General features: G+C 44.6%; 47 protein-coding genes. 31 read left to right on the forward strand and 16 right to left on the reverse strand.

Features of this window, described 5'->3' with window-relative positions; genetic code table 11:
• Positions 1–15: 15 nt before the first annotated feature.
• A complete protein-coding gene (locus M1K58_RS15295) occupies positions 16–1,170 on the reverse strand; it encodes a winged helix-turn-helix domain-containing protein (RefSeq protein ID WP_256759727.1) in 1,155 nt (384 codons plus the stop codon).
• Positions 1,171–1,561: 391 nt separating this feature from the next.
• Between M1K58_RS15295 and pdaA the strand changes: the two genes are divergently transcribed.
• The 3 genes from pdaA (at position 1,562) to M1K58_RS15310 (ending at position 5,721) form a co-directional block, all read left to right on the forward strand.
• The gene (gene pdaA / locus M1K58_RS15300) at positions 1,562–2,344 is read left to right on the forward strand and encodes a delta-lactam-biosynthetic de-N-acetylase (RefSeq protein WP_256759728.1); all 783 of its coding nucleotides are present in this window, start codon (positions 1,562–1,564) and stop codon (positions 2,342–2,344) included.
• Between the two features lie 158 nt (positions 2,345–2,502).
• Positions 2,503–5,217 (forward strand): hypothetical protein, encoded by a 2,715-nt coding sequence (locus M1K58_RS15305; protein WP_256759729.1) that lies wholly within the window; start codon positions 2,503–2,505, stop codon positions 5,215–5,217.
• Between the two features lie 18 nt (positions 5,218–5,235).
• A complete protein-coding gene (locus M1K58_RS15310; protein ID WP_256759730.1) occupies positions 5,236–5,721 on the forward strand; it encodes a hypothetical protein in 486 nt (161 codons plus the stop codon).
• Positions 5,722–5,901: 180 nt separating this feature from the next.
• Here M1K58_RS15310 and M1K58_RS15315 read toward each other — a convergent pair whose 3' ends face one another.
• Positions 5,902–7,317: a sensor histidine kinase gene (locus M1K58_RS15315; RefSeq protein WP_256759731.1), complete on the reverse strand. Its 1,416-nt coding sequence runs from the start codon at positions 7,315–7,317 to the stop codon at positions 5,902–5,904.
• Entirely contained in the window at positions 7,314–8,003 is a 690-nt protein-coding gene (locus M1K58_RS15320) for a response regulator transcription factor (protein WP_256759732.1), read from the reverse strand. The genes M1K58_RS15315 and M1K58_RS15320 overlap by 4 nt, the downstream gene beginning before the upstream one ends.
• Before the next feature lie 187 nt (positions 8,004–8,190).
• Here M1K58_RS15320 and M1K58_RS15325 point away from each other — a divergent pair, with 187 nt between their 5' ends.
• Both M1K58_RS15325 and M1K58_RS15330 read left to right on the forward strand, forming a co-directional pair.
• Positions 8,191–8,622 (forward strand): MarR family winged helix-turn-helix transcriptional regulator, encoded by a 432-nt coding sequence (locus M1K58_RS15325; protein WP_256759733.1) that lies wholly within the window; start codon positions 8,191–8,193, stop codon positions 8,620–8,622.
• An 82-nt stretch (positions 8,623–8,704) separates the two neighbouring features.
• Positions 8,705–9,781 carry a saccharopine dehydrogenase family protein gene (locus M1K58_RS15330; protein ID WP_256759734.1) on the forward strand — a complete coding sequence of 359 codons (1,077 nt, stop codon included), beginning with the start codon at positions 8,705–8,707 and terminating at the stop codon, positions 9,779–9,781.
• Here M1K58_RS15330 and M1K58_RS15335 read toward each other — a convergent pair.
• Positions 9,754–11,544: a sensor histidine kinase gene (locus M1K58_RS15335; RefSeq protein WP_256759735.1), complete on the reverse strand. Its 1,791-nt coding sequence runs from the start codon at positions 11,542–11,544 to the stop codon at positions 9,754–9,756. The genes M1K58_RS15330 and M1K58_RS15335 overlap by 28 nt on opposite strands.
• Before the next feature lie 5 nt (positions 11,545–11,549).
• Complete coding sequence (locus tag M1K58_RS15340; RefSeq protein WP_256759736.1) at positions 11,550–13,115, reverse strand: response regulator transcription factor; 1,566 nt, start codon at positions 13,113–13,115, stop codon at positions 11,550–11,552.
• A 328-nt stretch (positions 13,116–13,443) separates the two neighbouring features.
• On the opposite strand from M1K58_RS15340, the gene M1K58_RS15345 reads away from it, so the two are divergent.
• The 4 genes from M1K58_RS15345 (at position 13,444) to M1K58_RS15360 (ending at position 18,651) form a co-directional block, all read left to right on the forward strand.
• Complete coding sequence (locus tag M1K58_RS15345) at positions 13,444–14,310, forward strand: ABC transporter permease (RefSeq protein ID WP_256760304.1); 867 nt, start codon at positions 13,444–13,446, stop codon at positions 14,308–14,310.
• Positions 14,311–14,334: 24 nt separating this feature from the next.
• Complete coding sequence (locus M1K58_RS15350; protein WP_256759737.1) at positions 14,335–15,216, forward strand: carbohydrate ABC transporter permease; 882 nt, start codon at positions 14,335–14,337, stop codon at positions 15,214–15,216.
• 120 nt (positions 15,217–15,336) lie between these two features.
• On the forward strand, positions 15,337–16,977 hold the full coding sequence (locus tag M1K58_RS15355; protein ID WP_256759738.1) for a DUF3502 domain-containing protein: 1,641 nt from the start codon (positions 15,337–15,339) through the stop codon (positions 16,975–16,977).
• 129 nt (positions 16,978–17,106) lie between these two features.
• Positions 17,107–18,651 (forward strand): extracellular solute-binding protein, encoded by a 1,545-nt coding sequence (locus M1K58_RS15360; protein ID WP_256759739.1) that lies wholly within the window; start codon positions 17,107–17,109, stop codon positions 18,649–18,651.
• Between the two features lie 9 nt (positions 18,652–18,660).
• Here M1K58_RS15360 and M1K58_RS15365 read toward each other — a convergent pair whose 3' ends face one another.
• A complete protein-coding gene (locus tag M1K58_RS15365; RefSeq protein ID WP_256759740.1) occupies positions 18,661–19,521 on the reverse strand; it encodes a helix-turn-helix domain-containing protein in 861 nt (286 codons plus the stop codon).
• A gap of 184 nt (positions 19,522–19,705) precedes the next feature.
• On the opposite strand from M1K58_RS15365, the gene M1K58_RS15370 reads away from it, so the two are divergent.
• The 10 genes from M1K58_RS15370 (at position 19,706) to M1K58_RS15415 (ending at position 32,238) form a co-directional block, all read left to right on the forward strand.
• Positions 19,706–21,772, forward strand: a complete 2,067-nt coding sequence (locus tag M1K58_RS15370; RefSeq protein WP_306220466.1) for a beta-galactosidase — start codon at positions 19,706–19,708, stop codon at positions 21,770–21,772.
• A gap of 98 nt (positions 21,773–21,870) precedes the next feature.
• Positions 21,871–22,116 carry a hypothetical protein gene (locus M1K58_RS15375; RefSeq protein ID WP_256759741.1) on the forward strand — a complete coding sequence of 82 codons (246 nt, stop codon included), beginning with the start codon at positions 21,871–21,873 and terminating at the stop codon, positions 22,114–22,116.
• A 168-nt stretch (positions 22,117–22,284) separates the two neighbouring features.
• Complete coding sequence (locus M1K58_RS15380) at positions 22,285–22,707, forward strand: GreA/GreB family elongation factor (RefSeq protein ID WP_256759742.1); 423 nt, start codon at positions 22,285–22,287, stop codon at positions 22,705–22,707.
• A 174-nt stretch (positions 22,708–22,881) separates the two neighbouring features.
• Positions 22,882–24,696, forward strand: coding sequence for a sensor histidine kinase (locus M1K58_RS15385; protein WP_256759743.1), 1,815 nt, complete (start codon positions 22,882–22,884; stop codon positions 24,694–24,696).
• A complete protein-coding gene (locus tag M1K58_RS15390; protein WP_256759744.1) occupies positions 24,689–26,278 on the forward strand; it encodes a response regulator in 1,590 nt (529 codons plus the stop codon). The genes M1K58_RS15385 and M1K58_RS15390 overlap by 8 nt, the downstream gene beginning before the upstream one ends.
• Positions 26,279–26,400: 122 nt before the next feature.
• Entirely contained in the window at positions 26,401–27,780 is a 1,380-nt protein-coding gene (locus M1K58_RS15395) for an ABC transporter substrate-binding protein (RefSeq protein WP_256759745.1), read from the forward strand.
• A 68-nt stretch (positions 27,781–27,848) separates the two neighbouring features.
• The gene (locus M1K58_RS15400; RefSeq protein ID WP_256759746.1) at positions 27,849–28,730 is read left to right on the forward strand and encodes a carbohydrate ABC transporter permease; all 882 of its coding nucleotides are present in this window, start codon (positions 27,849–27,851) and stop codon (positions 28,728–28,730) included.
• 12 nt (positions 28,731–28,742) lie between these two features.
• Complete coding sequence (locus M1K58_RS15405; protein ID WP_256759747.1) at positions 28,743–29,576, forward strand: carbohydrate ABC transporter permease; 834 nt, start codon at positions 28,743–28,745, stop codon at positions 29,574–29,576.
• 63 nt (positions 29,577–29,639) lie between these two features.
• The gene (locus M1K58_RS15410) at positions 29,640–31,418 is read left to right on the forward strand and encodes a glycoside hydrolase family 36 protein (protein WP_256759748.1); all 1,779 of its coding nucleotides are present in this window, start codon (positions 29,640–29,642) and stop codon (positions 31,416–31,418) included.
• Position 31,419: 1 nt separating this feature from the next.
• On the forward strand, positions 31,420–32,238 hold the full coding sequence (locus M1K58_RS15415; RefSeq protein WP_256759749.1) for an MBL fold metallo-hydrolase: 819 nt from the start codon (positions 31,420–31,422) through the stop codon (positions 32,236–32,238).
• A 108-nt stretch (positions 32,239–32,346) separates the two neighbouring features.
• Here the strand turns inward: M1K58_RS15415 and M1K58_RS15420 are convergent, their stop codons facing one another.
• The 5 genes from M1K58_RS15420 to M1K58_RS15440 form a co-directional block, all read right to left on the reverse strand.
• Positions 32,347–34,323, reverse strand: a complete 1,977-nt coding sequence (locus M1K58_RS15420; protein WP_256759750.1) for a beta-galactosidase — start codon at positions 34,321–34,323, stop codon at positions 32,347–32,349.
• A 27-nt stretch (positions 34,324–34,350) separates the two neighbouring features.
• A complete protein-coding gene (locus M1K58_RS15425; RefSeq protein ID WP_256759751.1) occupies positions 34,351–35,172 on the reverse strand; it encodes a carbohydrate ABC transporter permease in 822 nt (273 codons plus the stop codon).
• Complete coding sequence (locus tag M1K58_RS15430) at positions 35,169–36,086, reverse strand: carbohydrate ABC transporter permease (protein ID WP_256759752.1); 918 nt, start codon at positions 36,084–36,086, stop codon at positions 35,169–35,171. The genes M1K58_RS15425 and M1K58_RS15430 overlap by 4 nt, the downstream gene beginning before the upstream one ends.
• 57 nt (positions 36,087–36,143) lie before the next feature.
• The gene (locus tag M1K58_RS15435; protein ID WP_256759753.1) at positions 36,144–37,490 is read right to left on the reverse strand and encodes an ABC transporter substrate-binding protein; all 1,347 of its coding nucleotides are present in this window, start codon (positions 37,488–37,490) and stop codon (positions 36,144–36,146) included.
• A 249-nt stretch (positions 37,491–37,739) separates the two neighbouring features.
• Entirely contained in the window at positions 37,740–39,014 is a 1,275-nt protein-coding gene (locus M1K58_RS15440; protein ID WP_256759754.1) for an ABC transporter substrate-binding protein, read from the reverse strand.
• A 91-nt stretch (positions 39,015–39,105) separates the two neighbouring features.
• Here M1K58_RS15440 and M1K58_RS15445 point away from each other — a divergent pair, with 91 nt between their 5' ends.
• Positions 39,106–40,905, forward strand: coding sequence for a sensor histidine kinase (locus tag M1K58_RS15445; RefSeq protein ID WP_256759755.1), 1,800 nt, complete (start codon positions 39,106–39,108; stop codon positions 40,903–40,905).
• Between the two features lie 23 nt (positions 40,906–40,928).
• Positions 40,929–42,452 (forward strand): response regulator, encoded by a 1,524-nt coding sequence (locus M1K58_RS15450; RefSeq protein WP_256759756.1) that lies wholly within the window; start codon positions 40,929–40,931, stop codon positions 42,450–42,452.
• A gap of 56 nt (positions 42,453–42,508) precedes the next feature.
• On the opposite strand, the gene M1K58_RS15455 is transcribed toward M1K58_RS15450, so the two are convergent.
• Positions 42,509–44,782, reverse strand: a complete 2,274-nt coding sequence (locus tag M1K58_RS15455; RefSeq protein WP_256759757.1) for a GxGYxYP domain-containing protein — start codon at positions 44,780–44,782, stop codon at positions 42,509–42,511.
• A 386-nt stretch (positions 44,783–45,168) separates the two neighbouring features.
• On the opposite strand from M1K58_RS15455, the gene yunB reads away from it, so the two are divergent.
• The 4 genes from yunB (at position 45,169) to kduD (ending at position 48,603) form a co-directional block, all read left to right on the forward strand.
• A complete protein-coding gene (gene yunB / locus M1K58_RS15460) occupies positions 45,169–46,107 on the forward strand; it encodes a sporulation protein YunB (protein WP_256759758.1) in 939 nt (312 codons plus the stop codon).
• A gap of 120 nt (positions 46,108–46,227) precedes the next feature.
• Positions 46,228–47,055: a 5-dehydro-4-deoxy-D-glucuronate isomerase gene (gene kduI, locus M1K58_RS15465; RefSeq protein ID WP_256759759.1), complete on the forward strand. Its 828-nt coding sequence runs from the start codon at positions 46,228–46,230 to the stop codon at positions 47,053–47,055.
• A 32-nt stretch (positions 47,056–47,087) separates the two neighbouring features.
• A complete protein-coding gene (locus tag M1K58_RS15470; RefSeq protein ID WP_256759760.1) occupies positions 47,088–47,861 on the forward strand; it encodes a DeoR/GlpR family DNA-binding transcription regulator in 774 nt (257 codons plus the stop codon).
• Positions 47,833–48,603 (forward strand): 2-dehydro-3-deoxy-D-gluconate 5-dehydrogenase KduD, encoded by a 771-nt coding sequence (kduD, locus tag M1K58_RS15475; protein ID WP_256759761.1) that lies wholly within the window; start codon positions 47,833–47,835, stop codon positions 48,601–48,603. The genes M1K58_RS15470 and kduD overlap by 29 nt, the downstream gene beginning before the upstream one ends.
• A gap of 32 nt (positions 48,604–48,635) precedes the next feature.
• Here kduD and M1K58_RS15480 read toward each other — a convergent pair whose 3' ends face one another.
• Positions 48,636–49,691 carry a M23 family metallopeptidase gene (locus M1K58_RS15480; RefSeq protein WP_256759762.1) on the reverse strand — a complete coding sequence of 352 codons (1,056 nt, stop codon included), beginning with the start codon at positions 49,689–49,691 and terminating at the stop codon, positions 48,636–48,638.
• On the opposite strand from M1K58_RS15480, the gene lipA reads away from it, so the two are divergent.
• Both lipA and M1K58_RS15490 read left to right on the forward strand, forming a co-directional pair.
• A complete protein-coding gene (gene lipA, locus M1K58_RS15485) occupies positions 49,642–50,700 on the forward strand; it encodes a lipoyl synthase (protein WP_372339165.1) in 1,059 nt (352 codons plus the stop codon). The genes M1K58_RS15480 and lipA overlap by 50 nt on opposite strands.
• Entirely contained in the window at positions 50,697–51,653 is a 957-nt protein-coding gene (locus tag M1K58_RS15490) for a YutD family protein (RefSeq protein WP_256759764.1), read from the forward strand. Before lipA ends, M1K58_RS15490 begins: the two co-directional genes overlap by 4 nt.
• 57 nt (positions 51,654–51,710) lie before the next feature.
• Here the strand turns inward: M1K58_RS15490 and M1K58_RS15495 are convergent, their stop codons facing one another.
• Together M1K58_RS15495 and M1K58_RS15500 are read right to left on the reverse strand one after the other, a co-directional pair.
• Positions 51,711–52,505: an NAD kinase gene (locus M1K58_RS15495; protein WP_256759765.1), complete on the reverse strand. Its 795-nt coding sequence runs from the start codon at positions 52,503–52,505 to the stop codon at positions 51,711–51,713.
• An 88-nt stretch (positions 52,506–52,593) separates the two neighbouring features.
• Positions 52,594–53,874: a nucleoside recognition domain-containing protein gene (locus tag M1K58_RS15500; RefSeq protein ID WP_256759766.1), complete on the reverse strand. Its 1,281-nt coding sequence runs from the start codon at positions 53,872–53,874 to the stop codon at positions 52,594–52,596.
• Positions 53,875–54,018: 144 nt separating this feature from the next.
• Between M1K58_RS15500 and M1K58_RS15505 the strand changes: the two genes are divergently transcribed.
• The 3 genes from M1K58_RS15505 to M1K58_RS15515 all read left to right on the forward strand — a co-directional run bounded on the left by M1K58_RS15505 (position 54,019) and on the right by M1K58_RS15515 (position 55,483).
• Complete coding sequence (locus tag M1K58_RS15505; protein WP_256759767.1) at positions 54,019–54,168, forward strand: hypothetical protein; 150 nt, start codon at positions 54,019–54,021, stop codon at positions 54,166–54,168.
• A 203-nt stretch (positions 54,169–54,371) separates the two neighbouring features.
• A complete protein-coding gene (locus M1K58_RS15510) occupies positions 54,372–54,755 on the forward strand; it encodes a globin domain-containing protein (RefSeq protein WP_256759768.1) in 384 nt (127 codons plus the stop codon).
• A gap of 26 nt (positions 54,756–54,781) precedes the next feature.
• A complete protein-coding gene (locus M1K58_RS15515) occupies positions 54,782–55,483 on the forward strand; it encodes a DUF2225 domain-containing protein (RefSeq protein WP_256759769.1) in 702 nt (233 codons plus the stop codon).
• A 12-nt stretch (positions 55,484–55,495) separates the two neighbouring features.
• Here M1K58_RS15515 and M1K58_RS15520 read toward each other — a convergent pair whose 3' ends face one another.
• Complete coding sequence (locus M1K58_RS15520) at positions 55,496–55,735, reverse strand: hypothetical protein (protein ID WP_256759770.1); 240 nt, start codon at positions 55,733–55,735, stop codon at positions 55,496–55,498.
• 80 nt (positions 55,736–55,815) lie between these two features.
• On the opposite strand from M1K58_RS15520, the gene M1K58_RS15525 reads away from it, so the two are divergent.
• Complete coding sequence (locus tag M1K58_RS15525; protein ID WP_256759771.1) at positions 55,816–57,603, forward strand: M3 family oligoendopeptidase; 1,788 nt, start codon at positions 55,816–55,818, stop codon at positions 57,601–57,603.
• Positions 57,604–57,671 lie beyond the last annotated feature (68 nt).

Below are 57,671 nucleotides of genomic sequence, written 5' to 3' on the forward strand. Positions count from 1 at the left end.
GATGTCAGAGGAATATCAGAGGGGGATGAGTATGCTATCGAAGATTCGCTCGATCTCTTCTCTGCGTTTTGTGAGCTTATATTTTTTATTCAGTGACTCATAAACGGCTTCATATTTCCTGAGCAGGGCAACGTCAGACACATGCTCCTTCAAATAATTAACGATCTGGCAGGTTGAGATCAACTGTAAGGGCACGTTCAAGGACATGCTCAATACATCTAATCCCTCATCTAGCATGACAATTGCTTCTTTTCGCTCCCCGATGGTCAGCAGCCACAATCCCTTCACAATTATGTATCTTCCAATCTCTCGCAAGTACGGCTTTTCTTGAAGTAATTCCTCCAGATGGACGGCAGTTCGCTTCACCTCATCTAGGTCACCTGCCAAAAGAAATACATACATTTCCGTGATGGCAACTGGCATGACAAAGCCGCTTAATTTGTCTTCTTTAACTGTTATGCGAGTATGTTCGAATTTGGCAATCGCCATTAAGGGTTTCCCCGCATCCGCATATACTTCTAGAATATTCAGAATCGTCATCTCTCTATGCTGCTCACGCGATAGATGACCTGAGGCTAGAGCTCTCTCGCAGAAATCCAACATCTGCTCCGGGTTAGGTGCCGTCCCTTTGTAAAATAACAACAGCCAGTATAACTTTTCACGAACTGGAATGCCGTTGTCATAAGTAAACCAAATAAGATCACCTTGAATGAAATGGATGTAGATTTGATAATAAGGATCAACCTCGAAGCCGAGCACATCCTGTTGGGAGGATAGAGCCAACAGTGATTTTCCCTGCCCGAACAGATGATACTTTTTGAACAAACTACTCATGGTAGTCTTCATGTCCATGTCAGACCTCGATGGATTATCCATCTGCTTTGGTTCACTCACCGTAAGGCTATATCCATATCCCCGTACCGTATTGATTGCAATACAGTCCCAGCGTTTTAGTTTTTTCCTCAGTCTGTAAATATGATCGTCAACTGTTCGTTCCACTGGATACTCAGACGGCCATACTCGGTCAAGCAGCTGTTCTCTTGTATAGGTTCGGTTACGGTTCTCGAACAAAAATTGAAGTAGGGCGAATTCTTTGGCCAGTAATTGTTGCTCATCCGAGCCACAGGTAACTAAATAACCAGTAGGATCATAGACAAACTCTAACATCATCCGTCTTCCTTTCGTTCGTAATTCAGATTTATTTCTCAACAGCTTCATATGTAGCGGAAATTCACATGACTATTGTAGCACTAGAGTGGCAACTAGGTGCAAACGAGGCAGGGAAATCCTCAATAATGCATAAAACAAAATTTTTTACATTCATTTCATTTCATTTCCTTTTCTCTTATCATTGATCTAAAACTAATTCTATTATTGTTATATCATTTATGGAGATTAGATTCTGCAACCCTGATTACATTTTGTGAATTTATATGTTGCTCAGCATCAGGCGAAGAAATATTGGCTTCGTCTGCGAATTTGCTAGATCCGAATATAACCAACTGCTTTGTGACATATTACTTCCAGTATCGAAGAACGCGAGACTGGAGTGAAAGTTTTAATGAAACGCTACACTTTGCTTATGATTTCTGTCGCTATGCTCATTTTGTTGTTCCCATTGACCACGGCGGCAGCGGATATAGGGAAACCGTATCACTTTGGGTTTAAGAAAAGTAAAAACGAGACCCTTCCTTCTATTAATGAAGAGGGCTTTAAGGACATCGTTCAGAAGAACGGGGCTATTTTTCTAGGGGATACAAGTAAGAAGGAGCTTTATCTCACGTTCGACAACGGTTATGAGAATGGGTATACAGCCAAAGTATTGGATGTGCTCAAGGAGCGGCAGGTTCCGGCAGTCTTTTTTGTTACGGGACATTTTGTAGGGGATCAGCCCGATTTAGTCAATCGAATGGTTAATGAAGGTCATCTGATTGGTAATCATTCGTGGAGTCATCCCGATATGACCCAAGTTTCAACTGAGAAAATGAGGAATGAGCTGGATAAAGTAAAGGAGCAGGTTGCGAGCTTAACGGGGCAAAAAGAGATGTATTTCATGCGACCGCCGAGAGGGATTTTTAGCGATCGGATGCTTGCTGCTAGTAAGGATTTAGGGTATATGAATGTTTTTTGGTCTGTTGCTTATAAGGATTGGGATATTCATGCGCAAAGAGGACGAGACTATGCTTATTCACAAGTCATGTCGCAGCTTCACCCTGGTGCAGTCATCCTGCTCCATTCGGTGTCCAAGGACAATGCAGATGCTTTGGGTAAGATTATTGATGATGCTCGTGAGAAGGGCTATGAGTTCAAAAGATTGGATCAACTGACGGCTAAAAATTATTAAAGATATCGTATACCCCAAGTCGCCTAAACAAAAGAGACAGCACTCGTGCTGTCTCTTTTTGGTTATGGATAAAGTTGTCATGAAATTTCCAGCCACAGTAACTTATTTGTTTTTAAATCGTCTCTATACATAATAAACCAATTCGGAGGAACAAGATCATGCCCCATAAGTCAGCCGTTGCTGCGATGATCATCGTATCGGCTTTAATTCTGATCCTTTTTCCGAGGATACCAACAACGAAACAGATAGCCTTGACGTCGCAAGTGGCTCTAGCCAAACAGGGTGAACGAGTTGTCGATGCTATTGTACCTATCGCTGTTGAAGGTAAACCAGCACTCGATGTGGATAAATCCCTATTTCCGCCCTTAAAGGTGTCTGCAATCTCTAAAGACAGAGGCTTCCAGCTACAGTTCGATAAAGAACAGTATGCGAGGCTTGTGGGAACAGTAAGTACCCCAACTCGTGTCATTCATTCTTACGTGCGAAACGATTACAAAGAGGACGGAACTAGCGACACTTGGACACGTTATGATGCTGTAGTCGTTAACCCTGATACCCGTGATATTAAGGTTTATCCGATGTATGAATTGAAATCGCTTGAACCCAGCTTCGGCAACAGCAGCTTGTTTACGTTGATTGATGATCGTAATGTGATGTTCATAAGACCGACTTTGGATGTCAAAATGATGAGTTATGATTTGGTGCGTTTGGATATTGAGACTGGAAAAATTGCAGTTATTGCTCCTCGAATTTGGGAAGTTGATACGTATAATGGGGATTCTTCTGACGATTTTATGCTTGGCGCGCACTATTCGAAGCAGACGGATAGTTCATATGGGAAGCTCCTGTTGACCAGCTTTAAGGGACGATTATGGCAAATCGATGTGGCTAGTGGAGAAGTTCAGACGAATGGGACGAATACGTTCCCCGCATATGGTGATCCGGGTAGCAAGCCGCCCCGTGAGCTCATTTACCCTTCGTCAGATTTGACGCGATTCGTCTATCAGCACTGGGGAGCTAATCGCTTTGACATTATTGATCCAACGCTAAATAAGCCGATTCATCAAATCCGCTTTGAGGACACGGTAGCGTTGATGGATCCTGGAATCGTTTGGAGTCCGAACAGTCAGATGTTTTTTATGGAATACGGCAATCGTGATCAAGCACTTGGTAGCTATACGGATAATGGAATGCTTCTGTTTGCCCAAGGAATTCGCTTCTATGACCGAGACGGTCAGGTTCTTCGGACACTTGAGTTGCCGTCAAGCAAGCAGAAGCGGATGAATGTGTATGGTTGGGCGGATGAGGGAAAGGTGTGGATCGAGTACTTCCAGGCGGTTAGTGTTGAAGAGGGTGAGCCGCTCAAGAAAGAGGTCTCTTATAAGTTGTATGATATCCGTACTGGGAAACTGACGGATTATCGCATTACGGATGACTTTAGCAGGCTGCAAAAGATATCTGTCGTAAAGAGACATAAAGGGTACAGCTTTCGTTCATTACCTTATTTAATGGTAGATACGACCAACCACCTTCTCTGGTTGCCGCCAAGCAACGCAACTGCCATGTGGGATGATGAGCAGCTCTACATGCAATTATCGGGTGAGGATAGTAGCTATTTGCATAGCTGGAACCCAGCCAAACGATCATGGGATTGGGTTCACTCTGATCCAGGGGAGAACATTAATGGCTTTCATCATTTTACAGTGCCTACTTTAGTTCAGAATCAATGGTTGCTCTATCAACGGTATTCGGATCAAAATATCGATTACGTAACCATGAAAGAGCGTGTAGAACGAAACGCCGATGGACTGCCGGTGCTTGTTGGAGAAATTGCGAAGCAGAAAGGCCGCCAAGATTGGTGGGAGGATGAACGTAAATTCGATGTGTTGAATGCAACGACCTTGCGAGCAAGCGGGATATCACGTTACGGAAATTTGAAGGTGAAATCCCAGCCAGGTGAGCTGCGACATATTGAAGATGCGGGGCCTTATTATTATGGAACATACCGAGTAGAATACACGAATTTGCGAGGCGACAAGAAGCAATTGCAGCCGCTTATCGATGTGACCTTGCGTCAGGATTCTCCTTCAATTATGCGGAAATATGAGTTTGACGGGTATGATATTTTTCTATTTCTGAAGGACAGCTATCGCTTTAGCAAAGGCTATGATGGCGGGACACGAGAAATGCTAGCCTACGCGATTACGAAGCAGGGAGAGTCGTTCCCGCTAGAGTTTCAATATATTCATGATGCGAAAGGGTTGCAGCGCTCATTGGTTCTCGAATTTAATGATAATGTACCGATTGAACGTGATGGGGCAAATCTCATTGTTCAAACGTTCATGGATCATCGTAACAATAAGCTAATTGTGAGGCCAAGCTTAGAGAAACGGGCACTGATCGTTGTCGATGCAGGTGATCGATCAGCCGAGTACGAGCAATTGGTGAAGATTACGAGCCGTTATTCGAATAGAATAGAGCAAGCTTTAGGACTTGAGGAAATCAATTTGCCCGACGGGAAAATGGACTTAAAGCCATTAAGGGCATTGTTCACCGATCAAGCATGGAACAACCCGGGCTTCCAGCATTTGAAGAAGGATTTTGCCACAAGCAAGCAAAAGGGCAACTCCTCCAGAGCATTCGCATGGGAGCCCGTTGATGCCCAATTTGTCTCTCCGGATACGATTCGCTTTACGTTCACACTTAATTTGTGGTATGCCATTGGACTCGCAGCGCATTTAGAGGTGGGGTTAAAGCTGGTGGATGGCAAATGGATGATCTATGATTTAGGGTCGCTTGAAACCGAGAAGTTAGAGGGCTTTCCTGGCTATAATGGTCTGATAATACGGGATCCGCTTGAGCTAACAAATTAAGAAGAGGAGACGGTTGAAATGAAAATTTACTTTCGGGACAACTTTTTCAATAGCGGGCGGACGGAAATCCTGAGCGAGAGCAATGAATATGTGGGAGAGGTTGATTTGCGCAGTTCATTTGGTTCAGCCCTTGATGTCTATGGTGTAGACGGAGGTCACCTGTATGGGGGCAAGTTTCCAATGCTGTCATACAAATGGATTGTGACTGGGCCAGGCGGGGTGGAATGGGGTCAATTGAGGTACAGAATGTCCTTTTTGTCTAAGCGTTACGAGTATGATAGCTTTACAAGGGGCGTATACGAAATTACCTCCCCGGCATTCTCACGGGAATATGAGATTCATGATGAGAAGGGGGTTCTTGCAGCCACTTTCCAAAAAGAGAGCGGTTGGTTCGAAGCATCCGCTTATTGCTTGACTACCTTTTCGGATGATGTAGATAGCTATGAATGGATTTCCGTTGTTCTTGGTATGCACGAGATCCAGAAACGGCATCGTAGCAATTAATTGGTCATAGATCCCTTTCTCAGATCAGAATTAATTTCGCCCATAGGAGTAGCACAAGGGTACCTGAACGGATGTCTTTTGTTCGCCCTATAGATTGATAAGGGGAACCTCATCATCTATAGGACGAAATTTATGATATTACTCGCTACACTTTAGGCTTTGTTTCATATCCCGACCTTGTTAATCATCCAGTTGATTTTTCGGAAGCCTTACTTGGAACAAGGTTTCTGTATGAGGATCGCTACTTAAGTGTACGCTCCCGTGATGAGATTCTACGATCTCTCGGACGATGGACAGTCCGAATCCGAATCCATCGCCTCTTCTTCCCCCATCAACACGATAGAACCGTTCAAAGATGCGCTCTTGATCCTCAGGCGCGATTCCTCTGCCTCGATCTTTGACGGAAATGTACACTTCATCCTCATCATCCGTTAATCCGATTCCGAGGTAATGCCCATCATTCCCATATCGAATGGCATTGTCCAGCAAGTTGCGGAAGGCTCGTTCGATAAGAGCCTCATTCATATCAATTTCCACGTCTTTATCGGGGATGTCCACTTCGATCGTGAAGCCCTGTCCATCCAAAATCAACAGGTAATCCGCAGTAATCTTCCTCATCATTTCAGACAAGTTGTGGGGTGAGAAATGGAGCTCGAGTACATCCTCTTCCTGCCGCGAGATGTCCAGCAGTTGATCCAGCAAATTATCCATGTAACGGGATCGCTGCAGAATGATTTTCGCAGCGGCCTGAAGCTTGTTCTCGTCTTTATAGGCGCCGATGCGAATCGTTTCGGCATAGCCCAGAATGATAGTTAGTGGTGTTCGCAGATCGTGAGAAAGATTGGACAGCAGTAGCTTGCGCCTGTTTTCGAATTGCTTGATTTGACCGGCCTGGCTTTGAATCCGATGCGCCATCTCATTATAATGCCGAGTAAGCTGCCCGATCTCATCCTTCGACTTATCGTCCAACACGATAACATCACTTCGGAAATTGACTTGATTGAGTGCTTTATTCAGCTTGCCTATGCGCCGATTAATAGAGGAGAAAAACCATAGAGATAGAAGATACGGCACTAGGGCGGATAATAGGAAAGGCAGGATTAACGTATAAATGACCTTATTCGTACGTACATAGAAGAAGTACTGCCCTTCTTGCATCGCTTCGCTTGGCAAACTTAAGAGCAAATAATAGGACTGCTCAGATGGGGGAAAGGAATAAACGAGCGTTACCGGTTCGTCGGCGCCCCAAAGATTGTTGGGCATATTCACCATACGATCCACCAGTTGCTTGAAGTCGTAACGCTCAGATTCGCCTGAAGTATCATAGATTACCGTCCCATCAGGAGCGATCCATTCCAGGCGTAAGTCCGGATTCCGGCTATGAACGGAATCGAGTAATGGCTGAAGGTTATCTTTATCGAAAGCACCTTGCTTCTCGATTGAATTTAGTGTCTCATTAGAAATGGCGTTCAACTTTTCTAAATTGTAGCCCTTGGCCCAAATTGAACCTACAACAATAGAAAGCAAAATAAACAGAACCAAGCTGCTCGCGGCGCTGACCAGCATGATGACCCATAGCTTTGTGCGGCTTTTCATCGTCCATCTCCTGAAAATCGATATCCGATACCACGTACAGAATGAAGGTGAATGGGAGAATCGGCAGTGTTTTCGAGCAACGTGCGAAGCCGATTAATAAAAACATTCAAGTTATTGTTGTCAATTTTGTCATGTTTCCAAATATGTTGGTAGATGTGTTTCCTGGTCAGCGTGCGATCGGGATTTGTCATAAATAATTGCAGAAGCTCGCATTCAATCTCAGTTAATAGGTGCTTTACCTCACCATTGTCCAGAACTAAATTGTCTACATCGAGAACCAGATTGTTTAATCGAATGAGCTCGGACTGTTGCGGCGTATGGGAACTATACCTCCTTAATTGGGCTTGAACACGAGCAACCAGCTCCATCGGACTAAATGGCTTTGTGATATAATCATCCGCTCCTAAGCCGAGTGTGTCCACCTTATCCTGTACCTCTCTTCTAGCGCTAAGTGCAATAACGAGCAATTGCGAGCTGGTTTTGCGCAAATAGTGAAGCACCTCGAAGCCATTCCCATCATCCATCATTAAGTCCAAGATCATTAACTCAATGGGATGCTCCTGGATCCGCTCAATCGCCTGCCGTCCCGATTCGGCTTCTATAATTTCCAAGTCCGCTCGCTCCAAGTGAATGCGAATTAGCGCACGAATGTCAGGTTCGTCATCAACAATTAGAATTTGACTCATTGTTTCGCCCGCTCTCCGTAGTAATAATTGTCTCTCCAATCATATCAATCCTAATAGGAAAAAAAAACAAGAATAATGTATCGATTGGTCGAAAGGAAAGATACTTGAAAGAGGTTTCTTGACAATTAATAAGTTTAGATACTAAACTATAGCTATGGATAATAACAATAGATCAGAATCTAGCGCTATGAATAATGGAAGTAATGGAAGTCGTAGTCTGGGAAGATTGTTTTTGCAACTAAGACGCCTCGAACGCCAGCCTCAAGCCTTTGGAAATGCCGGGTCTATAACGCCAAGTGAAATTCATACGATCGAGGGGATTGGATACGAAGGTGCTATTCTAATGAATGAGCTTGCCACCCGTCTAGGTGTTACGAAGGGTGCAGTTTCGCAGCTCATTGTACGTCTGGAGTCGAAACATTTGGTAACACGTTCGTCATATCCACATGATTCGAGAGCGACCTTGATTTCACTTACCGAAAAGGGGAAGGAAGCTTATCAGGCTCACGAAGAAATGCATATCCAATTTTACGATCAGCTTCGCTCTCAGTTAAGTGAACAGGAAATTGAAATATTCGAGAAGTGTATTGGGAAATTAAATGATTTTCTACAAAAATAATTTTTTTGTCATTTAGTTTAGATACTATACTATATTGAATTCGGAGTCATAAGCGTTCTAGTGTGCAAAAGGAGGAACAAATATGAGGGAGTACATCGTTGTCATTGGCGGATACGGCCATGTGGGGCAAACAATATGCAGGGAACTGGGTGAATTATATCCAGGCAAGGTTTATGCAGCGGGAAGAAGTGTTGAGCGTGCGGAGCAATTTACCCGTACAACTGATGGGAAGGTTAAACCTTTACAAATTCATCTAAAGGATGGGTTTGATCTTAATTTTACGAAACGAGTCAAGCTTGTCGTCATGTGTTTGGATCAAACGGATACCGCATTTGTAAGTTTCTGCTTCACAAATAAGATTCATTATGTGGACGTTTCAGCGAACGGCTCCTTCCTGACTCAGGTGGAAGATTTGCAGTCGGAAGCTAGAGCGAACGGCATAACGGCAATATTGAGTATTGGGCTTGCCCCGGGGCTGACGAACTTGATGTCTCTTCACGCCAAAAATTTGATGGATCAAGTGAATAACATAGACATCTCCATTATGCTTGGATTGGGAGATCAGCATGGGAAGGCGGCAATTGAATGGACTGTCGACAACCTCGGTATGAATTTTGATGTCGTGAAGGAAGGCAAAAAAGTTACGGCTGCAAGTTTCACGGATGCCATCAAAACGGACTTTGGAGCCCCGTTCGGGTATAGAAAAGCTTATCGCTTCAATTTTTCGGATCAACACGTGCTGCCACACACACTTGGTGTGCCGTCCGTTTCCACGCGTCTTTGTTTCGATTCCTCTGCAGCTACTGGTTTGTTAGCATGGCTAAGAGTGACGGGAATATTCCGACTATTAAAGTTAAAGCCTATTCGCAAGGCTGCCGTTCAACTCTTCGGAAAGATGCGATTCGGAAAAGACATCTATGCCGTTAAAATCGACGCGCTAGGGAAAAAAGATCAAAAGGACATAAAGGTCGAGAGCTTCTTACAGGGCAGAAATGAAGCTCGAATTACGAGCATGGTAGCCGCTTCTGTAGCCGGTTTTGTTTATCGCTCTGAGTTACCATATGGTGTATATCATATTGAACAGTTGTTTGATCTGGACAGTATTATGCAATCTATTAGTCAGGAAGCCACCTACGAAACCCGAGTATCGGTATCCTGAACGGGGATTCTGACCGTCACCTTCGTCCCTGCGCCAACGCTGCTTTCAACTGTTATACCGAAAGGGTAACCGAAGATGAGCTCAAGGCGGTTATGAATGTTACGCATTCCATAGCCGCCGATTTTTTTCTTGAGCGTTCCGTCCAGAATGCCTCGCAGGGTACCGTCCTCCATTCCGATCCCGTCATCCTCCACAATTAATTCAATGGTGTCTCCGTCTAATTTCGCACGAATCCCTATCGTTCCTATTTGTGTCTCTTTCTCCATGATCCCGTGTAGAATCGCATTTTCGACAAGCGGTTGAAGCAGGAGCTTCAGTGTTCGATAGTCCATCAGCTCTTCGGCCACATCGATCCGCAGTTCGATCTTATCGCGGAATCTCATATTCTGTATTCGCACGTATGCAGACACATGCTCTATCTCATTGCGAATGGAGATGAAATCTTCCCCGTTGCTTAAGCTGAGCTTATAGAAATCGGAGAGAGAGGTAATTAACACCCGAATATCATCCGCATTGTATTTCATGGCTAGCCAATTGGCCATATCCAATGTGTTGTAGAGGAAATGGGGGTTAATCTGTGCTTGGAGAGCTTTAAGCTCCATGTTCTTCACATCCAAGCCAAGCTGAAATTTATCAGCTGCGAGATCATCGATCCGGGTGATCATCCGGTTAAATGTCGTGGTTAGCTCCCCAATCTCATCGTTATTCTTAGGATCAAGATTAGGCTTGAAGTTATCAACGCCCACTTTTCTCATATTTTTGGTTAGCTTTCGTATACGGATTGTCCCTGATGCCGATACCCAGAATGCGAGCGGGAAGGTCATGGCCGCGACGAACAGAAAAATGACGAGCATTTGATTACGCGATTTCTGGGCGATTTCAACAATATCATTGTGAGGCACGACGAGGATAAACCGCCAATCCGTATGCTCGACAGGTACGGTTCCGATCAATGTTTTCTCGCCGCCGAGCGTAACGGTTTCGAAATCCTCACTGTTGTTTTTTATTCCTTCGAGCGCTTGAATAACGTTATCTAGATTCGAGACTCGTTCTTGGCTAGAGCTGGCGATTAATTCGTTCCGACTATTGACGAGTAGTGCGGATGTAGATTTGGTAAAAAGCGCTTGATCCAATATTTGCACAAGCCCTTCCTTGGGCATCTGAGCTCGGAGCAAACCTGCGAAATCCGTATTGTCCAAAGGACTCGGTACCTTTCGGAAAAAGGAAATTGTATCACCATCATTCGGTGAGACGAGTTCCGAAGAAATCCAAAGGTAGGGCTTCTCATTTCTAATCAACCGTTGAAGCCAAGGCTCAGCTTGAACATCCTCCAGACGAAGAAATTGGTCCGTCGCTTGTATGGATGCCATACCGTCTCTCATGTATAGGCTAATGTTCTGGATATCCGGATTCGTCTGAACGTTATAGATCAACTGGTTAAATACATACTCATCTAGTAGCCAGTTCCCTATGTTCTCTTGATAGACTTCGGCTTTTTTGGCAACAATCGCTTGGATGGTGTCGTGAATGACCATGATATCAACAACTTTGCGGATGGAGCTGGTTTTATAGTTGAGGAATGAACGGGATTGTTCTAGGACGACCTCTAAGGAGTATCTCGCCTGTTTTTCTGTGTCACCTGCCGTAATATAAGAATTCACCAGGATGAACAGACCGGACGAGACGATTAGGATCAGTAAGAAGGAAATGAACATCTTGTTCTTGATGCTTAAATCGCGGAATGGGCGGAAGAGCCGATTCATAGCCGTCACATTCTTTCTCTGTATTGACTGGGTGTATACCCCGTCGACTTCTTAAACATAGACGAGAAGTAATTCGGATCGGTTATGCCTATGGATAAAGCGATTTCGTATAGTTTGACGTGCCGGTCTTTAAGAAGCTCCTTAGCTCTTTCTAAGCGTAATTCCGTAATATATTCGTTGATCGTTTTGCCGGTTTCTTTCTTAAACAGGGCACACATATAGTTCTGGCTCAAGTAGGTATTATCTGCGATGGACCGAGTTGTAAGGTCCATATCTCCAAAGTGCTCCTTAATATAATGAATAACGGTACTAACCCTCGTATTAACCGCGGTATGCTCCTGAAATTGAGAGAATACGGCCTGCACATTGGCAATTACGTAATCACGAAGAGAATCCAATGTTGAAATTTCGCCAACCTCTTGCCACAGAAACTTCTCCTCTTGCTGCGGATCCGTTCCTGTTAACCCTTTTTCTACTGCGAATTCATGCAAGATCATTAGCAATCTAAAGTACGCATTTTTGACACGGCTAATTTCTGGATCACGCCAAGTTCTAATGTCAGCGGTTATTTGATCAATCATGGAGCTTATGGCAGATTCATCATCAGATCGGAGTGCCTGACGAAAATCAGGATAGAACTTTGCCGCAATTGCGGAAGGATCTATTCGGTTATCGGAGGGAGGCTCGGAGAAGACAAAGCCTGTTCCGAAATAAAATTGCGACTGGACAGCGGATAACGCGGAGAGACAGGAGTCTTTAATGCTGTCATTCGAGGTGGAGGGGTTCCCAATTCCGATAGAAAATGCGAGCTTATCTCCATAGAGAAGAAGGAGAGAGTATAGCAAATTTCTTGCCGTTTCTTTGAATTCGGAAGTAGATACGCGTTGTGCATTCACCAGACAGAATAATGTCTCGTTATCTGTATATCCGAAGAAATAATCTTGATCGTTGGCATTGTCGATCAAATCGGCTAATCGATCGGAGATTTCTATATGCAGTGTTTCCTTTATTTTTAGTTCAGATTCTGATTTTACTGACAAGTGTATAGCCATTGATCGGACGGCAGTCATGCTGAATAATGCGGGTACGTGTTCACCGAACTCTTGTTGGAGCTCTTCATAAGGGAGGGCTTCTATAATGAGCTTGCATAGCATTCGGTGACGAATGACCGATTGCGTCAAGGTTCTGTTCGCTATTTCGGCTTGAATTTGGTAAACGCTTTCGCGAAGAGCCATAGTAAGCTCCTCGAGCTTAACGGGTTTCTCAACGTAGCTGATCGCTTTTAAGTGAATGGCAGATTTGAGATACTCCTTGTCGGAATAACCGCTAAGGAAAATGATTTTAACATGAGGATATTGCTCACGAGCAACGGTAGCGAATTCTATACCGTTCATTCGAGGCATCCGAACATCGCTGACGATAATGTCTGGAGTAAACTGCGTTAGTAATTCCAATGCCTCTAAGCCGTTAGATGCGGTCTTCACCTCGAGTACACCTAACTTATCCCATTCGATATAGCTTACTAAGCTCTCCGTCGTCAGAGGCTCGTCATCGACCAACAGTACTTTCATCGTAACTGGACCTCCGTTTCCGAATTGTGTGCCTACAATATATCTCGGAATTGAAATAAGCGCAACACCATAATTGATAGTGCCCATTTTCGTAATCTAACCAAGAAAATCGTAATCCTGTGTCATTCTTAAAGCAAATTCGTTTCCTTATAATTACATTTGAAAGCGCATCCATAGATAGACAATAGATAGGAAAGAAGGGATCTACATGGCAATAACCCCGATGCCCCCTAAGACGGCGTCCCAAGCGAATGCAGGAAAAGTTAGCTTAAGTAAAGGGCATCCAGGCTTTTTTCACGAGCTTGCAAAGAACAAGGTTCTCTATTTGATGTTTGTACCGGTTGCAATTTATTTCTTGATTTTTAACTATTATCCGATGGCCGGCATTGTCGTTGCATTCAAAAACTTTAACTATACCGGCGGGATGTTCGGTAGCCCTTGGATTGGGTGGGAAAATTTCGACTACTTCTTCAGTTCAGGGAAAGCATGGATAGTTACTCGTAACACGTTTCTTTACAATTTCGTATTCCTTGCAGCGTATACCTTTTTCTCGATTCTAGTCGCCGTTCTCATCGCTGAAATGGCGGGGAGAATTTTCAAGAAAACGGCTCAGACCTTGCTGTTCCTGCCTTACTTCCTTTCCTGGGTAGCGGTTGCGGCAATTGTATATAACCTATTCAATTACGAGTTTGGCGTAATCAATACACTACTTAAGAATTTAGGGCTTGAACCGGTGGACATCTATTCCAACGTTAACTACTGGTACTTCATTCTCCCTTTCTTCTATGTATGGAAATGGGTTGGATTCGGAAGCATTCTATATCTTTCCGCGATTATGGGCATGGACAACTCGATTAATGAAGCAGCAACGATTGACGGGGCGAACATTTTCCAAAGAATTCGTTATCTCACGCTACCCTTACTGAAACCAACGACAATCATTTTGGTTCTACTCGGTATCGGAAGAATCATGCGCGGAGAATTCGATATGTTCTATCAGCTCATTGGCAATAATGGCATTTTGATGGATGGAACGGACATCATCGATACGTTGGTATTCAGATCCTTGGTTCTGAGTCCTGACTTCGGAATGGCATCCGCAGGGGGCCTATATCAATCCGTTCTCTGTTTCGTGATTATTATGATCGCGAACGGGCTGGTCAAAAAATACGATCGAGAGCATGCATTATTCTAAGACGATTGAATGGAGGGGATAGATATGGGAATTCGTTCACGGGACGTAACAGTATTAAACATAATCGGACATCTCATAGTTGGGCTTTTCGCATTAATCGCCGTTGTTCCCTTTTTCGTGGTTGCCATTAACTCATTTTCAACAGAGCACTCCATCATCTATTACGGCTATTCCTTATTACCTAAGGAATTCTCGCTAGATGCTTACGAGATGGTGTTTCAGAATCCGCAAAAAATCTTGCGTGCCTATGGGGTCACGATATTCGTAACGGTGGCAGGTACGATGGTTTCCTTGTTCGTCTCCATGATGGCTGCATACGTGATGTTTCGCAAAGACGTGCGATATCGAAACAGCTTAGCCTTCTTCTTGTTCTTCACGACTCTGTTCAATGGTGGATTGGTTCCTTTCTACTTAATGATCGTTCAGGATTTGCACTTGAAAAATCATATTCTTGTGTTAATGCTTTGCGGGATGTTCAGTGTGTTCAACATTCTCATCCTGCGCAATTTCATTGGCGGATCCATTCCCGATGCCTTAATTGAGTCATCGAAAATCGATGGGGCAGGGGATTTCAGGATATTCATGCAAATCGTTCTTCCGTTATCCAAGCCGGCACTAGCCGCAATCGGAATGTTCACGGCACTAGGATACTGGAACGACTGGTGGACGCCGCTCATGTTCATCGAGAAGGATAGCCTGTATACGCTGCAATATACGCTCTATCGGATTCTGTCGAGCGCGAATTTCTCCACCCAAATCGTCAACAGTGTTCCCCGGTTGGATATGCCGAAGGAATCCTTGAAGCTGGCGTTAACGATCGTTGCGACAGGCCCTATCGTGATGCTGTATCCATTCGTGCAAAAATATTTCGTTTCTGGGATCACAGTAGGGGCAGTCAAAGGCTAATGAAACGACAATAGGTCATTGAGGGAGGTGAGTTGTACTGGCTTAGGCGCATGAACGGAATCAGTTGTTAAGAGTTTCGCGGGGGATTGTCATCATTATCTATCATTAGGAGGAGTTACGATGAATAAGACAAAAGTGTTGTTTACTCTATTATCGGCAATCATTGCTTTCACGTTGGTGTTGGCAGGTTGCGGTAACAATAATAACAAGGATGCTCAAGCGAGCAATTCGGCTTCCAAACCATCTCCAAGTGCTTCAAGTTCAGCTACTTCGTCTACTTCGACTGAACCCTCATCGGCAAGCCCAGATAACGCGATCGATACATCCGAAGAAGTTAAGTTGGTAGGCTATTTACTTGGAGATGCACCTGCTGGCATGAACGCAGTTGTAGCCGAGCTTAATAAAAAGCTGAAAGCAGATATCAATGCGACCGTTGAATTCCGTTATATCGGGTGGGGAGATTTGACAGCGAAATATCCTCTTGTCCTTGCTGCTGGTGATGATGTTGACTTCATCTATTCGGCGAACTGGGCTTTCTATAACCAAGAGGCCGCGAAAGGTGCATTCAAAGAGCTTACGATGGAGGACCTTCAGAAGTATATGCCGAAGCACGTTGCAGCAACAAGCGATGTCGCTTGGAAAGAAGCGCAAATTGGTGGGAAAATCTTCATGATTCCGACAGCAACTCCAGATCAGAAAGTTCCGGTTACCTTAATTCGCGGAGACTTAAGGAAAAAGTACGGTGTTTCGGAAATTACGAATTTCAAAGATATCGAGCCCTATTTGGAAGCAATCAAGAAGAATGAAAAAGGCATGATTCCGATTAATGCAGATAGCCAGTACGATTTCGCCAAATCGTTCTACAACTACGAATGGGCAACCGGTCGTGCAACACTAGATACGGTGCTCATTACCAATGGATGGTCCGGCGTTCATACGGAGTGGGATGATCAAACCGGTAAAGTGTATTCGCAGTTTGATCCTTATATCTCGGATAGCCAGAAAGCAACAGCAAAGGTGATCAAATCGTGGTACGAAAAAGGATACATTAACAAAAATGCGATTTCCAACAAGGTACGCAGTAAAGATGCTTTCGAGCAAGGGAAGTCAGCTGTAGCTTACGGTAATACGAATGATATCCAAGGTACGCTAGCCAAAGCGGCTGAGAATGGCTGGGAAGTAGAGATTATTCCGAATCTGTCTACGAAAGGCACATACCCACAAGATCCTTACATTAATAATGGGGTAGCGATCGCGGCCAATACGAAAAATCCAGAGCGTGCAATGATGGCCATTGATCTCATGATGGAGGAACCATCCTATAACAATTTGGTATACTTCGGAATCGAAGGTGTTAACTATGTGGTTAAAGATGGGAAGATCGCATTGCCGGATGGCGTGACAGCAGAATCCAATACGTATCCACCGGATGCTGCAGGCTTCTGGTTCACGAATAAGAGTCAGCATCTTCCGCTCGCATCTTGGAGTGAGCAATACATTGCTCATAAGCAGTCCTTGAAAAATATTTTAGTGCCTTATGTATATAATTCATTCTCAATGGATACTTCCAAAGTAAAATCGGAGCTAGCTACGATAGGAACGGTAGGAACACAATACCAATTGCCGATTCAAGGCGGGATCGTGAAAGATGTGGATGCAGCCTATGCCACATTAGAGGAAAAAGTTAAAAAGACTGGACTTGATACGGTATTAGCTGAAGCTATCGCGCAAACACAAGCGTATCTATCCGCTCAGAAATAAGCTCAGATTAGGTACATTACGGGGAGGGGGGTCGATCCAATGGATCGGCCCTTTTCAATGAGATGAAGGATAATTGACATTGTTTCGCGAAAACGATAGGGGATAGTTATGCATCTAAGGAGGAACAGAATGAATAAGATCAAGTGGATGCTGACCTCATGTGTGCACCTCATGTTATGCTTGTCGTTATCTGCTTGCTTTAGTTCGGGGAAGGGACTTAAGGAACCTAAGAGTGGGAATACAAAAGTGGTTACTCTCGTTGGTTATTTAATAGGAAGCGCTCCAAGTGGACTCTCTGATGTACTCGCTGAGCTGAACAAGAAGCTTGAGAAAGAGGTTAATGCAAGAGTGGAGCTACGCTACATACAGTGGGGGGATATGGCAGCACGTTATCCACTTGTCTTGTCTTCTGGGGAAAATGTCGACTTCATCTTCGCAGCGAATTGGGCCTATTACTCGCAGGAAGCGACTAAAGGATCCTTTCAAGAGATTACGGAGGATTTGGTAAAGAAATATATGCCTAAACATGATCAGGCAACGAACGCAATGGCCTGGAAGGAAGCGGAGGTCGGTGGAAAAGTATATATGATTCCCTCCTCAACGCCCGACATTAAAGTACCTGTAACCCTAATACGCGGAGATTTGCGCAAGAAATACGGATTGCCTGAAATTCACAAAGTTTCCGAGCTAGAGCCGTTCTTGGCTGCCGTGAAACAAAATGAGCCTAACATGGTACCTATTCGAGTGGACAAGCAGTATGATTTCAACAAGACCCATGCGAACTTACAGTGGGAATTGGGACCTGCGACCGTGGATTTGATTATGACTACCAATGGGTTCTCAGGGGTTTTTACAGATTGGGATGATCCTAGAGGAAAGATTCTTAGCATATTTGATGAACCGCTGCGCTCCAATTATATTGAGGTGGCCCAAACAGTAAAGAGATGGTATGACAAGGGCTATATTAATCATGATGCCTTCGCGAATAAAATCAGGAGTAAGGATTCCTTCGAGGCGGGAACGTCAGCGGTAGCATACGGGAATAGCAACGATATCCAATCCACGATTGCGAAGGCAGAGAAACAAGGGTGGGAAGTGGATATCATTCCTAATCTATCTCCCAAAAAAACCTACATGATGGATTCTTACATTAATAATGGCGTAGCCATACCCACGGATTCCAAACACAAGGAGCTTGCTATGCAGGTGCTTGATCTCATCATGGAGGATCCGGAATACAACCAGTTAGTGTATTACGGGATCGAAGAGAAAAATTTTGTTGTAGAGAACGGAAAAGTCACGTTTCCAGTTGGGATGACAGCCGAGCAAAATGATTATGCTCCGGATGCAGCAGGGTTCTGGTTCACAAATAAAAGTAAATTACTACCGACTGAGGGCTGGAACGATAAATACGCTCGGCATAAAGAGGAAATCAAGCAAATGCTAATTCCGTTTACTTATTCCGCTTTTAACTTCAATGCACTGACCGTGCAGGCGGAGCTGGATCGGATAAACGAGGTGGCGATCCAATACTTGAATCCGATATTAAGTGGAATGGTACAGGATGTGGATAAGGCTTTCTTACAGGCGGAGGCTGAAATCAATCAGGCTGGCTTTAATAAAGTGTTGGAAGAAGCGAGCAAGCAAACGAGGGAATATCTAAATTCGCAATAGGGTTAGGAATTAAGGAGCCGTGAGGCTCTTTTTTTTGCCTTTTTCTCTCCATACTCCTGGAGTCTGTCCATAGGTTTGGCGAAACGAGCGGACGAAATAATTCGTCTCCATCCCAACTTGTCGCGCAATTTCTTGAATCTGTAAGCTCGCATTTTCCTTTAGAAGCTGTAGGGCTCTCTCCATTCGCAAATTTTGCAAATATCGGTGGGGGGTTATCGAGAATTGTTGAAGGAATAGACGTTGAAAATGCTGAGAGGAATACCCGACGGCACTAGCTAGATTTGAGATGAGCAACGGTTCCGTATAGTGTTGATTCATTAAGAGCAGCGCTTGTTGGAGCGTATGATTACGGACTTCGTCAGCTCGCAGATGTAGTGAGCTATCGGGTGAAGAATTGTCCACCCGCAGGCGAAGAACGAATTGATATAACTTCACGGAAATCTCGAATAATCGTTGCTGACTTGGCTCTGTGGAATCATGCCAAATCTCACCGAGGTCATTCCAGCTTTGTTCGAGAGAGTCTGGCCGCTGTGGAAATGACGGAAGCAAGCCGACTTGCTCTAACAGAGGCGCAGCGAGAGTCCCAATAAATCCGATAAACCCGATCTGCCAAGGCTCATGTGATAGGGGGTAGTATTCATGTGGGCGATCGGGCGGGAATGCAAATGCATCACCTTCGGACAGGGTGTATTCCTCGCCGTTTTCTAGGTCGCGAAACAAGCCTTGGCCTTTATGGATGATAAAAATCTGATAAGCAGGAAAACCGTCCGGACGAGAGTGATAATATTGGTTATGTCGTCCGACGGAGTAAGCGTACAGAGGTAAGGAATGATGGAAATTCGACATTTCGACTAAGCGGAAGGGCAGCATGTTAAATCTCCTCTTCTTCATTTTGTGCTATAAAATTGAGATGTGAATGCTACTGGACAATATCATATATATGCTATCTTTATCATTGTAATGGACGAATTGTGAAATGGATAGCGTTGGGATTAATTTGAGGATAAGAATAAAGTGCGATAATGAAATACATGAATTGAAGGGGAGTTGTGTGATGGCTAAATTTCCGCCTATTAGCTCAAAGCTGCCTGTAATGCTTCACGGGGCCGACTACAATCCGGAGCAATGGAGTCATTATCCAGAAATCATTAAGGAAGATATTAGGCTTATGAAGCTGGCGAGCTGCAATGTGATGTCGGTAGGTATCTTCTCGTGGGTAAAGCTGGAGCCAGAAGAGGGATTATTCACATTCGATTGGATGGACAAGCAATTAGATTCATTTGCGGACAATGGCATCTCTGTGTTTCTGGCGACGCCAAGCGGAGCGCGTCCGGCTTGGATGTCAGCCAAATATCCGGAGGTGCTCAGAGTAGGCTCGAATCGGGTTCGCAATTTACATGGATTTCGCCATAACCATTGCTACTCTTCACCTGTATACAGAGAAAAGGTTGCGATCATTAACAGCGAGTTAGCGAGACGGTATGCGAATCATCCTGCCTTGATCGGATGGCATATATCCAATGAATTCGGGGGTGAATGCCACTGCGATTATTGTCAGCAAAACTTTCGAGACTGGTTAAGAAACAAGTACGGAACGCTTGAAGCGATCAATCATGCCTGGTGGACTACCTTTTGGAGCCATACTTACACCAGTTGGGAACAAATCGAATCTCCTTCGGCTCACGGAGAAACCCAAGTACATGGATTAAACTTAGATTGGAGACGATTCGTTAGCGATATGACGATCGAGTTTTGCAAGCATGAGATCGATATCTTACGGCCCTATCATCCGCAAATGCCTATCACGACGAATATGCATATGATAGATAGTATTGATTATAGGAAGTTAGCTAAGGAGCTAGACTTCATCTCCTGGGATGCCTATCCGGAGTGGCATTATACCGAGGATGGCGATGACTCCCGATTGGCAGCTTGGTCTGCTATGCATTACGACATGATGCGCTCTCTTAAGAATAAGCCATTCATTTTAATGGAAAGCACGCCATCCCTAACCAACTGGCAATCCGTTAGCAAGATGAAGAGACCTGGCATGCATAAGCTGTCTTCCCTTCAAGCCGTTGCCCATGGAGCGGATTCTGTTCAGTATTTCCAGTGGCGTAAGAGTAGAGGATCAAGCGAGAAGTTCCATGGCGCGGTTATCGATCATAGCGGACACGAGCATACACGAGTATTCCGCGATGTCGCGGAAGTCGGCGAGCTGTTAGCTGAGCTTGTGGATGTCGTTGGTCTCGATACTCCGGTGGAAGTTGCGATTGTGTTAGATTGGGACAATAGATGGGCTGTTAAGGATGCCCAGGGGATTCGGAACTCTGGTATTCACTATGAGGAAACCGTATTACAGCATTACGGAGGCTTCTGGGAGCTGGGAATTCCGGTGGACGTTATCGGTATTGAGGATGAGCTGTCCAAATATAAGCTAATCGTAGCCCCGATGCTTTACCTTATTAGTGAGAATGATGGAAAGAGAGTTCAGCAATTCGTCGAAGAGGGCGGCAGCTTCGTCACTACGTATTGGTCAGGTATCGTTAACGAGACAGACCTCTGCCATTTGGGGGGATTTCCTGGTCCGTTGCGAAGTACACTAGGGATTTGGTCGGAAGAGGCGGAAGGCTTGCATGAACGAGATCGAAATTCAATCGTTCTCCGTCCGGAGTCTGCATGGAATTGGACTGGCGAGTATGACGCTCACGAAATTGCTGATTTGATCCATCTTGAAGGGGCAGAAGCATTAGCGGAATACAGTAGCGATTTCTATGCCGAACGTCCGGCTTTAACAAGACATACGCTAGGGAAAGGTAAATCGTATTATTTAGCTACCCGGATCAAGGATTCTGATTTTTATACGAAGTTATACGCTGCCATTGCTCATGAATTAGGTATAAATCGTGTGCTTGATGTCATGCTACCGCAGGGGGTAACGGCGCAAATTCGAACAGATGGGGAGAGTGAATTCCTATTTGTTCAGAACTTTAGTCCAGCAGTACAAACCATTCGTTTAGATAATCGGCATTATATTGATTTTATGACCGGTGAAAGGGTAATGGGTAGCATTGAGCTACCGATTAACGGATTATTTATATTAAAGCGTAAAGCTGAATAACGAAAATAGAGTACAAAAGCACATTCTATCCGTAGTCCAATCCGCAGATGGATGCCTATCATAGGATACAGGATACTATGATAGGAGGTTAATCAAACATGGAGGAAATGTATCATTTATGTTCGAGTCATTTGAATCGTAGAGTTCGAATTCATACGCGTTGTGGGGAGTGTCATGAGGGCGTAATTGTTCACGTAGATAATAACAATGTCTATTTAAGAACATCTGGTGGACTCCGTACTTCGGGTAAAGCGACGGTATCAGGTTGGGGATGGGGTTTTGGAGGAGCAAACGATATTTTAACCTTATCTCTGTTTACTCTTCTTGCAATAGCTTTGATTTAATAAGGAATTGCATTCTCCAGACAATAGACAAAAATGGTAAATCTGATATGATTATTGTTAGACCCTCCCGCAGGGTCTATTTTTCTATGAGGAGGAAATGGTTTATGAAAACGCTGTTTAAGCTCATTACGGAGGTTGTATCGATAGGAAAAGAGGGAGAGACTCTATATGAGCCATAGTCATAACGAACGACTACACGGTGATTTAACCAGGCAGCTTAGCTATTTCGAGAAAGAAACGAAGGAATTACTAAGAAAAGTGTATCCCGATATGTCAAAAAGGGATGAAATGCAAAAATTACTGGATAGCTATACAGATCATATTCGATTATTTCAAGCTGGCTCCATCGCTGGTGATACGGATTCGCTCGTATGGATTGGATCAAGCGTCACCATTCAGGATGAGATAGATCGATTAGATGAAACCTATAAGATTGTAATGCCGCATGAAGTAAATGTAGATCTAGGGCATATCTCCTTCTTGTCTCCACTCGGAAGTAAGCTATTACTTGCGCGTAAAGATAATCGGATCGAGGTGGAATCTCCTTCTGGAAGCTATGAGGTCATCATTATGAATGTATCCCGCTCCTAAGGTGAATATCGGGAAGTACATATAAAATGGTTGCAAAATCATACTTGACGGTAAATACAAACAAGAATAACATAACGCCAAGGGTGTACCTTGGCGTTTCTTTACATACCCTGTTACACCTTGCCAATCCACTTACGAACCCAGCCCTATAACCTGAGAGGAAGACTGACTAGTATGCAAACCAGGACCTTTAACTGGTTCAGAAGCCAGAAGATATACAATAAAATTATCCTCATCTATTTCCCGCTTGTCGTTGTCCCACTCTTACTACTAGGTCTGTTTTCTTATACGATCAATACAGAAGCTGTCATTAAAAAAACGAAAAAAAACATGCTAGATGAGTCGCTACTCATCACGACAAGAATCGATACGATCATCGCAAATGCGGAAAGCTTTGCCAATATTGCGATGCTGGATCTTAACAAGGAAACCCAGTTAAAAACGTTGGAGCGAAAGGTAAGGCAGGACGGCGATGGCGAATGGCTGACGAACGACGATCACGTGCTACGTAGCCAGATTGAAAACAAGCTTGATTTTGCAAAATTAATATTCCGTGAGGTGGAGTCTGCCGTATTTATCGATCTCAATCAGAACGTCTATTCTACCGATCCCTTGCTTGTCAAAGGCACATTGGATGGTTTGGAAAGCTCCATGTACAGAGATGTCGAGAATAGCAACGGCATCATGAGGTGGTTTCCGATGGAACACAGAGCCTTCTGGGTTATGGACGAGAACAAGGCCGTACTCACTGTGGGGAAAAAAATTCTAGATACAGAGACAATGGATACGCTGGGCTATTTATTTGTAAACATCAATGAGAAAACGCTATCATCCGTGTATCACCCAGTCGGACCCGTTCAGTCGAATGGATATTATATTGTGGATAACCGCGGCATCGTGATTTCTTCAGCAGACGAATCGAATATCATGTTGCCTCTTGAGCCGGACAAGCTAAGTGAGATCCTATCACAAGATACGGTAACGGAAAAGACGAAGAGAGCGAACGGGGAGAAAATTCTGCTGACAGCAATGCCATTTGGTAAGTCGAAATGGAAATTGGTAAACGAAATCTCCCTTAACGAGCTGACCCATGAAACTCGTCAGGTTTCAAATATTATTTTGATCATAGGCGGGGTATGTTTATTACTTGCTCTAATGGGAGCGATCATCTTGTCCAGGGCGATAGCCACTCCGATTATCTCGTTGGCAAAGCATATGAATCGGATAAGGGATGAGAATATCGATCGTCCTGTCGAGGTTAAAAGCCGTGACGAAATCGGGATTCTTGGTTCGGGCTTGAATATGATGCTCGTCAGAGTAAACGATCTGCTTGTCAAAGTGAAGGAAGAACAGAAATTAAAAAGGGAGTATGAGTTGGCACTCATTCAGGACCAGATCAAGCCACACTTCTTCTACAATACACTTGAGCTTATTTATGTGCTTTGCAAGACGGGGGAAAATGAAGAAGCGGGAAAAGCGACCAAAGCATTAGCTGACTTCTACAGGGTCGCATTAAGCAACGGCAAAGAGATTATTACAGTCAGGGAGGAAATACGAAATTTACATAGTTATCTGTATATCCAAAGTGCCCGCTACTCGGATTTGTTCGATTTTCAGATTCAAATTCCTAATGAGCTGTTGAACTACTCGATTCCTAAGCTAACCTTACAGCCTTTGGTTGAGAATGCGATTTACCATGGACTGAAGGAGAAGGGAAGCTTTGGTCATATTACAGTTGCTGGCGTTAGAGAAGGAGATAAGATTTGCTTAAGCGTGAAGGATGATGGCGTCGGAATTTCACCAGAGAGGCTCGAACAGATGAAGGAAGACAAGCAGATGAGCGCTACGTTCGGATTGAATAGCGTCGATGAAAGGATAAAGCTATATTTCGGCGACAAGTATGGAATAAGAATCCAGAGCAGCATAGGTGAAGGCACGGAGATTATAGTGGATATTCCATTAACGAACGGAGATCAGCTAGATGTATAAAGTTATTTTTGCAGATGATGAAGCGACATTCCGGACTTATTTCAAACGTGTAATCGACTGGAACGCGCATGGTTTCGAGATTTGTGGCGAGGCGAAGAACGGGTTAGAAGCTTTAGAGCTGATTGAACAAGTACGACCCGATATCGCATTTATTGATATTAACATGCCTTATATGAATGGAATGGATCTCGCGGCTAAAGTGAAGGAGCAATATCCGTCCACCTTCATTTTGCTCGTAACCGGTCATAGCGAATTCGAGTACGCTCGGAAAGCCGTCAAGATCGGTGTGGACGATTATATTCTGAAGCCATTCGATGAAGATGAGCTACTCGTCGCGCTTGCCAAAGTGAAAGGCACTATGGATAAGTTGCGAGTCGAACGGGACAACTTACAGAAGGAACGGCAGGTCTGGAAGGAAAGCTTCTTAAACCTACTCATTAGTAATGAATACACCGAAGATAACGAGACAATCAAGAGCCAGATGAGTATGTTTCACATACAAGAAGATCGTATGGTGTTCCAGGTCATATCGGTCGAGATTGATAGTCTACATGAGCAATGGCCGGATTCAGGAGAAATTCATCTACGCAAATATATTATTGCGAATCTCTTAAATGATCTGATTCAACTAGAAGGGCAGCATTTTATATTTAATGGCCCTGAGAATCGGATTATCTCGCTTCTGCAATTTACGGAAGAGGGTGCAGATCAACGATTCTCGATAGAGGGATTCTCGAAGCTCTGCTCTTTAATTAAAAGGCGCTTCGGCTTTAGTGTGACGGTGGGAGCGGGGTGTGCTGGACCTGGGATTATCTCCATTCGTCAGTCTTACAAAGAATCGGTTATCGCGCTACGAAATAAGATTTCTATGAATTTAATGGATGTAATCATGTATCGGGATATCTCATCCAAGGCGGCGAATATTGGTTTCTATCCGAGCGAGATGAATGAGAATCTACTTATCCATCTAAGGCTCCACGATGAGGAAAAAATCAAAAATACATTGGATTCCATTCGCGACTATATTAGGGAAAACCAGCTTTCTGGGGATTATATTCATATGATTCTAGCAGGGTTAGTCTCGCTCTGTCTGACTTATATTTATGAAATAGGTAAGCGAGTGGACGATATCCTACCTAAGTCTTTCTCACCGTTTGAAGAAATTACAAACAAGTCATCCGTTGAAGCCGCATTCGAATGGATCACTGATCTTTATTTGAACGTGACAGGTCATTCGAAGAGCATTAAACGTTCTAAGTCTAGCAAAATATTATTATCGGCTCGAGAATACATTGATACCCACTATAGGGATAGCCAACTCAAGGTAGAGGATATCGCTAGGCAATTTTTAATTCAACCCCGTTATTTGCTGAAAATATTTCAGGAAGGGCTTGGAATGAGCGTTAGTGACTATCTGTTCGAAACAAGAATGCAAAGGGCGAAGGAGCTCTTGGTGTCTGGACAAAATCTGCGTTTGACGAATATTGCGGAAATGGTCGGCTACAGTGATCCTGGACATTTTAGCAAAAGCTTCAAAAAGTATACAGGTCTAACTCCTAGTGAGTATGAGGTCACGCGTTAGTCGTGTTAGAGAATTAGAGATATGATGCTGAATTGTACAAATGAGTGCCGATTTCTCCCTTACAGTCGTGTAAGCGTTTTTATACAATACAAGCAGATCGAAACAATAAGGGGGATACACCTTTGAAGAACAAAATGAGAAAACCAGCCTTTATGCTGCTTGTGCTGTCAATGATTGTGCTAGCACTATCAGCGTGCGGATCCAACAACAAGAACAACAATGCTTCAAGTACGTCAAGTTCTACGCCAAGTGCAACGACTGAAGCAAGTGCTAGTGCTTCGACGCCTGCGGAAAGCAAAGAGCCAGCGAAGGATCCTGTTAAGCTGAAGTTCTACGCGCAATATAGCGGGGTCGAGATGCCTGTGTATGATGCAACGAAAGAAGCCTTGAAGCTAGTCATGCCTGAGGTGGACGTTGAATTCGAGGTTGCAGCTCAGGATGACGAGCAAAAAATCAAAACGTATGCTGCAGCTGGCAGCTTACCTGATATCTTCTTTGCTTCTAGCGGTCTCATCGAAGCGCTTAAGAAATCGGACAACCTCATGGTAATGGACGATGTCGTTAAAGAACTTAACATCGAAGCTCTATTGAATGAAAGCTCCAAGCCAATGCTCTGGAACAAAGACGGTCACTCTTATGCGGTGCCGAACGTTGGTCAATGGGCAGGAGTGTTCTACTATAACAAAGATCTGTTTACAGCAAACAACATTAAAGTACCTACGAACTATACAGAGTTTCTAGAAGCAGTTAAAGCGTTCAAAGCGAAAGGCATTATTCCACTTTCCCTATTCGGCAAAGAAAAATGGCCTGGCGTACTTATGCTAGACATGGCTATCGTGGGATCAGCTCAACCAGAAGGTTTGAAACGCCTAGACAACGGTGAAGGTAACTTCTCGGAAGAGGTATATACGAAAGGCGCGAATAAAATCAACGAGCTTATCAAAGCTGGACTGCTGTCCAAAAATGCTTTCAACACAACGGCTGATGATGCTGCGGCACAATTTGCTGCTGGTAAAGCAGCAATGCTACTTAATGGTGCATGGTCTATGGCTTTCCAATACGAAAACTTAGGCGATAAGCTGGACATTATGTATAACCCGCTTGCGGATGCGGAAATCGCAGACCAAGTGAAGTGGAATATGAGCGGTGGCGGCTTTAACCAAGGCTTCGCGGTTTCCAAAAATTCAAAAAATGCAGACGTTGCGGCTAAATATGCAGCACTGTTCTCCATCGAATTTGCGAAGCAACGTGTACTTCAGTTGGCAGACCCTAACTCTATCCTAGTAGAGAAGGTTATCCCTACGAACGGTCTTAACCCTGTACAGCAAAAATACTCGGATGATTCCGCGAATTTCAAAACAATGACTACCTTCGCATGGGGCTATGAGAATGCGAAATTCAAAACTGAAATTGAAGACATCACACAAAAATTGTTTGCAGGTCAAAAAGTGGATGACTACGTCAGTGATATGAATAAAGCACTAGAAACAGCCCGCAAATAAAAAATGCTAAAGGAAGACAGGTTGTCCTACTTATCTGGGACGACCTGTTTTTCAGAAAGGAGGAGCACATGACTCACAAAGCAAAATATAATTTGGCGTTACTTATTTTCACGGTGCCGACGTTGCTCTTTTTTACCGTCATTGTTATTATTCCGATTTTGCAAACCTTTCAGAAAAGCTTCTTCGACTGGGATGGCTTATCGCCAGCAACCTTTATTGGATTAGACAATTATACCCGACTGTTGGACGATGATACTTTTTGGGTTTCACTTAAGAATGGATTGATTTTCGCTTTCGTGCTGGTCGTCTACCAGATTGGTATTGGTACATTGCTCGCGATCGCTTTAAGCTCGAAGGGCTTGAAGGCTCATAAGTTTTTTCGCACGAGCTATTTCGTACCTGTTGTGCTCTCCGGCGTTGTCGTTTCCCAGCTGTGGATTGCGATTTATAACGCTGATGGAGGCTTAATTAACAGTGTGTTCGCGATGCTCGGCTTCAACTATGAGCAAGCTTGGCTAAGTGGAGAGCATACTTCGATCTGGGCAATTGCCTTCTCTGCGGCTTGGCACAACTTAGGAATTCAATTCGTGCTCATCTATACCGCGATCAAGTCGATCCCTGAGCATTTGTACGAGGCCGCTAAAATCGACGGTGCACCCTTCTGGAAAATGCATTGGAAAATTACGATTCCGTTGCTTAGCGAAACGTATAAATTTTGCCTCATTATCGCGATAACGGGCGGTTTGAATGCGTTCCAGAACATGTATGTCATGACGAACGGTGGTCCCGGCAATATTTCGTTTACATTAACCTTTATGATGTACAAGGCCGCATTCCGCTCTGGGGAATATGGATATGGTTCTGCAGCAGCAGCTATTCTAGTTATCGAGTGCTTGTTGTTCACAATCCTAATTAACAGATTTTTGGCACGAGAGAAAATAACTTACTAACGGAGGGATCTTATGTTAAAGCGACTGACATCTAGAGCGCTGGTCTATGGTCCGCTCTCGTTCTTCGTGCTTATTAGTTTATATCCACTTATCTGGTTGCTGTTCTACTCCTTTAAGAACAACGAAGAGATTTTCTCGACGAACGTATTCGGTATTCCGAAAAATTGGCGCTTTGAAAACTATAACAATGCCTTCGGTGCTTTTGATCTCTTAGCGTACTTTAAGAACAGCCTGATCGTATCGATTGGCACGGTCGTATTTACGTGTATTCTTGCACTTATGTTTTCTTATGCCGCGGCACGGATGCGGTGGAGATTCGCTAACGCAAGCAGAATCTATATGACCGTGGGGATGTTCATTCCCATGCAAATCATTTTGATTCCATTGTTAATTATGGAGCGCACGATGCACCTGCAGAACAGCTATCTCGCAGTTATCGTTCCGTATGTGGCTTTTCAGTTATCATTTGCAACGATTATATTTTATGCCTTTTTCCGATCATTGCCCTATGAAATCGAAGAATCAGCAGCCATTGATGGCGCTAGCGTGTATACGATTTTCTTCCGCATAATGGTACCCCTCGTGAAGCCCGCGATTGCTTCAGTGAGTATATTCGTATTCCTATTTTCTTGGAATGAATTTCTGATCGCATTGATTATGATTAGCGATAATGCATTAAAGACACTACCGCTAGGCTTATTATATTTCCAGACGCAGTTTGGTTCCGATTGGGGGGCAATGGGAGCGGTCATGGTGATCTCGACAGTTCCTACGATTCTCGTCTACCTGCTGTTCTCTGAACAGATTGAAAAAGCTCTGAGCGTAAGCTCGGCCGTCAAAGGTTAAGCGACTCCTAGTTTGAGAGTCTGATAGGCATTGGATTGGTATTTGCTAGGGAGGATAAATAGAATGTTTCTTCAAGCGGGAAATAGAGAGATAACGGTAAGCGGGGGCGGAGAAGGCTTTCGGTATTCGCTTGAACCATTGAATGATGATCAGGGGATCGCGTATATTCGCTTTACGTTGCAATCGGACGAGCCTCGAATACCGGAGGCGATTCGTCTGTCATGGAGACATCCAGCGATTGATATTTCAGGCTACTGGGATCCGGGTGCGAATCGGGAGAAGGGCATCCGAATGGACTTTAGCACGCCGTTTCAGTCTAAGGCCACATCGCTAGCCCCCGTCTGCGCTCTCTATAATATGGCTGGGGACAATCGGTTGACGGTCGCTTTCTCCGATGCGATGCGGCCGATGCGAATGCGGGCTGGTATTCAAGAAGAATCAGCACAATTCGAAATATGGCTGGAATTGTTTACGGAAGCGGGTCCACCGATATCCCATTACGAAGCGATCATTCGCATCGATACAAGGGACATGTTCTATGCCGATTGCTTGCGAGAGGTTGGCGAGTGGTGGGCAAGCTTGCCTGGTTATACACCGGCTATTGTTCCGGATACGGCTCGACTTCCGATGTATTCGACGTGGTACAGCTTCCATCAGAAGCTTGATCCGGTGGAGATTGAGAAACAGTGCTTATTATCTAAGCAGCTTGGATGTGAAGCGGTTATTGTCGATGATGGCTGGCAGACTGCCAACAATGAACGGGGTTATGCTTATTGCGGTGATTGGGAAGCTTCTACGGACCGAATTCCGGATATGAGACGCTTCGTCGACAACGTTCATGCCCTTGGGATGAAGTTTATACTGTGGTATTCCGTCCCGTTCGTAGGTAGATATTCCAAGGCTTGGAGCCGTTTCGAAGGTAAATTCATGAATACTTACGGCGGGCCAAATACAGCAGTGTTTGATCCTCGGTTTCCCGAAGTAAGAGAATATTTAATCGGAATCTACGAACAAGCTTTGAGGGATTGGGATATTGATGGCTTTAAGCTTGATTTCGTAGACTCTTTTAATTTGGCGGAGGAAATGAGATATTCGCTTGGTGGGGGAAGGGATTACGATTCCGTACCTGAGGCTGTAGACCGCTTGCTGTCTGACGTAATGACAAGACTGAAAGCGATCAAAGATGAGGTCATCATCGAATTCCGGCAAAATTACGTTGGTCCCTTAATGAGGAAATACGGAAATATGTTTCGGGTGGCGGATTGCCCGAATAACTATAGCCAGAACCGGATTGGTTCGATAGATATTCGACTTTTAAGTGGAAATACTGCTGTTCACTCGGATATGATCATGTGGAATTGGAATGACAAGGTGGAGAACGTAGCTTTGCAGTTCATTCATTCCCTCTTTTCTGTGCCTCAGCTGTCTGTGTTGATCGACCGCATCTCAGATGAACATAGGCGAGTTGTCGCTTATTGGTTGACTTTCTGGCGGGAGCATCGGGAATTGCTACTAGATGAAAGGTTACGTCCGGTTTCCCCGGACTTTCTGTATCCGGTTGTCTATGCGTATAACGAAGAGCAGTTTCTGGCAGCTGTATACGGTTATCATATCGTTCAGGTTGATCGTGCTGCGACCGAGTGTTATTGGTTTGTCAACGGAACTTCCCTAGATTCGATAATTGTGGAGCTTGGGGAAAGGATTGAGGGCACAATGGTCGTTCTAGATTGTGAGGGTTCAGAGAGAGAAAGACATTTGGTTAAGCTTGATAAGGGCATTCATCGCTTCAAAATACCTCGATCGGGAAGTATGAGGCTGCAGCATGGAAAGGGAGATGACTAGCATGAAGGTTCGATTTTTGGGGACTGCGGCCTTCGAAGGCATTCCCGCGTTATTTTGCGGATGCGAATTGTGTAAGAAGGCAATGGAGCTTGGTGGGGAGAACATTCGCACGCGAACGTCCGTTATGCTGGGGGATGACCTGAAGGTTGATTTTCCTCCGGATACCTACACCCATATGATCCGGGATCGGCTTGATTTGGACAAAGTCCAAGATCTTATACTGACTCATTCCCATTCTGATCATCTGTATGCTGAAGATTTGGTAGCGAGACTACCGGGATATTCAAAGACTGGTGATCATCCCATTCAAATATATGGAAATGATCTTACGATAGCGAAATGCAAGCAGATGCTCGATGCAGAAGGAGGAGCGCAAGGGAAGTTCGTGCTAAACCGTGTACGGCCCTATGATAAGCTTCAACTTCAAACTTCGAGGGTCGTTCCGTTACCGGCGGCTCATGATCCAAACGAGACATGTTTGCTGTACTACATCGAGAAGGATGACAAAACGATTTTATACGGCCATGATACGGGTACGTTTCCAGATGAAACTTGGGAGTGGCTGAAAGATAAGAAGTTCGACTTAGTTATTCTGGAGTGTACGGTAGGGCATGTCGACTATCAGAAGACGCATATGAACATTGAGGCTGTGCTTGAAACGAAATCAACGATGGTAGAATACGGAATGCTAAAGCCAGTCAGTGAAATCGTCGTTACCCATTTTTCGCATAATGCTCAATTGTTGCACGCGGATTTAGTCGATATCTTCGAGCCTCATTCGATTACTGTGGCATTCGATGGGATGGTTTTGGAGGTTTGATATCAGTCAGTATTAGATTCTTATTATATAAAATGGCGTGCAAGTGGATTATCCATTTGCACGCCATTTTATATAAACCACTCTCTAGTTAAAGAGTATGTCTCAGAATCAGACGATTTCCTTTATTAACTCAAATCCGCCCGCTTCAATATGTACAAGTTCCGCACAACCAGGCAGCATGATGGAGATACTCTCTTCTCTCTGATTGATAAGTAGATAACCTTGCCGTTTGCCTTCGTTGTTTTCTAAGGTGACTAGTCCCGTCCGTTCGGGCAGGATGACCTGTTCCCAGCCAAGTTCTGATGCGTGCTTTGCAATCAGCTCTTGCAAATAATTACGGTCCAACATCGAAGCCAGTGTATATACTTCACCTTCCCCAACCTTGCGGACAACCGCAGCAGGTACTTCAGCTTCAGAATCCGGTTTTGTCACTGTGCCAATGATCCGAACATCTCTGTCTGGAATTATTGAAAACTTATTGAAAAAACCCCGTAGTGGATAGTTTCTTCCAGAGACACTGGAAAGGAATTCTGCTGCCAGCCCCTCTTGTAATAGAAACTCCATTTTGTCATGCCGTAATCCCGTTAACTCCTCAATACTTGCTATACGAGTGCCTTCGCTCCGCCAATGATCGATCGTCTTTTGAAGGAAATCCCCAGATAGTACTACAAGGCCACCTTGCCGTGCAAACTGCTCCAGTTTATCAATGATGACTTCATCCCCAGTGATGCAGAGCGGAACGACAATCATTTTATATACTCTCCAGTCATCACGTGTACGGACAAAATCGACTCCGATCCCCCGCTCTAAGAATGCCCTGTGAACCTGATCCTGCAACTCCCGGTTATAATCAATCCGGTTATACAGTGGATTCACTTCATAAACAAGCGAGGATTCATAAGAATATAGAATCGCCACCTCAACACGAGGTTTGCAATTGCTAAGAAATTTTTCGTTCTCCATCATCCATTTCGACACTTCTCGAAACGATTCATACGCTTCACCGGGATTGCCGTTATGGTCAACAATACCGTTCAAATCTTGCTCAACCCCATAATGGATCTGCCGCCAACTGAACAAACAAACAAGCTCCGCTCCTCGGGCAAACGCTTCGACGGTTTGCCACTTTATGTCACTCTGCCGTGTTCCGAATGCAATTGTACTAGCATTCTGTTCCAGCACCCAATAAGGTCGATTTTTTTTAATAGAACGATAAAACTCATGATGGAATGCCGATACAGCTGGATTTAGATCATAGTTGTCAAACGCTATGACATCCAATGCTTGGTCCATGGCGTGGTCAAACTTGTTCGTCCATTTATCTGACCAGAACAAGGTATACCGATTTGTCGTTATCGGGAGATGCGGAAAGTGCTTCTTCAAAATCGCATTATTATGATATAAGTAATGCATCATTGAATCTGATGCAAACCGCAAATAATCTTGGCGGAAGGAAGGGTTGAAATACCTAGTCTGATGACCCCGTGGAACTGGAATTTCGCTCCAATCGCGAAATTCAAAGCTAAAAAATGTCCCGCCCCAGCGGTGATTTAGTTCACCAATCGTTCCATACTTACCTTTAAGCCAACTCTGGAAAGCCAAACGGCACTTGTGGCAATAACAGATGAATTCTTCTCCACCCAGCTCATTATCGATTTGCCACCCAATTATATTCGGATGCCCAGCATAATGCTCGGCCATGTGCATAACGATGCGATCGGATAAAGCTAGAAACCCCTCGTGATTGTAACAGTAATGGCGTCTCTGCCCAGGTCCACAGAAGTTGCCATCTTCAGTCGTGGGGCTCATGTCCGGAAACATCGCCGATATCCATGGCATCGGGGAAGCAGTAGGTGTACATAGGATTGTCTGAACGTCTTGTTCAGCGAAGACTGTGATTGCCTTGTCTAGCCATGCAAAATCAAAGTTCCCCGGTGCTGGTTCAAGCTTACTCCAGGCGAATTCACCCATTCGAATGATATTAAATCCGATATCTTTCATTAGCTTGGCGTCGATGGCCCAGCGTTCTTCCTGCCATCTCTCTGGGTAGTAGGAAGATCCTAACCTATAACGGGATAATGTCATTGATAAGTCATCGCCTCTCAAATTTGTCTAACCTTTGACTGCACCAGCCGTTAAACCGCTCATAAGCTGTTTCGAGAAAAAGAGATAAAATAATAACACTGGCAGAGTTGCAATGGTTAGCGCTAATATTTTTGCTCCATTATCCGATACATAGAGACCATTAAACATCGTCACACCGAGGGGAATTGTATATTGGCGAACATCGCTGATCGTAAGCAGCGGAATGAGAAAACTGTTCCATGACCAAATGAATGCTAGTAAACCAAGTGTAACAACTGCAGGTGTAATAATCGGAAAGGCGAGACTGAAGAAGATTCGAAATTCGCCGGCAGAATCAATTCGTCCGCTTTCAATAATCTCTGTAGGCACCGAATCTCGAATGTATTGCGTCATCCAGAACACTCCGAATCCAAGTGAAAACATGGGTAGAATGGTTGGGATCAGTGTGTCTATGAGATGCAACTTGTTCATTTCCCAGACATAAGCTACAAGACCGAGTTGCGAAGGAACCATCATCGTAAACAACACCAAGTTATTCAGAAACCGACGGCCTTTAAACGAATACTTCGATAGTCCATATCCGCAAGCGGTCGCTGTAAATATTGCACCTGCTACCGAAATAGCGGATACGGTTAGACTGTTCAAGAAAAATCGACCCATCTCTTTGACCTTTAGTACAGATTCCAGATTATGAATAAAATAATCGGAAGGCAGCCCATTAAACAAATAAAGCTTAAAGCTGTCATAAGTGCCCATAACGATCATGGAATAGAACGGAATGAGTGTGAACAAGGTTAGAATAATAAGCAACAAGTAGGCTAACAGTTTAAGAGGTAGTTTTGTGCTCATGAACGATCCCCCCTGTTAAGTAGCCCGAAACTCACGAATGAGAAAACAATGATGACGAAAGTCATTAGATAGGCCACGGCAGCAGAACGGCCTGGACGGAAAAGAACAAAGCCTTCTTCATACACATAGGAAACTAACGTATATACTGCTTTCTCCGGACCGCCTAATGTGCTTCCGATGCTTCCGCCCGAATCTGTGCCCACCATGAGCAATGCTGGTTCTTCGAAAATTTGCAGTCCCCAAATCGTTGTGGTAATGACGACGAATATCGTAATCGGACGAAGCATAGGTACTGTTATGTGTAGAAAACGTCTCCATACGGTTGCCCCGTCAATCTGAGCAGCTTCATAAAGCTCTGGCGAGATTGTCTGAAGTCCAGCCAAGTAAAGCACCATATTGTAACCGAAGTTCTTCCATACGACGATCATGGAGACAATGAGCACGACATAGAGAGGTTTAGCAAGCCAGTAGATCGGTTCTACTAGCAAGCCGAGCTTCACAAGTAAAATGTTAATAAACCCGATCTGGTAATTACATAAGAGGCTGAAGAAAAGTCCTACCGCTACTGGGGTTGTAATATAGGGTAGAAAGAATGCTGTTTTAAAAAATCCAGAAAACTTTGTTAGTTTCTCATTTAAAATGAATGAGAGTCCAAGTGATAGAATGATGCTTAGGGGTAACGACAACGCCATTATAATCAGTGTATTATAAAGGGATTTGAAGAACAGACCACCCTTAATGACCTCAATGTAGTTTTCAAAACCCACGAAATGCATATCCGTGAACCCATCCCACTTCATAAAGCTTACGTAAAAGGTAAAGAAAATTGGCAATAATACAAATAGAAACAATACCAGGAAAAACGGCAAGACAAAGAAGTATCCGTATTTACTGTACCTGTTTGATTGTTCCAAATCGATCACCCCTCATAGGAAAGGGACAGTTTTCACTGTCCCTTATAGCTACTATTATTACTGTAGATCACTCGTTTTCTGTTTAATCTCGGATATGGCATTATCAATGGCTTTGTCAGCACTAATATTCGCTTTCATCATTGCATTGGCTTGCATCTTGAGTGCATCCTCAATGACACTGTCGTATGGGCCATATCGAGCAGGTGGAATCTTGGTTGACCAGTCATAGAATAAGAGAGTCAAGTCTTCACCATAAAATGGATTTACACCGTTTGATTGCTTGCGATCTTGAATGGCCTTGAGTGCGCTTAAGTTACCGTGCTTGTTATTGAGTTCCATCCCTTGGTCTGTATACAGGCTCTGTTTGATAAATAAGGCCGCCAATTCCGCTTTGTTCGGATCTTTTTTGTCGACGATAAACTCCGCTGATCCTCCACGGAAGTAACTGCCCCCAGGGGGGAGCATAACTCCCCATTGGCCAGAGCCTTCTTTGTCCACCGTTGGAATGTAGCTTTCACGCCATCCAGCGGATGGGAAGAATACGACTTTGCCATTGGACCATGCCGCATCTGCGGCAGGACCATCTAGTTTACCGATGGCACCGTTTTTCAACGCTTTTTCGATAAGAGCAAACGCAGGTGCACTATTTTCTTTAATCGTCAGCTTATTGCCGTTAACATAACTTTTCCCATTTGTTTTGAGCGATCCAAGTAGCGCCTCAACTGCATCTTGCGAATTCGACAGGAGGAATACCTCGCCGCCACTTTGCTGCTTGAGATCTTCACCGGCATTAATGAACTCATCCCAAGTTGGGAATTTCGCAGATAGTTCGGATGAATTATCTGTCCCGAAGTACTTCTTAGCGAGGTCTTTCCGATACCAGATAGCACCAATGCCAAGACCTTCCGGAATGGCCACGAATTTGCCCTGTTGATTGACGACAACCTCGGAAACGGAGGACACGAGGTCATCCTTGCTGAAACCAAGTGTATTCAGATCTACGAATGTATCCTTGAAGGCCAACATTTTTCCCCACCAATAAGATTCGCCGATAGCAACATCAGGGAGCTCACCACCAGAAGCCTTTGTTGTTTCGAATTTTGTAAGGTAATCTCCCCAATTGATATTGACCAGATTGACTTTAACGTTTGGATAAACCGTTTTAAAGTCAGCCACACGTTCTTCAAAATACCCATTATTAAAAGACCATATTGTAATTTCACCTTTATAATCCTCAGGTTTCTTCTCTTCAGCAACAGTGCCTTCGTTAGATGAAGGAGAAACAGTATTTGCAGCAGCTGGACTTGTTCCGTTATTATTACTTTTGCCTCCACAAGCAGCTAGAACTCCGGTTAGCAGTACCAAAATCATAAGTACCATGAACCCTCTTTGATTGAATTTCACGCATTTAGCCTCCCTAAATTTGCGATACCTGAGAAATCTACATATAAGAACTGCATGAGCGGCCGTCTCATGATTGCAGCCATGTGCTAAGTATAAAAGTTACATTACTTGGACAGAATTCAATATCTTAAGAACGCTCTTCATTATCTTCAGAAGATGGGATTACACTATTTTGTGTAAAACATCGGAAACAAAAAAAAGGCCACAGCAATCGAAGCAAGCGTGGCCTTTTATGTGCGACGGGCACTATTACTTAATAATCAGTTCATTTCCCAGCTTTTGTTCAATTTGTATCTTCGCGTTATTAACTGCTTTCTCTGCTGAAATCCCTGATACCATCATATTGAATGATTGAATACGCAATTCCTTATTGATAATGTCATCGAATTTATTGTAACGAAGCGGCTGCTGAATCGTTTGGGAATAATGAAAAAACTTATCTAACAAAGACACCTTGAAATAGGGATCAATCTGAGCAATCCGTTCTTGTGTAAATGCATTAATGTAAGTGGAGAACTGATTCGTCTTCAATACCGCACCAGAACCTTCTTGCGTTAGAATAAACTTTATACGTTCTGCGGCCAATGCCTTATTCTCTGACTTACTCTTCTTAGGAATCGCATAGCCATAACCACCTCGGTAGAATCCCCCTCCCGGTGGTTTCAGCACTCCCCATTTGCCTTCGCCATTAATATCTAGTCCCTTAATCTGTGGAGCATACCAATCGGCAAATGGATAAAATAAGATGTTTCCCTGAATATAGGAGTTGTCCAGTTCCATTCCGGATACCTTAGCGATATAACCCTTGTTCATCATTTGATCAATCAGCTTGAACATAGGCAATACTTTACCTGATAAGTCCAGTACGTTGCCGCTTACATAATCGTTATGGGACGCCAGAAGGAATTCCTCTAGTGCCATCGTATTAGGAAAGAGAAAATCTCGTCCCTTACTTTGCTGACGAATGAGTTCTCCAGCAGCCAGAATGTCATCCCATGTCTTGAACTTTTGTTCAAGTTCATCAGAATCTGTCGTACCGAAGTATTTTTTCGCGAGGTCTTTGCGGTACCATAAGCAACCTATACCAATAGACACGGGAATGACATTCAATTCTCCATTTGGCCCTCTTATAATGTCGGATACGAAAGGAGACAACAAACTAGAGTCAATCCCATATTGCGACAAATCTTCAAATGTATCGTTCATGCTAAGCCACTTGCCCCACCAATACGACTCCACGGTCACGATATCCGGAAGATCGCTGCCAAACGTCATTGCGATCCGGAATTTTCCATCATAATCTCCCCAAGAAACCGGGAGAACATCAATTTGTATATTCGGATACTTGTTATTAAACGCTTCATTTATAATGTCTTCGTTATCTGTAGCGAATGCCCACATCGAGATCGACCCCGCTCTGTCATCCTGCATGTCTGTAAGATCAGATTGTTCTGTGCTTCCTATACATCCTTGAAGCAGTATTAGCAGGCTTAAAAAGATAGCAACGGCACGTATTCTGTTCATCTTACAACCTCCGACATAGGACTATTTGCACAAGTTGTAATCTAGATTATACTAACGGATAAGAGAATTCAATATGGAGGCTAAACAAATTATGGCACGGGGGATTCTGGGTAAACGCAGTATTTTTGTAAAAATTTTGACCTGGTTTCTCATTATTATTTGCATGTGTATTACTACTACAATTACTATTGCCTATTATCAAATTGATAGAGTAATAGAGAATAAGGTATCCCTATCTAACCGTCAACTAGTGTCCAAAACTCTTGAGAATATCGACTATTACCTGCTCGACATTATGGAGTTGTCCAAAAATATAGCAGTCGATGACCAAATTCTTAATTCTGTTCGCGAATTGCAACAGCAATCGCAATCATCAGTATCTTCGACCACTTCCTTTCCGCTTGACGGCTCAATGAAGAAGTATCAGTACCTGAAATCCTACATTACGGATATTTCCGCTTTTAACGCCCAGGAGCTGACCTATTATACGCAAAATTATGACTACAAAAAATCAATCTTTAATGAGAGCTGGTATGCCATATACAACGAATTGGCCTCTGATTCGTACTTCTCAGAGGTACATCCTTCTGTCATTCATGGGACAAGTCTCGATGGCATCCAAACATTCACCTATTTCAAAAAAATATATGATATTGCAGATCCCACTCGTTATATGTATACACTTGCCATTGAATTGGACCTACGGGTCATGACAAATGCGATTAAGCAGCTCGGATCCGATGAACAATGGAGCACACTCGTAATGAACGAAAACAAAGCTGTTATCCTGAATCCACAAAACGAAAGATTAAATAGTAATGATGGCTTGTCACAACCAAGGATCCTAGCACAGAAGGATACATCAGAGATACTTCACATGGCGGGTACAGACTATTTGGTCATTGGATATACATCACCAACGTCGCATTGGAAAATCGTCAGTGCCGCTCCTTATAAACAGCTCATGAAAAGCATTGAACCGATACGCAATTATTTAATCGCAGCTGGAGTGGGGTGTGCTTTAATAGCGTCTGTAATCGCTTTCGTATTGTCGAGAAGGCTGACAGTGCCGCTCGGCAAACTAATGAGAGCAATTCAAGAGATCGAACGGGGTAACTTCGATATGACCATCGATATTCGTAGCGGAGATGAGATGGAACGGCTCGGTAAAGTGCTTAATCGTATGACATATAATATTAAAAATCTGCTTAACGATAATATTCGAAAAGAGAAGCTGAAACGTAAAGCCGAATTGACCGCTCTACAAGCCCAAATTAACCCCCATTTTCTGTACAACACTTTAGAGTCCATCAATTGGCTTGCCGTGCGAAAGAAAGAGCCGGAGATTAGTACTGTATTAACAAATCTTGGTAAATTCTTCCGCATTAGTCTCAGTAATGGCTCCCCATTCATTTTATTGGGAAAGGAAATTGAGCATATTCTGAGTTATATAAACATTCAAAAGTTTAGATACTCCAACAATTTCGAAACAGAGGTTCATGTGGATACCGAAACGAAGGGTCTATATGTGCCTAAACTTATTTTGCAACCGATTGTTGAAAATGCTCTCATTCACGGACTTCGCAATAAAGAATCTCCTGGACGAATCATCCTAAGAGCGGACAAGTTCGATAATATGCTTACCATAACTGTCAAAGATAACGGCTCGGGTCTTGCTCCTGATACACTCAAGCAAATTCAGGGTAAGCTCGCAGGAATACCGATTACGGCTGAAAAGGAGGGAGGGTATGGATTGTTAAATATTCATGATCGAATCCAACTTTCGTTTGGACCCAATTATGGCTTATCTATTGATAGTATACCGGAACAGGGAACATGCATCACACTCTTGCTTCCACTTATCCCAACACAGCCCGAGGAATTAGATTAAGTAACATAACGGAGGCAGAGTAAATGCTGAAAGTAATAGTTGCCGACGACGAGGAACAAATTCGACTCGGTATCGCAGAAGGAATACCCTGGGAAGATATTGGACTTACACTGGTTGGAACAGCTGAGAATGGCCGTGATGCGCTAGAGTTAGTGATGAAACAGCTTCCCGAAATCGTCCTCTTTGATATTAATATGCCTTTTATGAGTGGACTCGAATTCGCTGCGGAAGCTAAGAAAGCCCTGCCCCATAGCCAGTTCATCGTTCTCTCAGGTTATGACGATTTTGAATACGCACAGGAAGCGATTAATTTGGGTGTGAGCGACTATTTACTCAAACCGATATCGCCTACCGATCTTGTAGAAGCGCTTGAAAAGGCAAAGCATAAGTTGTTAGATAGACAAAATCAAGAGCGGTTCTTGGATAAATTGAAGCATCAGATGAAACAAGCGATCCCTCTTCTACGAGAAAACCTAGTGTCCGATATCATGCATCATAGAACCACATATAACTCTATCTTGCATCAACTGGAACATTTAGAATTGTATTTCCCTTCTGACAAGTTTGCTGTACTGCTCATAGAGCCTATGTCATTTCTCGGCAAGTTAAATAGTCCTGAGGCCGACCGTCAGCTCACTCTATTCGCTGTCCGTAACATATGCGACGAGGCCATTAATGAGACAGTGTCAGCCTATTCCGTTATCGGTAACACAGGATTGGTCGAAATTCTCATCTCATTTCCATCGGATACAACAGATCTACATCCATTATTGAACTTAGTTTCAGAGCGTATTCAGCATGTCATCCAAACTCACCTGAGAATATCGGTTATTATAGGGACGGGTCATATCTACAGTGGGTTAGAGCAGGTACAGTATTCCTATCGAGAAGCGTTGCTTGCGTTTCGCTTTCGAGCTCCACTGCTGCCAGGTTACCCGCTTGATAAGGAAATGGAGCTTCTTGGCGCGGTTAAGAATGGTAGCCGTCTAGCCCTCAGCATTCTTGATGAGATGATTGAAGAAATGAAGCAAAATACCGATGAGACTAAGCATGAGGAAATTGTGAGAGTCATAGAACACCAAGTGTATATCTCGTTAACCAAGCTGTTGTCTAGCCATGGCTTTACTGGTGAAAGACTCTCTTCCCTTAATTTAGAAACGGCTCCCGTTCACGAGCTTGTTAACCGCTCACTACAGTTGATCACAGAAGCACAGGGTGTTTCCTATCGCAAGGAAATTGAAGCCGTCAAAACATATATCGTTGTTCATTATGCAGATGATGTTGCGCTAAAGGATATCGCCGAGAGTGTATATATGAATATGAATTATCTCTGCACCTTATTTAAAGCAGAAGTAGGTGAGACGATTATTCAGTACCTCACCCGTTATCGAATGGAGAGAGCAAGAGAGCAACTGCTTGGCACCTCACTACGGATCTTTGAAATCGCAGAGAAAGTGGGCTACAGCAATACCAATTACTTTAGTTCCGCCTATAAGAAGTTTTACGGTCTATCTCCTAACGAATTTAGAGAGAGTAAGTTGGAATAACGAATAAAGACAAGCCCTATAAGCGGACTTGTCTTTATTATTGTTTATTTTATTCCTTACCAAGACCAGTTCTGACCCTGATACGTACTATAGGTATAAGACCAGTCACGCGCCTTAAGGAATTGATAATTTCGGCCATTAGAGTTGCTCTTCAAGTTGTCCATTATGTTCTTAGCGCGTTGGTAGAATTCTGCTCCGCCCCATCCCATATGAACGACAATAAACGCAGGGGTTCTATTACTTACCGTTGAGCGGATAAGATCGGCCGTCTCCTGAACTGTCCTTCCCGTCTCAATATCCCCACTGACCATAAGGGTGCTGTAGGTGGTTGCCCTGTTGGATGATGACAACTTAATCAATCCATTTAAATTTTCCCGCCCCAGTATAATGCCGGCCCATTTCACAATATCTGCTTTAGTCTCGTCACCATAACTATGATAATAGACGGGGGTGTCCGTCAACTTCGCGTAATCCTTGAATGTATTGCCTAATATGGCCGACGAGGTATCCGAATCCCGGATAGACTTATCCGACCAATTAAACATGATATCATCGCCTGAAGGTAAATTTTGTGCAAAATAATTCCAGACCGCAGGCGCGACATTTGCAAGCTGGGGATTTATTGAAATGGACATAGGAACTTGTCCCAAAGCGCCGGACTTGCCAACTGTCCACTGTTTCAGCATGAACTGAAACCCGAGATTAACCGCGTCGCCGTCCGTGCCTTTAAAGACGACAAAGACATCGTTGGGAGCGACGGGGTATGCCACGGCATCATCAAGCTTATAACTGCTGTCAGGGAACGAGCCATATACACTATAGTTAGTTAGTTGATTACCACCTGTTACTGAATAAGAGGTTCCATTAAGTATTTGCGGCACCTCAGCAAACCCATTTCGATTCGGATGAGTGGGTACCCAGCCGAGAATAGCCATTTGTCCTTCAGTATATTTATAAAGTAAGTTCATAAGAGCGGTGTCGTCATTGCTATCGGCGACATCTAGATTAAACATAAACCCGTTTGTAGCTACTGCGTAATCAACTGCTCCCTCATTAAAGCGCGTATCACTCTCCCAAGGGGCACCGCCAGCACCAACTAAGTTAACGCTTCGGTAGCCGTCCAATCCCATAGAAAAGACCGCTTTATGATTCTGATTCGATGTTGCGAAATAGTTGTCAACTTGCCAATTAAGTACCTCCCAGTCCGTTGAAAAATGATTGGTTCTCAAATCCATCTGAACAGGGATATTGAAACCCCAAGCCACAATATCATCCTTGACAGCTGGGGATACTGCTAGCCAGTTATTTTGGGCTGCAATCGTTACTGCAGCTGCTGCAGATGCTTGTCTAACCTGCCCCGTTAGATTATCGTCCCATATGATCAATCCCTTGATGGCAGATTGGTAATTCGTAATTAGCGTTCTTAGACCTCCGTTTGTGCCGGAGGACCTGGAGAGCGTCGTTCTAGGCAGGTTCTTTAAATCCGGAGCTTGATTCAGTATTTCTTGAGCCCATATCCAACCATTATTTTTAGTAGGGTCTGTTTGGTATGGATGAGTCCAATCCCAAGAATCATTATAAAAATAAATTTTATTGGCGTTGGTACGATTGATGAGACCTTGAATGACTTGAGCACTGACAATTGCATCAGTCGAATCCCCATCCGAATAGGGACCGCGCAAATCTAATAGAGTCACAGATGTCGCTTGCGGCATGCCATTCCGATCAAATAGAGGGGTTGTAAGGCTCGGAGTTACACCTCCGCGAGTCGTAATTTCCATATCATCGAACCAAACGGTACCAGTACCGTTAACGAATAAATAAAGCCTGACGGATACTGCGGTTGGCGCAGCGGTAAAAGTTGTCGTGATATTTCGCCAAGCTGCCGTTCCTGTCTCATAGTTGCTGTCCCAGCGGGTACCGGCAATAATGGCTCCGGCGCTATCCAATTGTTCCATCCAAACTTTAGATCCTATACCTGTCAGATTGCTCATCTTGCGCCAAACGGAAAATTTGTACGAATTTCCGGGTACAAGCGTCACACTATCGCCAACAGCCTTTCGAAAAGCCCCTGCCGAGGAAGATACGCTAATGCTAGCAGAATGAGCTCCATTAAATGCTTGATCCGTCGCCCAAGTATATGTCGGAGTATTCAACCAGTTCTGGGTTGCCCATCCATTTGCGTTGATTGGATTAGATTCGAAATCACCATTAGTAGCAATATTAACGGAAGCATAAGTTCGAGGCTGCAAGGGGAGGGAGGTTACAATGATAGTCATCAAAATAACAAAAATAACTATTTTATTTATTAAAGTTTTCAGTAGCACCATGATTAAGTTCTCCTTTTATTAAATTTTGTCTAGTTAAGTACAGCTGAACCACGCGAAATTGAACACAAGCAACATGAGATTACTTCTTTCGATCATTTTCCTCTCTTTCGATTTTAATTTATTAGCATAGTTTGCTACTCCACGCGGCCGCTATAAAACGCGATGGTGTCAGACTTGAAAATAGTATAAAAAGAAAAGAGACATGAAAGAATATGATATCTTCGGATCTTTGATTAAATATCTTCACAAATGGAAGAGTTAATGTAAGAAACCAATCTTTGTCCGAGGAGTAGACCTTGTGCTTTTTTGAGCAATCTTCGCATAAGCTTGAACCATGGATTCCCGTGGACGACCCCGTAAGGGACTACGTTGGGAGGTGTGTTCGAGTGTTGCGCAGAAAATGGGGCAAGGGTATTACCTTTACATTTTTACGAAATGGGTCACTTCCAAAGCCAGTTCCTCGTAGATGGGGAAGAGGGTTCTCTTTATTCCGTAGTGGATCTACACCGAAGCCAGTTCCACGTAGATGGGGTTCACGTCGAAGGTTTTCTGCTCTAGGTGGTGGATCAGCCTATACACCTGTGAAGAAATGGGCATCTAACCGGCCACCTCGCAAGAAGATGAGGCGTAAGCACTTCTGGTTAATCACGATGCTCGTTGTTCTGTTCCTGACGATTCAAGCTTCGATTTTTCTAGATCGAGAGCTACGTGACCCCCTCATGTTCTTAGCCAAAATCCGTGTGAAGCAATTGGCAACGGAAGCCATCAATACGGCCATCCAAGAACAGATTGCACAAACCGCCGACTCGGATAAAATGATTCGGTGGAAGACGAGCGTCGATGGTAAAATTACCGGCTTTGAGATCGATTACAAGCAACAGATGGCGATTACGGCCAAGACTCTCGATATCGTTAATCAAGTGTTGAAAGAGCATGAAGATGTCCCGGAACGTATTCCTATTGGACATGCGCTTAACAGTCCGATTATTTCTTCCTTCGGACCTAGCGTAGCCGTGAAATTTCACCCAGCAAGTGTCGTTAAAGTCGACGTGGAAACCGAGCAAAGTGAAGCAGGCATTAATAATCTTTTGGTGGAAGTATACGTACGTATTCGCACGGAAATCGCTGTCGTGGTCCCCTTCGATAAGGAGCCTGAAATTATCGAAACCAAAATTCCACTTTCCTACGCGATGGTTGTCGGTGATGTTCCAACTTATTACTACGATAATAACGGTAATCCGGTTGGTAATGGTGCGGCGCAAGCCCCGGCAATCGCATTACCAAATAAGCCGGAGTTAGCTCTACCCGCGCAGGAAACTCATTAACAGTCCGACCTTGTCCTGAATAGGGATAGGGTCGGATTTTCTTTTTTTCGATGTTCACAAATGTTCGTAAATGTATGATAAAATATAAACGAACAAAAACAAACTAATGGGGGTATTGAATTGGAAATCAGACACTCTTCAAATCCAGCAGACGCGAAGCATTATGATACAGCGAGGCTGCGTCAGCAGTACTTAATAGAAAACCTTTTTGAAGTAGATCAAATTAAAATGGTATACAGCCACGACGATCGCATGGTCATTGGTGGAGCATTTCCGATCAACGAAACGTTAACGCTGGAAGCTAAGGATGTTCTGAAAACGGATTATTTTCTAGAGCGCCGTGAAGTTGCCTTCATTAATATTGGTGGAGAAGCAGCTATTGAGGCGGACGGTGTTTGCTACACATTGAACAAGCTGGATACCTTGTATGTAGGGAAAGGGACCAAAGAGGTTAAGATCTTAAGTGCGAATGCTGAGCCTGCTAAAATTTATTTCTGCTCTGCACTTGCTCATGCAACGTACCCAACTCGTAAGGTTTCCGTGCAGGAAGCGAACACACTGAACCTTGGATCACTTGAAAGTTCTAATGAACGTACCATCCATCAAATTGTTCATGAGGGTGGAATTCAGTCTTGTCAGCTCATGATGGGAGTCACTCTGTTCAAGCCAGGAAGTGTATGGAACACGATGCCAGCCCATCTTCACGATCGTCGTATGGAAGCTTATCTTTATTTCGATATGAATGCGGATGCACGCGTATTTCATTTCATGGGTGAAGTAGACGAAACTCGTCATCTCCTTGTGGCGAATGAGCAAGCGATTATTTCGCCGGCTTGGTCCATCCATTCCGGAGCAGGGACAAGCAGCTATGCGTTTATTTGGTCGATGGCCGGTGAGAACTATTCGTTCAAGGATCAGGAGTTCATCCCTATGGATGTGTTAAAGTAGAAGCAACTGAATTCGGGAGGAATACCCCATTTATGCTTGCCATTACACGCCACCAATCGATACTTGAATTGTTACAGGTACAAGGAACCGTTCAGGTGTCCGAATTAAGTGAACAGTTTTCGGTTACGCCTAAGACGATTCGCGAGGATTTAGAGAGACTAGAAGAGAAGGGTTTGCTCAAAAGGATCCATGGAGGCGCGATAAGTCACAGCGATGAAGTCGAGCCGATGCTGCCTTTGCAAATTCCGAATAAGAAGCATTTGCAGGAGAAGGAAGCCATCGCCATTCACGCTCTTCGCTATATTCAGCAAGATGACGTGATTGCGCTTGATGTGGGGAGCACAACTCTTGAGATCGCCAAGCTGCTTCCTAATCTGCCGCTCACTGTATTAACGAATGATCTATTGATCATTCGCGAGCTTATGATGAAGGAAAACATTCGTCTTGTTGTCCCAGGAGGATATCGGCATCGCAATGTGCTGATCGGTAACGAAGCTCTCGAGTGGCTTACCCGATTAAATGTACAAAAGCTATTTTTATCGGCAACAGGCATTCACGATAAATTCGGGTTATCCGTGTTTACTGGAGAATTACTCGATTTGAAAAAAGCTTATTTGTCTGGTGCCAAAGAAATCTATGGAGTTGCCGATCATAGTAAGTTCGATCGTGCAGCGCTCCAAACCTTCGCCACCTTGCAAGATCTGGATGTCTTAATTACAGACGACGGGCTCGATGAAGAAATACTTCGTCGCTACGAAGAGGGAGGCTTGGTGAAAATTGAAAGAGCAGCAACGTCATTTATTTGATCTGAAGGGCAAGATAGCGATCGTTACCGGAGCGGGACGGGGATTAGGCCAAGCCATCGCCACTGGACTCGCCGAAGCTGGAGCGAATCTCGTGCTCGTCACGAATCGCACCTCGGCAGAGGCAACAAAAGAGAAAGTCGAAGCTCTCGGTAGGAAAGCGACGATTGTTCAAGTCGACGTAGCCGACCGTAGCAAGCTTGCTTCCATTATAGATGCAGCTATCGAGACGTTCGGAGGCGTAGACATCCTCGTGAACAATGCTGGAATTATTCGCCGCACTCCCGCAGTGGAGCATGCATATTCCGACTGGCAGGAAGTGTTGGACGTTAACTTAAACTCTGTGTTCGTCCTTTGTCAGCTTGCAGGAGAGCTTATGCTTGAACAAGGCTATGGCAAAATCATCAATATAGCCTCGATGCTCTCATTCCAGGGTGGAATCAACGTTCCTGGCTATACAGCGAGTAAGCACGCGGTAGCTGGTTTGACTAAGGCGCTTGCCAACGAATGGGCCTCCAAGGGCGTGCAAGTGAACGCGATCGCACCTGGTTATATGGCAACTGACAATACAGAAGCCTTACGGAGCGACCCGGCCCGCAGCCGGCAAATTCTTGACCGTATTCCTGCGGGCCGCTGGGGTAGCGATGAAGATATGATCGGTCCAGCTATATTTTTAGCCTCAGATGCATCGAATTACATGAATGGACATGTACTTTGCGTGGATGGCGGTTGGATGAATCGCTAGCAATCGCGTGTAATTCCACGTGCGATTCAAGCTCATTGGCTCACGCGTAACGTCTTGCGTTCTTCGCGTTCCCATCGGCGGAGCAAAGGATAAGGATCGAATGCCCACTCCACAAGACCTCTATCTCGGTATACACCGTAGTGCAGATGCGGAGGGAATTTCCCCTGTGTTCCAGGACGTCCGTATCCTGAACTGCCAACCCATCCAATTGTTTGACCTGGCCGGACAATGTCTCCGGCCTTTAGCTTTTTATCGAAGCCGGACAAATGCGCATAGTAGTGATACAAATTGTTCAAATCACGTATCCCAATTCGCCAGCCTCCGTAAGCATTCCAGCCTTTGATTTCAATCACGCCATAACTCGTACTACGTACAGGCACCCCGTGGTTTGCAAAAATATCCGTTCCTTCGTGCACTCGTTTTCCACCCCAACCCCGACTGTAGCCCCATGTACTGCGGAAGGAGTAAATGCTTTTTAACGGAAGTGGAAAGGCGTGCTCGGATAAGTCTAATCGATCGAAATGCTTGTATAGCTTGGCGAATTGCAAGACTCGCTGGACGGCTCTCGTATTGTGATAATACTCCCACAGCCCGATGCTGAAATCATCCTCCGCGCTTCCATATTTGAGCGCTTGAGCCGCTACGGAATAGAGCAGGTCCTCGTCCGTTCTGTGGTCGGCAATCCCATCTCCTGATCCATCCTTACCAATCCCGTGAAAAAACTGTATGGAGGTAGGGTTCGTATCCCCTTTCTCCGGATTCAGATAACCACTCCAATTTGTATCTGTTACGTAAATCCCAGTAAGTGCGTTCTCGCGGAGCGGCCTTGTCTTGGGGTGAGCTTGTGATAACGTACGTTCATATTGATCGATCGCCGCAATAAACGACCATTCTAAACCGGTTTTGAGGCTAATGGCTTCATAAAGCTGCCTCCGTTGCTTACTATCCACTGCCTTTCCTGTATTTCCCTTGTCTGAGCCATATACCTTTGAACCGATTCCACCCATGCTAAGAGTAATCAGGATGGCCAAAATCAAAATGGATACATGGATTTTAGTTAACCCGCTGCAATTCCGCCAATATCGCATTGATGCCCCTCCCTCGTGTAAACATGTAGAAGTAGGGTTTACAGATCATTGGTTTTTATCCGAATCATGCTATAATAAAAAGGACAGAAAGAGAGGAATCGTAATGACGACTAACGCTAAACCGCGCAAACCCGAGTGGCTGAAAATAAAACTGACCACAGGAGAGCCGTATCAAGAGCTCAAACAAGTGATGCGAAGTAAGACACTTCATACTGTTTGCGAAGAGGCGCGCTGTCCGAATATATATGAGTGTTGGGCTAATCGAACAGCAACGTTTATGATATTGGGTGATATTTGTACCCGAGCATGTCGTTTCTGCGCGGTAAAAACTGGCTTACCTACAGAGCTTGACTTACAAGAGCCAGAGCGGGTAGCAGAGGCTGCAGAGCAAATGGGATTAAAGCATTGCGTAGTCACTTCTGTTGCAAGGGATGACTTGAAGGACGGGGGAGCTTCCATATTCGCCGCAACAGTTCAAGCTATTCGTAAGAAACTTCCCTTCTGCAATGTAGAAGTGCTCATCCCAGATTTCTTGGGCAATCGCGATTCCTTACAAATCGTAATGGACGTTAGTCCAGATATCCTGAACCACAATATCGAAACCGTTGAACGGCTATCGAATCGTGTACGGGCTAAAGCAAAGTATAGACGGTCGCTTGAGCTCATTAAGCGTTCCAAAGAAATGAAGCCAAACATTCCAACGAAATCCAGTATTATGCTTGGCTTAGGTGAAACCTATGAAGAAATTTTACAAGCCATGGATGATCTTCGTGCGGTTGATTGTAATATCCTTACTTTAGGTCAATATTTACAGCCATCATCTTCTCATCTGGACGTCGTACGTTATGTTCACCCGGATGAATTCGCTGCCTTAAAAGTTGAAGGACTGAATCGCGGATTTTCACATGTAGAATCTGCACCGTTCGTTCGCAGCTCATATCATGCTCACGAGCAAGTCAAATCGGCGGAAGCTAGGACAACCAGCCTTCGAGAGGAGAGCCTAACATGATTTTCATGGCAGGTGGCAACGCATACTCACTGTTGCATGAACATAAAAGTGGATGGAATCCGGAAGCTTTCCGGGAAAGATTTAGCGAAGTATTGGAGCGTTTTGATTTTATCGTAGGAGACTGGGGTTACAACCAGCTTCGACTTCGCGGCTTTTATAAAGAAGGACATCCTCGTGCGACGAAGGAAAGTGTAATTTCCAGCTTCGTTGATTACATTAACGAATATTGTAATTTCGGCTGTGCTCACTTTGTTTTGACTAAGCTGGATAGCAATGCGTTGCCCCCTGATGTTGAGATCTCGCAAGAGGGAGTAGAAGAGGCGATCATTGCAGCCTTACCAATAAATGAGAACGGTGAACAGGCTTCCGAGACAGCGGCAGAGACAGCTGCTGCTCTAAGTGGGGGTCCTATTATGCGATGGCCGCTTAAAGAACGTGCAGGCGGTCCAGTTCGAGTTCCGAATGTAACGGTTTCGGCTGTGGCAAGGGCTGCTGCTGATGCTGAGCGTCGCAATGCAGGCGCTAATGCGAATCAGAATGCACAGTCAAACACTTCTTCGGGATCTTCCGCACCTTCTAGAGGTAATCATCCAAGACAAGGTCAAGACAACAACTCGAATAACTCTCGTCAAGCACGTCCCTATAACGGTCCGAATAATGGAGAACGCCGTCCTCAGCCGCAAGGTCAAGGTGGCGGAGGACAAACCTCAAATAAACCATCCTATCCTCCGAGAGGACCTCGTCCGCAAGGTGGAGAACAGGCCAATCGAGCTGTTGAGGATAACCGAAGCTCAGATGTAGGTAATGAAGCTAGCGGTCGCGCTGAAGGTTCTCGTAATGATAACCGTTGGCCTGGGAAAAATCGCCGTCGCAAAAGCTTCGGCGGCAAACCTAACAGTCGCCCGGATGGAGCTCCTCGTCCGGATGTCGGCAGCCCTAGATCAGGTGAATAACTGCGCGTGAATGATAATGGCCATCCCCAGTAATTATGGGGATGGCCATTTGTTGTTTTACATGGAGCCGCCGATAAAGGCTTCTCGTACACGGTTCCAGAAGGGGTATGGGCGATATCTTGCGAACGTAATTTTACTTTCGGCCACTCTACACGTAATGGAGCTAACGCCAGACATTTGCAAGACCAGATGATCGATTCCGATGTACAGCTTTTTCTCTGGGTCAGGGACGATATCACAATGATGATGCTTTGGTAAAATCATAGATGAGCCTAGCGTCCGGTATACGCGATTATTGATGGAGGCGATTTCCGCAATTTGCAGAGCTTCCAGTGAAGGGTGGAGGATAGCGCCACCGAGGCTTTTGTTATAGCCCGTACTACCCGTAGGGGTAGATATGACGATGCCATCCCCTCGGAACATCTCGAAGGGCTCATCATTAATATGAAGAGCAGCCACTAAGGTGCCATCCACACTTTTTAATGTAAATTCATTTAACGCGAGATATACAGTTCTCCCAGACGAGGTCGAAATTTCAACCTGCAGTAAAGGATATTGAACCTTTTGAGGTGTGGAGGAAGCCATTAAATCTAATAATTCAGTTAGCTCATCCTTTTTCCAATCGGCATAAAATCCAAGGTGCCCGGTATGTATCCCCACGAAGGATACATTAGCTAGCTGATCCTTGAATCGTTGATATGCCTGCAGAAGAGTACCATCGCCACCAATTGAAACCACAATATCTGGCGAACTTTCATTCACCGTAAATCCCCTGGCTTTCGCTAGGGTATGAAATTCCTCCGATAATGCCCGGGATAATTGGTCTCCCCGATCAAGCAATGCATATTTCAAACCAGGCCGCTCCTTCCAACTAATCCCTGTTGTTGCTGTAACTTGACGATTACGCTTGCTTCGATCATAAACAATAACGTCAGGGAATTCAATGCTTCAGCATTTTTCGCGTCACGATTGCGATTGAACCTGCAATGACGATAGCGGTAATCATCAACAAGAACATTAATGGGAGCCAGGTGAAGAGTGGGAGCCCCCCAAGTAAGCTAGGATGGAGTGATGTGAAGTTTGAGGAGAAATTCGGTAAAGCCTTTAAAGCTGTAGCTGCAGTCTCTTGAATTGGAAATAACGGCCAGATTAAATAGACGAGCAGCATGGCAATAAATCCGTGAATGAACCGTGCCCATGCAAAAGGGAGGTACCGCCATTCTGTACGGCTCATTAAGCCGGCTACCTGAGCGTGGACGGACAAGCCAGCCCAGGAAAGGATGAAGGCAGCGGCGGCAACACGATCGATTAAAGGAAGAGCGACATCGGCCGCTGCAGCCTTCGCGCCAAGCGTTACTTCGAACGCTCCATTTACGAATGCTGGAGCTAAATTTGGAGATAAGTTGGCCAATTGCAGCAAACCAGCCGTTGTGTCGCGAAATAGGGACAACAGCCCGCTATGAAGAAGAAGATCCAACGTTGCGGAGAAGAAGACGACCAAGCCGCCTACGATGATCATCAAGGTGAGTGAGGATTGTAAGGATTGCTGTAGCAATACACCGAAAGGCCGACCATCTGCAAGACGAGCCTGGTGCATAGCCGATAATGCAGCGCGTATTCTATTTCCACTATGTGGAGTTGCAGCTTCTAACTCGGTAGCGGCTCCATTGCTCCCAAAGCGGAAGCGGGAGCCAAGTCCAAGAAGCAGAGCACCGCTATAATGAGCGATTGCAAGGACAGGAGCAGCTTGTAAGCTTCCAAAGAAACCGATGCAAACTGCACCGATCAAGAAAATAGGGTCGGATGTTGTGGTCATTGCAACAAGACGTTCGCCTTGATTTTTGGTCACTAGCTTCTGCTCCATTAAACGGGAGGTTAATTTGGCTCCAATGGGATATCCGGAAGCAAAACCAATCGCAACGATAAAGCCGCCGACACCCGGAAGTCGGAACAAGGGACGCATGAAGGGATCAAGCAACGTCCCTGCGAGATGTACAATTCCGAACCCAAGCAGAAGCTCCGACAGTACAAAAAAGGGAAACAAGGCCGGAAACAATACCTCCCACCATACGGACACTCCTCGCAAGGAGGCAGTCATGGCAATTGGAGCGTTCGTTATCGCTAACCATCCTATTAATATAGAAGTTCCGCCGATGGCTAGGATGCTCGCCATCATGAATAGGCGAGACGACTTTTCTTGTTCGTGTTCCAGATCGCCCATCTGTTTATTCCCCCAATCAAATCATGCTTCTTGTCCAATATATGTAAGGGCTCGGACAATCTTTCCGTTGTTAAGACAAGTAAGCTATTTTTCTTATGTAATCGTTTACAAAAAGTCGTGAAGTCTTTGAAAGGTTATGGTACAATGGAACTAGGAAATCGGAAGTTAACTGCGCAAGTCAAATTCATCGGAGCTGGAGTGATGAGAATGGCAGGAATCGTTGCAGGATTAATTGTATGCGCTTTCGTATACGTCATTCGGGAGTCCTTGGTACAGCCAGAAGAAGAAATGTGAGCCCTAATAATTCCTTACGGCGGGTTGCCGCTTCTGATCGCCCTTAGGGGCGATTTTTGTGTTTGTAGGAGAGGTTGGCTGTTCCTTTATGGTATAATAGACCTTGCATTATGGACTTGGATGGGTAGGACAATAAGTCTATATTTCATTACTGATGCATGGGAACGGTCGACAACCTGTGGTCTCATAAATAGGAGGAACAAATGTCTAGCTACGCCTCACATTACGAAGCGCTAGGGGGCGCTGACGCGATACGCGACATCGTTACAAGATTTTACTCCAAGGTGCAATTGCATCCACTATTAGCTCCGCTGTTTCCTGAGGACATTAATCCTGTCTTGGAAAAGCAATATTTATTTTTAACTCAATTTTTTGGCGGGCCTTCCTTGTATTCTGATGAATATGGGCATCCCATGATGCGGGGGCGCCATATGCCGTTTCCGATCACACCTGAAAGAGCTGAGGCATGGCTCGCGTGTATGGCAGCTGCGCTTGCTGAAACCTCTATCCCGGAAGTACTCCAAGAGGTAACGATCAAGAAATTGTCCGGTCCGGCTAATCATTTTGTCAATACAGAATCAGACTGATCAAGCCATATAATGGGGGTAATATCGTGGAACCGCTATTTCAAATTACGATAAAATGTATTTGTTGCGAGGAAAGCTTTAACACCTCACGAGTGCGGCCAAGCTTGAAGAAGGCCATGAAATCCGATACGGATTTTTGCTCCTACTATAAAGTCATTAATCCCGATTTTTACGTGGTTAGAGTTTGTCCTATGTGTGGTTTTTCGACGACGGAAAATTTTGCCGAACATATTAATGACAAACAAAGAGCGGCTTATTACGAGAAGATCGGGAGTCACTGGCAATATCGCGATTACGGAATGGAGCGTTCGGCGGCCGAGGCGATGGAATGCTATAAGTTATCGTTACTTACCGCTCAAGCTGTTGGGGAGAAGGATCGGGTTATTGCAGCGTTGTTACATCATATCGCATGGTTGAATCGGTATGAGGGTAAGCAACAGCAAGAGGACCGATTTATTAAGTTTGCTTTAGATGCCTATATCAGGGTATATGAAACGGAGCGGGATTCCGTTAGTAACGCAAGGCTGATGTATTTGATCGGCGAGCTTAACAGACGATTGGGAGAAAAAAATGAAGCGGTGAGATGGTTTAGCCGGGTCATCAATGACAAAAAAATTGTCGATGCCTCGATGATCCGCGCAGCACGTGAGCAATGGCAATATATGCGTGAAGAAATGACAGGCCGCGGGGAACAACTGCCTGAGGAAATGCTTGAAAGCAGTAGTTAAGCGACCTGTCGCTTATTTTCCACGAATTGGGCGGTTTGCTAATAAGTAATCCTGATCTGCATCGATAAGCCGAAGGCTACCATGGCAGCAAGGGAATACGAGCATAATCTTACGAGCGCCCCCATACATATCCTTAATGTCATTAGGCTTTAATGGAATAAGAACGTTAGAACGTTTGCAGAATGGACACTCTTGTACAAATACATCATTCATGATGATATCGTATGGCAAGCAGTTACGTAGTGGAATCATGATCAAGCCCCCTTATACGTATATAAACATACAACAGGGGAAGAACGAAGTGCAATGGAAACGAACGGAGGAATCAAGAAATGAACGAGGGGTTATCTTTAAAGTGGAACCTAGAGTCCCTATTTCCCGGTGGCTCTTCCTCCACACAATATGCGGTGTTCGTTGAGGAGGCTGAAGCGCTTTGCGGGTCTTTGTTGCAGGAGCTACAGCAGAGTGATGACACTGTGCCGGATAATGAACAACTAGCCGCATGGACAGAGCAGCTTCAGAATGTGCTATCCCGACTGAGGGAGGCGGATGCCTTTGTGTCCTGCTTAACTTCTCAGGATATGAGCGATAAGCGTGCCGTTGCTTGGACAGAGCGGATTCAGACGCTTAGCGCGCGCTCGAAGCAGGCGCTGGATTTGTATGATGCTAAGTTAGCTTCAGTACCGGAGCCGCTTTGGCAAGCATGGCTTGAACAGTCAGACACGAAACCGATCCTATTCTCACTTAATGAACGACGGGATTCAGCCAAGGATAAGCTCCCACCTGCATTAGAAGCTGTGGCAAGTGAGCTTGCTATAAATGGTTATCATGGGTGGGGAGAGCATTATAATACGATTGTTGGACGGATTTCTATCCCTTGGGAGGGAAATGGGGCTTCGGTTCAGCTTTCAGTGGGCCAAGCGGCTAATAAACTAGATGATCCCGATCCCGCTGTTAGGGATTTAATGGCTACGAAGTGGGAAGAAGCTTGGGCCAGTCAAGCTGATTTGAGCGCCGATGTATTAAATAGGCTAGCAGGCTTTCGCCTTAAGCTATACGGGATGAGAGGCTGGGATGATCCACTAAGAGAACCTCTTCGGATTAATCGTATGAGCCGTGAGACGTTAGATGCGATGTGGACTGCAGTGGAAGAGAGCATTGAACCGTTGAAGCGTTATTTGGAGCTGAAAGCTAGTCGCTTAGGAAAAGAGAAATTATCTTGGCAGGATGTGGATGCTCCGCTAGCGACTAATCAAGCGAAAATCCCATACGATGAAGCTGCTCAAATTATTACGGATGCTTTTCAACAGTTTTCACCGAATATGGCCAAGCTTGCTCAGACCGCATTCGCGGATCATTGGATTGAAGCAGAGGATCGCGCTGGCAAAAGGCCAGGAGGCTTCTGTACAAGCCTTCCGCTAAGTCGCCAGAGTAGAATCTTCATGACCTATTCGGGAACTCCGGGAAATGTATCAACATTAGCGCATGAGCTTGGTCATGCTTATCACGGTCAACTGGTTGAGGATCTTCCCCCATTGGCCCAAGATTATGCGATGAATGTTGCGGAGACTGCCTCGACATTCGCTGAAGCACTTGTGAGTGATGCGTTGCTGCGAAGAGCACAAAGCAAGGAAGAAAAACTAGCGTTGCTGGATGATCGCTTACAACGTGCTGTCGCTTTTTGTATGAACATTCGTGCACGGTTTCTTTTTGAGACTCGTTTCTATGCGCGTCGCGCTTCTGGGATGCTGGAAGCGTCCGAATTGATCGAGCTGATGGTGGAGGCACAGAAAGAAGCATTCGGAAATGCACTAGGAAGCTGGCATCCCCACTTCTGGGCATCGAAGCTGCACTTCTATATTACGGATGTACCTTTCTATAATTTCCCGTATACGTTCGGTTACTTATTTAGCACCGGACTAGTTGCCGTAGCGGAGCGAGAAGGCGATTCATTCAGCACTCGTTATGACCAATTGCTTCGTGATACAGGAGTTATGTCTGTAGAACAGCTAGCCTCAAGTCATCTTGGTGTTGCATTGGATCAGGAGCAATTCTGGAGAGATGCTGTAGCAAGAGTTGTGAAGGATGTAGAATCATTCGAACAATTGTGTAAGTCATAGTCAGAGCCATTTCGACAACCTTCACCCTAAGACAAAAGGTGAAGGTTGTTTTTTGTTGCATAATAAAC

It is taken from the genome of Cohnella sp. WQ 127256 (assembly GCF_024519285.1).
Classification (GTDB): domain Bacteria; phylum Bacillota; class Bacilli; order Paenibacillales; family Paenibacillaceae; genus Cohnella.

Bases quoted from the DNA above. Each gene is read 5' to 3' on its own strand.
- M1K58_RS15315 (WP_256759731.1), bottom strand. From the start codon at position 7,317: ATGAAAAGCCGCACAAAGCTATGGGTCATCATGCTGGTCAGCGCCGCG.
- M1K58_RS15410 (WP_256759748.1), top strand. From the start codon at position 29,640: ATGTTTCTTCAAGCGGGAAATAGAGAGATAACGGTAAGCGGGGGCGGA.
- M1K58_RS15355 (WP_256759738.1), top strand. From the start codon at position 15,337: ATGAATAAGACAAAAGTGTTGTTTACTCTATTATCGGCAATCATTGCT.
- M1K58_RS15405 (WP_256759747.1), top strand. From the start codon at position 28,743: ATGTTAAAGCGACTGACATCTAGAGCGCTGGTCTATGGTCCGCTCTCG.
- M1K58_RS15440 (WP_256759754.1), bottom strand. From the start codon at position 39,014: ATGAACAGAATACGTGCCGTTGCTATCTTTTTAAGCCTGCTAATACTG.
- M1K58_RS15365 (WP_256759740.1), bottom strand. From the start codon at position 19,521: ATGCTGCCCTTCCGCTTAGTCGAAATGTCGAATTTCCATCATTCCTTA.
- M1K58_RS15305 (WP_256759729.1), top strand. From the start codon at position 2,503: ATGCCCCATAAGTCAGCCGTTGCTGCGATGATCATCGTATCGGCTTTA.
- M1K58_RS15295 (WP_256759727.1), bottom strand. From the start codon at position 1,170: ATGATGTTAGAGTTTGTCTATGATCCTACTGGTTATTTAGTTACCTGT.
- M1K58_RS15510 (WP_256759768.1), top strand. From the start codon at position 54,372: ATGTCTAGCTACGCCTCACATTACGAAGCGCTAGGGGGCGCTGACGCG.
- M1K58_RS15525 (WP_256759771.1), top strand. From the start codon at position 55,816: ATGAACGAGGGGTTATCTTTAAAGTGGAACCTAGAGTCCCTATTTCCC.
- M1K58_RS15380 (WP_256759742.1), top strand. From the start codon at position 22,285: ATGAGCCATAGTCATAACGAACGACTACACGGTGATTTAACCAGGCAG.
- M1K58_RS15400 (WP_256759746.1), top strand. From the start codon at position 27,849: ATGACTCACAAAGCAAAATATAATTTGGCGTTACTTATTTTCACGGTG.
- M1K58_RS15500 (WP_256759766.1), bottom strand. From the start codon at position 53,874: ATGGGCGATCTGGAACACGAACAAGAAAAGTCGTCTCGCCTATTCATG.
- M1K58_RS15350 (WP_256759737.1), top strand. From the start codon at position 14,335: ATGGGAATTCGTTCACGGGACGTAACAGTATTAAACATAATCGGACAT.
- M1K58_RS15335 (WP_256759735.1), bottom strand. From the start codon at position 11,544: ATGAATCGGCTCTTCCGCCCATTCCGCGATTTAAGCATCAAGAACAAG.
- M1K58_RS15420 (WP_256759750.1), bottom strand. From the start codon at position 34,323: ATGACATTATCCCGTTATAGGTTAGGATCTTCCTACTACCCAGAGAGA.
- M1K58_RS15450 (WP_256759756.1), top strand. From the start codon at position 40,929: ATGCTGAAAGTAATAGTTGCCGACGACGAGGAACAAATTCGACTCGGT.
- M1K58_RS15490 (WP_256759764.1), top strand. From the start codon at position 50,697: ATGATTTTCATGGCAGGTGGCAACGCATACTCACTGTTGCATGAACAT.
- M1K58_RS15520 (WP_256759770.1), bottom strand. From the start codon at position 55,735: ATGATTCCACTACGTAACTGCTTGCCATACGATATCATCATGAATGAT.
- M1K58_RS15345 (WP_256760304.1), top strand. From the start codon at position 13,444: ATGTTTGTACCGGTTGCAATTTATTTCTTGATTTTTAACTATTATCCG.
- lipA (WP_372339165.1), top strand. From the start codon at position 49,642: ATGGATACATGGATTTTAGTTAACCCGCTGCAATTCCGCCAATATCGC.
- M1K58_RS15415 (WP_256759749.1), top strand. From the start codon at position 31,420: ATGAAGGTTCGATTTTTGGGGACTGCGGCCTTCGAAGGCATTCCCGCG.
- M1K58_RS15340 (WP_256759736.1), bottom strand. From the start codon at position 13,115: ATGAAAGTACTGTTGGTCGATGACGAGCCTCTGACGACGGAGAGCTTA.
- M1K58_RS15310 (WP_256759730.1), top strand. From the start codon at position 5,236: ATGAAAATTTACTTTCGGGACAACTTTTTCAATAGCGGGCGGACGGAA.
- M1K58_RS15370 (WP_306220466.1), top strand. From the start codon at position 19,706: ATGGCTAAATTTCCGCCTATTAGCTCAAAGCTGCCTGTAATGCTTCAC.
- M1K58_RS15325 (WP_256759733.1), top strand. From the start codon at position 8,191: ATGAATAATGGAAGTAATGGAAGTCGTAGTCTGGGAAGATTGTTTTTG.
- M1K58_RS15505 (WP_256759767.1), top strand. From the start codon at position 54,019: ATGGAACTAGGAAATCGGAAGTTAACTGCGCAAGTCAAATTCATCGGA.
- M1K58_RS15425 (WP_256759751.1), bottom strand. From the start codon at position 35,172: ATGAGCACAAAACTACCTCTTAAACTGTTAGCCTACTTGTTGCTTATT.
- pdaA (WP_256759728.1), top strand. From the start codon at position 1,562: ATGAAACGCTACACTTTGCTTATGATTTCTGTCGCTATGCTCATTTTG.
- M1K58_RS15385 (WP_256759743.1), top strand. From the start codon at position 22,882: ATGCAAACCAGGACCTTTAACTGGTTCAGAAGCCAGAAGATATACAAT.
- M1K58_RS15470 (WP_256759760.1), top strand. From the start codon at position 47,088: ATGCTTGCCATTACACGCCACCAATCGATACTTGAATTGTTACAGGTA.
- M1K58_RS15390 (WP_256759744.1), top strand. From the start codon at position 24,689: ATGTATAAAGTTATTTTTGCAGATGATGAAGCGACATTCCGGACTTAT.
- M1K58_RS15480 (WP_256759762.1), bottom strand. From the start codon at position 49,691: ATGCGATATTGGCGGAATTGCAGCGGGTTAACTAAAATCCATGTATCC.
- M1K58_RS15330 (WP_256759734.1), top strand. From the start codon at position 8,705: ATGAGGGAGTACATCGTTGTCATTGGCGGATACGGCCATGTGGGGCAA.
- M1K58_RS15360 (WP_256759739.1), top strand. From the start codon at position 17,107: ATGAATAAGATCAAGTGGATGCTGACCTCATGTGTGCACCTCATGTTA.
- M1K58_RS15445 (WP_256759755.1), top strand. From the start codon at position 39,106: ATGGCACGGGGGATTCTGGGTAAACGCAGTATTTTTGTAAAAATTTTG.
- M1K58_RS15455 (WP_256759757.1), bottom strand. From the start codon at position 44,782: ATGGTGCTACTGAAAACTTTAATAAATAAAATAGTTATTTTTGTTATT.
- M1K58_RS15320 (WP_256759732.1), bottom strand. From the start codon at position 8,003: ATGAGTCAAATTCTAATTGTTGATGACGAACCTGACATTCGTGCGCTA.
- M1K58_RS15375 (WP_256759741.1), top strand. From the start codon at position 21,871: ATGGAGGAAATGTATCATTTATGTTCGAGTCATTTGAATCGTAGAGTT.